Source organism: Rhodococcus sp. OK611, from assembly GCF_003050885.1.
Classification (GTDB): domain Bacteria; phylum Actinomycetota; class Actinomycetes; order Mycobacteriales; family Mycobacteriaceae; genus Rhodococcus_G; species Rhodococcus_G oryzae.
The window spans coordinates 55913-113583 of record NZ_QAOZ01000021.1 but is presented as its reverse complement, the minus strand read 5'-3'; the positions used below and the strand labels follow the sequence as shown (position 1 = coordinate 113583).

45 protein-coding genes and 1 pseudogene (2 of these 46 running past the window's edge) are annotated in these 57671 nt (G+C 70.4%); 25 read left to right on the top strand and 21 right to left on the bottom strand.

From position 1 onward, the window contains the following. Positions 1–132: the 5' portion of an isopenicillin N synthase family dioxygenase gene (locus C8K38_RS23895; RefSeq protein WP_097213853.1), read on the bottom strand. It extends 852 nt beyond the left edge of the window; 132 of the gene's 984 nt are visible here — the first part of the coding sequence; the start codon lies at positions 130–132; its stop codon lies beyond the left edge, outside the window. A 195-nt stretch (positions 133–327) separates the two neighbouring features. Here C8K38_RS23895 and C8K38_RS23890 point away from each other — a divergent pair, with 195 nt between their 5' ends. The 4 genes from C8K38_RS23890 to C8K38_RS23875 all read left to right on the top strand — a co-directional run bounded on the left by C8K38_RS23890 (position 328) and on the right by C8K38_RS23875 (position 5413). Continuing rightward, on the top strand, positions 328–1389 hold the full coding sequence (locus tag C8K38_RS23890; protein ID WP_179800693.1) for a DUF4185 domain-containing protein: 1062 nt from the start codon (positions 328–330) through the stop codon (positions 1387–1389). 35 nt (positions 1390–1424) lie between these two features. Further along, complete coding sequence (locus C8K38_RS23885; protein WP_097213888.1) at positions 1425–2033, top strand: methyltransferase domain-containing protein; 609 nt, start codon at positions 1425–1427, stop codon at positions 2031–2033. 97 nt (positions 2034–2130) lie between these two features. Continuing rightward, a complete protein-coding gene (locus tag C8K38_RS23880; RefSeq protein ID WP_097213851.1) occupies positions 2131–3966 on the top strand; it encodes an acyl-CoA dehydrogenase in 1836 nt (611 codons plus the stop codon). A gap of 214 nt (positions 3967–4180) precedes the next feature. Beyond that, entirely contained in the window at positions 4181–5413 is a 1233-nt protein-coding gene (locus C8K38_RS23875; RefSeq protein ID WP_257017778.1) for an oxygenase MpaB family protein, read from the top strand. Between the two features lie 7 nt (positions 5414–5420). Here C8K38_RS23875 and C8K38_RS23870 read toward each other — a convergent pair whose 3' ends face one another. From C8K38_RS23870 to C8K38_RS23855, 4 genes are all read right to left on the bottom strand, one after another. Further along, positions 5421–7544, bottom strand: coding sequence for a VanW family protein (locus C8K38_RS23870; RefSeq protein WP_257017777.1), 2124 nt, complete (start codon positions 7542–7544; stop codon positions 5421–5423). A 577-nt stretch (positions 7545–8121) separates the two neighbouring features. Beyond that, complete coding sequence (locus C8K38_RS23865) at positions 8122–8913, bottom strand: glycoside hydrolase family 19 protein (RefSeq protein WP_097213849.1); 792 nt, start codon at positions 8911–8913, stop codon at positions 8122–8124. A gap of 613 nt (positions 8914–9526) precedes the next feature. Continuing rightward, positions 9527–10522, bottom strand: coding sequence for an aldo/keto reductase (locus C8K38_RS23860; RefSeq protein WP_097213848.1), 996 nt, complete (start codon positions 10520–10522; stop codon positions 9527–9529). Between the two features lie 108 nt (positions 10523–10630). Next, positions 10631–11968: an acetyl-CoA C-acetyltransferase gene (locus tag C8K38_RS23855; RefSeq protein WP_097213886.1), complete on the bottom strand. Its 1338-nt coding sequence runs from the start codon at positions 11966–11968 to the stop codon at positions 10631–10633. A gap of 116 nt (positions 11969–12084) precedes the next feature. Between C8K38_RS23855 and C8K38_RS23850 the strand changes: the two genes are divergently transcribed. Next, positions 12085–13431 carry a 3-oxoacyl-ACP reductase gene (locus C8K38_RS23850; protein WP_097213847.1) on the top strand — a complete coding sequence of 449 codons (1347 nt, stop codon included), beginning with the start codon at positions 12085–12087 and terminating at the stop codon, positions 13429–13431. Further along, positions 13431–14318 carry a MaoC/PaaZ C-terminal domain-containing protein gene (locus tag C8K38_RS23845; protein ID WP_097213846.1) on the top strand — a complete coding sequence of 296 codons (888 nt, stop codon included), beginning with the start codon at positions 13431–13433 and terminating at the stop codon, positions 14316–14318. The genes C8K38_RS23850 and C8K38_RS23845 overlap by 1 nt, the downstream gene beginning before the upstream one ends. 69 nt (positions 14319–14387) lie before the next feature. Here C8K38_RS23845 and C8K38_RS23840 read toward each other — a convergent pair whose 3' ends face one another. Further along, entirely contained in the window at positions 14388–14981 is a 594-nt protein-coding gene (locus C8K38_RS23840; RefSeq protein WP_077040206.1) for a TetR/AcrR family transcriptional regulator, read from the bottom strand. 125 nt (positions 14982–15106) lie between these two features. Continuing rightward, a complete protein-coding gene (locus tag C8K38_RS23835; protein WP_097213885.1) occupies positions 15107–16237 on the bottom strand; it encodes a glycoside hydrolase family 3 N-terminal domain-containing protein in 1131 nt (376 codons plus the stop codon). A gap of 139 nt (positions 16238–16376) precedes the next feature. Here C8K38_RS23835 and C8K38_RS23830 point away from each other — a divergent pair, with 139 nt between their 5' ends. The 4 genes from C8K38_RS23830 to C8K38_RS23815 all read left to right on the top strand — a co-directional run bounded on the left by C8K38_RS23830 (position 16377) and on the right by C8K38_RS23815 (position 22734). Continuing rightward, complete coding sequence (locus tag C8K38_RS23830) at positions 16377–16844, top strand: universal stress protein (protein ID WP_097213845.1); 468 nt, start codon at positions 16377–16379, stop codon at positions 16842–16844. Positions 16845–16911: 67 nt separating this feature from the next. Next, on the top strand, positions 16912–18018 hold the full coding sequence (locus tag C8K38_RS23825) for an isochorismate synthase (protein WP_097213844.1): 1107 nt from the start codon (positions 16912–16914) through the stop codon (positions 18016–18018). 83 nt (positions 18019–18101) lie between these two features. After that, positions 18102–18272 carry a DUF2613 domain-containing protein gene (locus C8K38_RS23820; protein ID WP_077040203.1) on the top strand — a complete coding sequence of 57 codons (171 nt, stop codon included), beginning with the start codon at positions 18102–18104 and terminating at the stop codon, positions 18270–18272. Between the two features lie 37 nt (positions 18273–18309). After that, positions 18310–22734, top strand: coding sequence for an alpha-(1->3)-arabinofuranosyltransferase (locus C8K38_RS23815; RefSeq protein WP_097213843.1), 4425 nt, complete (start codon positions 18310–18312; stop codon positions 22732–22734). A 23-nt stretch (positions 22735–22757) separates the two neighbouring features. Here C8K38_RS23815 and C8K38_RS23810 read toward each other — a convergent pair. Beyond that, positions 22758–23807, bottom strand: a pseudogene (locus tag C8K38_RS23810) (acyltransferase family protein); the annotation flags it as partial. A 202-nt stretch (positions 23808–24009) separates the two neighbouring features. Here C8K38_RS23810 and C8K38_RS23805 point away from each other — a divergent pair. Together C8K38_RS23805 and C8K38_RS23800 are read left to right on the top strand one after the other, a co-directional pair. Further along, positions 24010–25185 (top strand): DUF3068 domain-containing protein, encoded by a 1176-nt coding sequence (locus tag C8K38_RS23805; RefSeq protein WP_097213842.1) that lies wholly within the window; start codon positions 24010–24012, stop codon positions 25183–25185. A 92-nt stretch (positions 25186–25277) separates the two neighbouring features. Next, positions 25278–26033, top strand: a complete 756-nt coding sequence (locus C8K38_RS23800) for a Mut7-C RNAse domain-containing protein (protein WP_097213841.1) — start codon at positions 25278–25280, stop codon at positions 26031–26033. Here the strand turns inward: C8K38_RS23800 and C8K38_RS23795 are convergent. Next, positions 26030–27232 (bottom strand): polysaccharide biosynthesis protein, encoded by a 1203-nt coding sequence (locus tag C8K38_RS23795; RefSeq protein WP_097213840.1) that lies wholly within the window; start codon positions 27230–27232, stop codon positions 26030–26032. The two genes, C8K38_RS23800 and C8K38_RS23795, sit on opposite strands and share 4 nt — an antisense overlap. Positions 27233–27238: 6 nt before the next feature. On the opposite strand from C8K38_RS23795, the gene C8K38_RS23790 reads away from it, so the two are divergent. Beyond that, complete coding sequence (locus C8K38_RS23790) at positions 27239–29062, top strand: hypothetical protein (RefSeq protein WP_373560292.1); 1824 nt, start codon at positions 27239–27241, stop codon at positions 29060–29062. Here the strand turns inward: C8K38_RS23790 and C8K38_RS23785 are convergent. Next, positions 28985–30223, bottom strand: coding sequence for a glycosyltransferase family 4 protein (locus C8K38_RS23785; protein ID WP_097213882.1), 1239 nt, complete (start codon positions 30221–30223; stop codon positions 28985–28987). The genes C8K38_RS23790 and C8K38_RS23785 overlap by 78 nt on opposite strands. Before the next feature lie 153 nt (positions 30224–30376). On the opposite strand from C8K38_RS23785, the gene C8K38_RS23780 reads away from it, so the two are divergent. The 4 genes from C8K38_RS23780 to C8K38_RS23765 all read left to right on the top strand — a co-directional run bounded on the left by C8K38_RS23780 (position 30377) and on the right by C8K38_RS23765 (position 34957). Then, positions 30377–31132 carry a class I SAM-dependent methyltransferase gene (locus C8K38_RS23780; protein ID WP_097213883.1) on the top strand — a complete coding sequence of 252 codons (756 nt, stop codon included), beginning with the start codon at positions 30377–30379 and terminating at the stop codon, positions 31130–31132. 83 nt (positions 31133–31215) lie between these two features. Next, on the top strand, positions 31216–32127 hold the full coding sequence (locus C8K38_RS23775) for an ROK family protein (protein WP_097213839.1): 912 nt from the start codon (positions 31216–31218) through the stop codon (positions 32125–32127). Between the two features lie 89 nt (positions 32128–32216). After that, positions 32217–33419, top strand: a complete 1203-nt coding sequence (locus C8K38_RS23770; protein ID WP_097213881.1) for a phosphotransferase family protein — start codon at positions 32217–32219, stop codon at positions 33417–33419. A gap of 89 nt (positions 33420–33508) precedes the next feature. Beyond that, on the top strand, positions 33509–34957 hold the full coding sequence (locus C8K38_RS23765; RefSeq protein ID WP_097213838.1) for an aldehyde dehydrogenase: 1449 nt from the start codon (positions 33509–33511) through the stop codon (positions 34955–34957). 64 nt (positions 34958–35021) lie between these two features. Here C8K38_RS23765 and C8K38_RS23760 read toward each other — a convergent pair whose 3' ends face one another. Next, entirely contained in the window at positions 35022–35534 is a 513-nt protein-coding gene (locus C8K38_RS23760) for a hypothetical protein (RefSeq protein WP_077040197.1), read from the bottom strand. Between the two features lie 141 nt (positions 35535–35675). Between C8K38_RS23760 and C8K38_RS23755 the strand changes: the two genes are divergently transcribed. After that, a complete protein-coding gene (locus C8K38_RS23755) occupies positions 35676–36653 on the top strand; it encodes a cation diffusion facilitator family transporter (protein WP_097213837.1) in 978 nt (325 codons plus the stop codon). Between the two features lie 92 nt (positions 36654–36745). Here C8K38_RS23755 and C8K38_RS23750 read toward each other — a convergent pair whose 3' ends face one another. The 5 genes from C8K38_RS23750 to C8K38_RS23730 form a co-directional block, all read right to left on the bottom strand. Continuing rightward, a complete protein-coding gene (locus tag C8K38_RS23750) occupies positions 36746–38575 on the bottom strand; it encodes a phosphoenolpyruvate carboxykinase (GTP) (RefSeq protein WP_097213880.1) in 1830 nt (609 codons plus the stop codon). Positions 38576–38979: 404 nt separating this feature from the next. Next, a complete protein-coding gene (locus C8K38_RS23745; RefSeq protein ID WP_245221115.1) occupies positions 38980–39696 on the bottom strand; it encodes a hypothetical protein in 717 nt (238 codons plus the stop codon). A gap of 221 nt (positions 39697–39917) precedes the next feature. After that, positions 39918–40217 (bottom strand): DUF6802 family protein, encoded by a 300-nt coding sequence (locus tag C8K38_RS23740; protein ID WP_245221114.1) that lies wholly within the window; start codon positions 40215–40217, stop codon positions 39918–39920. Positions 40218–40290: 73 nt separating this feature from the next. Continuing rightward, a complete protein-coding gene (locus C8K38_RS23735; protein ID WP_143548514.1) occupies positions 40291–41718 on the bottom strand; it encodes a hypothetical protein in 1428 nt (475 codons plus the stop codon). Next, positions 41715–42509 carry a GTPase domain-containing protein gene (locus C8K38_RS23730; protein ID WP_097213834.1) on the bottom strand — a complete coding sequence of 265 codons (795 nt, stop codon included), beginning with the start codon at positions 42507–42509 and terminating at the stop codon, positions 41715–41717. Before C8K38_RS23730 ends, C8K38_RS23735 begins: the two co-directional genes overlap by 4 nt. Positions 42510–42749: 240 nt before the next feature. On the opposite strand from C8K38_RS23730, the gene trmB reads away from it, so the two are divergent. Genes trmB through C8K38_RS23715 form a run of 3 tightly spaced genes read left to right on the top strand, consistent with a single transcriptional unit; the run spans position 42750 to position 46866 of the window. Next, the gene (gene trmB, locus C8K38_RS23725; protein ID WP_097213833.1) at positions 42750–43511 is read left to right on the top strand and encodes a tRNA (guanosine(46)-N7)-methyltransferase TrmB; all 762 of its coding nucleotides are present in this window, start codon (positions 42750–42752) and stop codon (positions 43509–43511) included. Beyond that, positions 43508–44227, top strand: a complete 720-nt coding sequence (locus C8K38_RS23720; protein ID WP_097213832.1) for an NYN domain-containing protein — start codon at positions 43508–43510, stop codon at positions 44225–44227. The genes trmB and C8K38_RS23720 overlap by 4 nt, the downstream gene beginning before the upstream one ends. Beyond that, positions 44227–46866 carry an MMPL family transporter gene (locus tag C8K38_RS23715; protein WP_097213831.1) on the top strand — a complete coding sequence of 880 codons (2640 nt, stop codon included), beginning with the start codon at positions 44227–44229 and terminating at the stop codon, positions 46864–46866. Before C8K38_RS23720 ends, C8K38_RS23715 begins: the two co-directional genes overlap by 1 nt. A gap of 30 nt (positions 46867–46896) precedes the next feature. Here the strand turns inward: C8K38_RS23715 and C8K38_RS23710 are convergent, their stop codons facing one another. The 5 genes from C8K38_RS23710 to C8K38_RS23690 form a co-directional block, all read right to left on the bottom strand. Further along, the gene (locus C8K38_RS23710; RefSeq protein WP_097213830.1) at positions 46897–48816 is read right to left on the bottom strand and encodes a DUF2339 domain-containing protein; all 1920 of its coding nucleotides are present in this window, start codon (positions 48814–48816) and stop codon (positions 46897–46899) included. A 98-nt stretch (positions 48817–48914) separates the two neighbouring features. Then, positions 48915–49586 (bottom strand): DUF1707 SHOCT-like domain-containing protein, encoded by a 672-nt coding sequence (locus tag C8K38_RS23705; RefSeq protein WP_097213829.1) that lies wholly within the window; start codon positions 49584–49586, stop codon positions 48915–48917. A 42-nt stretch (positions 49587–49628) separates the two neighbouring features. Continuing rightward, on the bottom strand, positions 49629–50276 hold the full coding sequence (locus tag C8K38_RS23700; RefSeq protein WP_097213828.1) for a response regulator: 648 nt from the start codon (positions 50274–50276) through the stop codon (positions 49629–49631). Next, positions 50276–51469 carry a MacS family sensor histidine kinase gene (macS, locus tag C8K38_RS23695; RefSeq protein WP_097213878.1) on the bottom strand — a complete coding sequence of 398 codons (1194 nt, stop codon included), beginning with the start codon at positions 51467–51469 and terminating at the stop codon, positions 50276–50278. Before macS ends, C8K38_RS23700 begins: the two co-directional genes overlap by 1 nt. Before the next feature lie 44 nt (positions 51470–51513). Beyond that, on the bottom strand, positions 51514–52674 hold the full coding sequence (locus C8K38_RS23690; RefSeq protein ID WP_097213827.1) for an AI-2E family transporter: 1161 nt from the start codon (positions 52672–52674) through the stop codon (positions 51514–51516). A gap of 195 nt (positions 52675–52869) precedes the next feature. Here C8K38_RS23690 and C8K38_RS23685 point away from each other — a divergent pair, with 195 nt between their 5' ends. The 4 genes from C8K38_RS23685 to C8K38_RS23670 form a co-directional block, all read left to right on the top strand. After that, positions 52870–54324, top strand: coding sequence for an adenylate/guanylate cyclase domain-containing protein (locus tag C8K38_RS23685; RefSeq protein WP_097213826.1), 1455 nt, complete (start codon positions 52870–52872; stop codon positions 54322–54324). Continuing rightward, positions 54325–55536: a lysylphosphatidylglycerol synthase transmembrane domain-containing protein gene (locus C8K38_RS23680; RefSeq protein ID WP_097213825.1), complete on the top strand. Its 1212-nt coding sequence runs from the start codon at positions 54325–54327 to the stop codon at positions 55534–55536. 209 nt (positions 55537–55745) lie between these two features. Continuing rightward, the gene (locus C8K38_RS23675; protein ID WP_097213824.1) at positions 55746–57443 is read left to right on the top strand and encodes a 2-isopropylmalate synthase; all 1698 of its coding nucleotides are present in this window, start codon (positions 55746–55748) and stop codon (positions 57441–57443) included. A 160-nt stretch (positions 57444–57603) separates the two neighbouring features. Continuing rightward, positions 57604–57671, top strand: the 5' portion of a protein-coding gene (locus C8K38_RS23670) for a YceI family protein (RefSeq protein WP_097213823.1). 484 nt of this gene lie beyond the right edge of the window; the window shows 68 of its 552 coding nt (coding positions 1–68); it begins with the start codon at positions 57604–57606; its stop codon lies off the right edge, out of view.

The window sequence follows — 57671 nt, the reverse complement described above, 5'->3', positions numbered from 1 at the left end:
CACCTCGTCGATCAGAGCCCTCGGCACGCCGTGGTCGGTCAGGTAGAAGAAGCCGAGCTCGTGCGTCGCCCGGCGCAACGCCAGTCGCCCCCGCACACTGGTCAGTTCGCCGAAGTCGACCACCGGCAACATGAATCCAGGGTATCCCCGGTGAATCCCTGCAATACCGGCTAACCCTGATTAGGATCTACGTGGCGTGCGCGTTGCCGCTCACGCCACGGGAACTCGTGTTCCATGACCAAAAGTCACAATGGACGTCGATGGGGTGGTGTGATCGTGGGAGCTTCGAAGCGATTGGTGCAGGTCTCGGCAATCGGGGCGGCGGCGATGCTCCTGCTGGCCGGGCCTGCCGCGGCAGATCCGAACACCGTGAACCCGATCCCTGGCCTCAACGGGACCAACGGGCTGCCGGTGTTGAACGGCCGCTCCTCGGCCATCGCCCAGGCCACCGGCCTGCTCAGCCCCAATCGAACCCAGGATGCCAACGTCCTCGGCACCGACCTCGGCATCATGTGGGACAACGGAAACGGCGAGGTACTCACCGCGTTCGGCGATTCGGCCGGGCTCGGCATCCCGAACCTCATGAACGGAAGCCTCTGGTCGTGGCGGAGCAACACCCTCTTCCGCAGCGCCGATCGAAATCTCGCCGACGGCATGAGCTTTGACAGCTCGCCGCGCGACTTCCTCGGCCAGGCCAAGGAACTGATCCCCAGCCCGAAGATCCCGTTCGTCGAGATCAGCAGGATCCCGACCGCCGGTGTCGCGGTGGACGGCGTCCAGTACATGTCGCTGATGTCGGTCAAGAACTGGGGCGAGCCGGGCCAGTGGGACACCAACTACTCCGGGCTCGCGTTCTCCACGGACAACGGGGAGAACTGGACCGTCGCCCCCGAGACCAACCGTCCCGCCACCGCCGGTAACCGGAACTTCCAGATGAGCGCGTTCGTCAAGGACGGCGGCTTCGTCTACCAATACGGCACCCCGCCGGGCCGCGGCGGACTCGTGCACCTGGCCCGGGTGCCGGAGAAGCAGATCCGCGACCTCGGCGCCTACGAGTACTGGAACGGCCACGAATGGAAGAAGGGCGACCCGAACGCGGCCGCGCCCATCGTGTTCGGCGGTGTCGCCGAGCTGTCGGTGCAGTACAACCAGTTCCTCGGCCAGTACCTGATGCTCACCACCGACAACTTCAACTCCGTGGTGATGCGCCGCTCGCCGTCACCCACCGGCCCCTGGGGCCCGCCGGAGGTGCTGCTCGAGGCCCGTGAGCTGCCGACCGCCTACGGCGCGTACATCCATCCCTGGTCCACCGGGCCCGATCTGTACTTCCTCACCACCGTGCACTCCAACTACAACGTCCTGTTGATGCGCACCACCCTCAATCGGTGAACGCCGGCCGGCAGCGCACGGCTAGCGTCACCGCGATGGACGCACAGGACTGGAACGAGAAGTACGCGGGCACCGAACTGGTCTGGGGCGCGCCCGCCAACGCCGTGGTCATGGAGTTCGCGACCTCCCTGCCGGCGGGACGGGCCCTGGATCTCGCCTGCGGCGAGGGCCGAAATGCGTTGTGGCTGGCCACTCGTGGCTGGCAGGTCACCGCGGTGGACTTCTCCTCGGTGGCACTCGAGAAGGGGGCAAGGGCCGCCGCGCCACTGCCCCGGTCAGTGCGCGAACGACTCGAGTGGCTGCACGCCGATGTGACGAAGATCGAATTCCGGCAGGAGTATGACCTGGTTCTCGTCGTTTACCTGCATCTTTCGCCGAAAGAGCGGCCAGAACTGCTGCGCAGGGCCGCGGCCGCACTCCGGCCAGGCGGCACGCTGCTGGTCCTCGGGCACGACGCCACCAATATCGCCGATGGCGTTGGCGGGCCACAGGACATCGAGATCCTATACACCCCAACGGAGCTGGTCGACGAGCTGGGCGACGCGGTGGACCCCACAGTCGCGGAACGGCGGCACCGGCACACCGAGACCGGCACCGCGATCGATGCGCTGGTCGTGGGAAGGCGCCCCTATCTTGGCAGCTAACTGAATGCCGAGTAATATCGGCTAAGTTACCGACGAGTAGCTACTTGGGCGGTACTTGACACAGCATGACCGCACCGTCTCACCGGGAGAAAAAGACATGGGCCATTACAAGAGCAACGTCCGTGACCTGGAGTTCAACCTCTTCGAGGTACTCGGTCTCGAGAAGCCGCTGAGCGAGGGCGCCTGGGGCGACCTGGACGCGGACACGATCCGCACCATGCTCAGCGAGGTCGCCAAGCTGGCCGAGGGCCCGCTCGGCGAGGCGTTCGCCGACGCGGACCGCAACCCGCCCGTCTTCGATCCCGAGACCCACACACTCGCGCTGCCCGAGTCGTTCAAGACCTCGTTCAAGGCCATGTGGGACGGCGAGTGGTACCGGATGGGCCTGCAGGAGGAGATCGGCGGCGTCGCCGCTCCCCGCGCCCTGGTCTGGTCCATCGCCGAGATGCTGCTCGGCGCGCAGCCTGCCGCCTTCATGTACGCCGCGGGCCCGTCGTTCGCGGGCGTGCTGTTCGAGAACGGCACCGAAGAGCAGAAGAAGTGGGCCGAGACCTGCGTCGAGCGCGGCTGGGGCGCCACCATGGTGCTGACCGAGCCGGACGCGGGCTCGGACGTCGGCGCCGGCCGCACCAAGGCCGTCAAGCAGGACGACGGCAGCTGGCACATCGAGGGCGTCAAGCGGTTCATCACCTCGGCGGTCTCCGACGATCTGTTCGAGAACATCTTCCACCTGGTGCTGGCCCGCCCCGAGGGCGCCGGACCGGGCACCAAGGGTCTGAGCCTGTTCTTCGTGCCGAACACCCACTTCGACTTCGAGAAGAACGAGCTGGGCGAGCGCAACGGCGTCTTCGTCACCGGTGTCGAGCACAAGATGGGCCTCAAGGCCTCCGCGACCTGTGAGCTCACCTTCGGCGGCCACGGCATCCCCGCCAAGGGCTGGCTGGTCGGCGAGGTCCACAACGGCATCGCCCAGATGTTCGACGTCATCGAGCACGCCCGCATGATGGTCGGCACCAAGGCCATCTCCACCCTGTCGACCGGCTACCTCAACGCGCTGGCGTACGCCAAGGAGCGCGTGCAGGGTGCCGACCTGACCCAGATGACCGACAAGGCCGCGCCACGCGTGACCATCACCCACCACCCGGACGTCCGCCGGGCGCTGGCGATGCAGAAGTCGTACGCGGAGGGCCTGCGCTCGGTGTACCTCTACACCGCCGCGCACCAGGACGAGGTGCTGGCGCAGCTGGTCTCCGGCGCCGACAAGGACCTCGCGTTCCGCGTCAACGACCTGCTGCTCCCGATCGTCAAGGGCGTCGGCTCCGAGCGGGCCTACCAGTACCTGACGGAGAGCCTGCAGACCCTCGGCGGCTCGGGCTTCCTGCAGGACTACCCGATCGAGCAGTACATCCGCGACGCGAAGATCGACTCGCTGTACGAGGGCACCACCGCGATCCAGGCGCAGGACTTCTTCTTCCGGAAGATCGCCCGCGACCGTGGCGTCGCCCTGGCCCACGTGGCGGGCGAGGTCAAGAAGTTCATCGAGCGCGAGGATGCCGACAACCGCCTCAAGTCGGAGCGTGCCCTGCTCGCCACCGCGCTCGAGGACGTCCAGACGATGGCCGCGACCCTGACCGGCTTCCTGATGGGCGCCCAGGAGCAGACCACCGAGCTGTACAAGGTCGGCCTCGGTTCCGTGCGCTTCCTGATGTCGGTCGGCGACCTGCTCATCGGCTGGCGTCTGCTGGAGCAGGCCGAGATCGCCATCAAGGCGCTCGACGCCGGTGCCGCCGACAAGGACAAGTCGTTCTACGAGGGCAAGGTCGCGACCGCGTCCTTCTTCGCGAAGAACGTGCTGCCCGAGCTGACCGCGAACCGCGCCATCATCGCGAACACCGACAACGACATCATGGAGCTCGACGAGGCCGCGTTCTAAACGGCACGAGCTCGGCCGCGCAAACGGGCCCGATCCGGATCAACGGCGATGCCGCACACCGACACGGTGTGCGGCATCGCCGTTTCCGTGCCGGATGGGCCGCAGGCGCCGGGCCGTGACCAGGTATTGACAACATGCGTTGTCATACTGCATGTTGGCCATGGGCCGGTACGCAGATCCGCGGGCACCGGATCCCCCGAGCGAAGGGCACACCGTGACCAAGAGCCTGTCGGATACCACCGGAGCACGGGCGCCGCAGCGGTTCATGCGGGATCCGATCGCCGCGCGCCGAGTCGCGGCGCCCCTGCGCCTGCTCGTCGGCGCGGCGCCGGACCCCACCGACGACGAACGCGACCGGCTCGGCCGGGCACTGATGGAACGCGACGAACCGGCCGACGCCCTGGTCCGGGCGATCCGCGAGGACCACATCGTGACGATGCCGATGTTCCGCCAGGCCCTCGAACACGGCATCGACTCGATCCCCGATCCGCCGGACCCGCTGCGGGACTTCTTCGAGACGCTGGCCCGGACCCCCGACTGGGTGGACGAGGCGAAGTTGACGCACGGCGCACGGGTGCTGCGCCGGGTGGGCCTCGATGCCTCCCTTGTCCTCGGTTACGGCTCACTTCTTGGCGGCTACAACAACTCCGGGCCGCTGCCGCTGTTGATGGCATCGGGCAAACTCACCGGCGAGCAGACGCTGCGCCGGGTATCCGAGACCAGCGTGTGGTGGCGCGCGGTCACCGCGCCGGACGGACTCGAGCGCTTCGGCGAGGGCTGGAAACTCACGGTGCACGTGCGGGCGATGCACGCGTTCCTCAACTACCATCACGAGCACGACCCCGCCTGGCGCAGCGACGTGCGCGGGCTGCCGATCAACCAGTTCGACCAGGCGGGCACCCTCGGACTGTTCTCGACCACCTTCCTGATCCACACCCGGGTTCTCGGCCTGCGCTACACAAAGGCGGACGCCGACGCCGCGATGCACCTGTGGTGTTACGTCGGCTGGCTGATGGGCGTGGACGAGCACTGGCTGCCGTTCACCGAGGCAGGCGGCCGCCGGATGATCTACCACATCGGGACCGCGTCACCGGCGGCAGACGCGAACAGCCTCGCTCTTGCCAAGTCGCTGATCGAATCGCCGAAGCTGATCCACCACAAGAACTTCCAGCGAGTCCGCCGCACCTACGACTACGAGCGCGGGCTGAGCCTGGCCACCACGCTGCTCGGCCCCGCGGGAGTGCGTGCGCTCCGGGTGCCGATGCGGCCGCCCTGGTACCCGGTGTGGCGGGCCGCTGCGAACACCGTCAAGCATCGCGTCATCGCCCGACTGCCCGGCGGGCAACGCTGGGTCGACGCCCGCGCGGAACGACAGCTGGACGACGCCCACCGCCGCCTGCTCGGCGGCGAGCGACCCCCGATCGGGCAGATCACCCACTCGGACTGAGCGGCCGCTACTCACATTTGACGATGGGCACCGGGTCGTACTTGACCGTGCGGGTGTCGCGCGAGATCTCCTGCCCGGTGGCGTGATCGGTGATCACCCTGGTGTCACTGGTGGTGAAGCCCTTCGCGCCGCTGGAGGCGATGCAGCCCGGCCCCTTGGGCAGGGTCACGGTGTTCGGGTCGGTTGGCGCGTACCGCTCCCCCGGGATGGACTCCACGTCCACCGTCTTGGTGCCCCAGAGCCGCACCGTCACATCGGATCCGGTGCCGACGGCCTGGATCAGCACACCGGTCGGCGAGTCATTCTTGAACTTCAGGTCGATCGCACCCTCGAACACGGTCGCCTCCCTGGCCGCGGGGTAGCGGGAGATGTAGTAGCTGTGCTCGGTGTGGCCCGCGTCTTCCATGCCCGCGAAGTAGGCGGCGTTGTAGAGCGTGGTGGCGAGCTGGCTGATGCCACCGCCGACCGCCTTCGCCGGCCGGCCGTTGTTGATCACCCCGGACTCGACGTAGCCCTCTGCCGATCCACGCGGACCGGTGTGTCCGTTGAGCGAGAACGTCTCCCCCGGCTTGACGACGGCGCCGTTGATCTCGCTGGCCGCCAGACGGATGTTGACCCCCGAGGCCGCCTCGAAACCGCCGCTGGTGAACTCGCCGATGACCTGCCGGATGCCGAGCTTGTCCGCGGCGGCCGTGGTCAACGCGGGCTGCTTCTGCTCGTAGACCGCGGCCGTGCTGCGCGGTCCCGTCTGCGCCAGCAGCGTGGGCAGCTGCTCGAGGGTCTTGCGCCACTCGATCATGTCGCCGGTCACCGCGGGCACCACCGTTGGCGCGCCGCTGGACAGGCTGAACGTCGCGTCCTTGGGCTGGACCTCGGTGCCTGCGAGTTGCGGCGCGAGCACACCGATCGCCGCGTCGACGTTGTACTGCGGGGTGAGTCCACCGTTCCCGTCGGGCGCAAAGGTGAGAACACCGCCGACCTGGTCCCGGCGCAGCACCGCGGACTTGTTGTCCCGGCCGGTCACCACGAGATCCGTCGCCACGGCCGGGACCGCGACCTCGCTCATCGCCCGATCCACGCCGTCCTGCCCCACCGAGACGGGCACCACGCTCACGGGCAGGTCCACGCTCTCCCCGTTCGCCCAGTTCTCGGCGAAGGCGGTCTCCGCGGCCTGTCCGTCGAGATTCTGGCCCTGTCGGGGCGTGACGGCGATCGGCGTCGCGCCCTCGAACACGACGTTGCCCTCGAGCGGTGCGCGGTCGGTCTGCAGCCGGATCCCGTCGATCGCCTCGGTCAGCTTCACCGGGTCCGTGGTGGTGACGACGCCGATCTCGCGCTCGGAGAACAGTGACGTCAGCCGTGTGACGGGGTTCAGCGGCTGGGAGCCGGCCCGGTCGAGCGTGGCCGACCAATCGACGGCGAGGCCCGCCTCGCTCGGCACGATCTCGGTCTGCACCTCCCCGGCCTGCACCGGGACCGGCTGGTCGGCCCTCGGCCCGATCTGTGCGCGCAGCTTCGCCTCCGCGTCGGCGGTGCTCAATCCACCGACGTCGACACCGGCCACCGTGACGCCCCGCGGGACCGAATCGCCGGACAGGACGTAGTCCGCCCCGTATGCGACGAGCCCGACCGCGGCCAGCGCCGCGGCGCCGATCGCGATCTTGGCGAGCGGGGATCGGCCCGGCGACCCGGGCTGCGACGACCCGGGGCCGTCCTGCGGGCCATTCGGCGGACCGACCGGCGGGACGGGCGGAGGTCCGGGCGCGGCGGGTTCCTGCCGCGGTTCGGCGGGCGGGCCGGACTGATGCGCGGCGCCCTCCCCTGCCATGAGCACGGTGTCGGGGTCGACCGGATCCGACGGTCCGGCGGCCGCGCCGGCTCCCGGCACATCGCTGTAGGCCTGCACCGGCGCATGGAAGGCCTCCGACGGCGCATCCGCCTGCTGATCGGGGCGCACGACGGGGATGATCATCGTCGCGGCTTCGTCCGGCCCGGCGTCGTCACCCTGGTCTGGCTGCGGCTGCTCCTGGCGCTCGATCCGCGCGGTCGGGGCCTCGGCTTCCTGTCCCGGGTCGAGGACGATGCGAACCGTCTTGGCGCCGTCGGCGTCGCCGACGGAATGGCCGGGCACCTTCCCGCCATCTTCGGTCGGGGGTGCGACATGCCCGTTCGCATGCCTACCGCTCCCGCCGTTACCGTCCGTCACCCTGGCCCCTCCTACCGAATTGCCGCTGGGCCAACCGCCTGTTTTCCGAGGTCCAGCGTAACGCGACGCTGATGGGGCTGCAGATTCGTCGCGTCGCCGGACCGGGGAACCGTCGGATTCCATCTCTGGTCACCGTCGGACCACGAGACGGCGTCATCACGAATGACTCAGCCCCTCGGTAACTTTGGCGAAAAATGTTGGTCGGGCGTCCAGTCAGGCGGACGCCAACACGCGGATATGGGTAGTCCCGCATTGCAACCGGGTCGGGGGTCAGGCTGCAACGCGGGACTACACGGGTATCGACCGGCGTCGAGATCCCGTTACACACCGAGATCAGAACCCTTCTCGGCCGTCCCAAGATTCGGGATGAAGCCACGCCACCTGCACAAATACCTGCACACTCGGCCATCCGCCGCGCAGAAGCCTGTCGCACCACGGCCGGATCCCTTCTCCGCGAGCACCTTTGCCGACGAGACCACACGGAACGACCGGACGGTGAGCGCTAAGGGCGGATGAGCACGTCCAGACCACGCTGGAAGTCCGCCACCCGCCGCTCGAGAGCGTGGTGACCACCGTTGACGAGCTCGGACACCCGGACGATTCCCGCGGAATCGGCAACCTGGTTGAGGTCCCTCGACTGCCAGTACCAGACCGCGGTGGTGAACGCGTTCTCCGGCGCCTCGACGAGCTCGGGGTGCGCGACGAAGTCGATGCCCGTGAACTGGCTCAGGCTCTCGTAGTTGTGGCGGCCGGTGATCTGGATGGCGCCGCGGCCCTTGTAACGCTCACCGTCGCCCGCCTGGGTGTTTCCGAGGTCGGCCCGACCCTCGTACGCCCCGCCCGATGCGTACTCCTCGAAGGTCCGGAACGAGTCGGATTCGACGGCGAGCTGCGCGATGAACGCCGCCTGGCGGACGGGGTTGTCGATTCCGCCGCGCTCCATCGCCGCGTTCAGGGGAGCGACATACTCCGCAATCTTCTCCGCCGGCATGCCGGGCACGATGCGTCCCAGCTCGTCGGGGGTGACGCCCGCAGGCGCCGGGGCAGGCGGCTGGGGCGCGGGCTCGGCCGCGGCAGCCGGCTCGGCGGGAGCCGGATCCGCGGGAGCCGGCTTGGCTGCACGAAGCGTCTCGACCCGAGGGGGCGCGGAGGCGTCGAGGGGACCGTAGAACCCGGCGGGCACTGCGGTGGCGGCGTTGGCGACACCACCGGGTCCGATGACTGCGGCTCCGGTGGCGATCAGGGTGGCTGCGGCGAGGGCGACACCGAAATGGCGCGAGCGTGAAACGTTCAAGGGTCGGGCTCCAAGATTCGACCGAATGTCGATCCGGCCTCCGAACGGTGCCGCGGGCGCTTGGACAAGGACGTCATCATCCTGTCAAGTCACCGTCAAGCAGCAATTAGGTCACAACCAGGTAACGTCGCAGGTGACCCAGATTTCAACCAATTGCGACGAGCGTCACAAACAGTGCTTTGGCGTGTCGGGTTGACATTTGATGCCGATCGGAGTTGGGCGACCCGCTCGGCGCGGCAGTCCTCCTCCACGGCCACCACGGCAGGATTCGCCCAGGAATGGACGGGCCGACGCGCGGCCGGCTTCCCAATGTCGGGGTACTCCAATGAGATTCATCCGCCGCATCGCAATGAACCGGCACGGCAGGGCCGGGTCGGTGTCGCGATCGACGACGGCGTTCCCGAGCGGTCCCGTGACCTGCAGGCATCGCCCTCGCGACCCCGCAAGCAAAACAGGGCGGTCGGTTGGTGTCCTACACAACACCCGTAACCGGGCCTGGTCGAACCTCGGTTGGACACAGAACGGCGTCCGCGAGCCCTGTCCGTGACATATCCGAGACCGGACTCCGGACGGGCGGCTCCCGTCGTCGAGCGGGCTCCCTCGCGGGGTGGTCCTACTCCCGGCCGGAGGACACCCAGGCCGGATCAGCCGACCGCGCCCCGACCGTGATCGCGGCCAGCTCGTCGAGCCGGGAGATGAGGTCGGCGGGCAGCTCGAGCGCCACCGCCTCCGCGTTCTCGGTGACCCGCGCGGCGAAACGCGTCCCCGGGATCGGCACCACCGGCAACGAGAACTCGCGCCCCTTGGCGTACAGCCAGGCCAGCGCGACCTGGGCCGCCGTCGCATCGGACTCGCGGGCGACCGCTTCGATCACCTCGAGCACCTTCGCGTTGCCGGGCAGCGCCTCGGCGTCGAAGCGGGGGAACCGCAGGCGCAGGTCGGACTCGCCGAGCGCGGCCGGGTCGTAGGTGCCGGTGAGAAAACCCCGACCGACCGGCGAATACGGCACGAAACCGACGCCGAGCTCGGCGGCGGTGGGGACGACGCTGCGCTCGACGTCGCGGCTCCACACGCTCCACTCGCTCTGGATCGCGGCGATCGGGTGGACCGCGTGGGCCCGGCGCAGCTCGTCGCCGGTGGCCTCGGAAAGCCCGAGGTGTCGCACCTTCCCCGCGGTCACCAGCTCGGCCATCGCGCCGACCGTCTCCTCGATCGGGACATTCGGATCGACCCGGTGCAGGTAGTAGAGGTCGACGCTGTCGACGCCGAGGCGGCTCACCGACGCCTCCAGAAAGCCCGCGACATGCTCGGGTCGGCCGTCTATGCCCCGCTGTCCCGCGGCGATGTTGCCGACGAGACCGAACTTGGTGGCCAACTGCACCTCGCCGCGCCGGGTGCGCAGCACCTCGCCGACGGCCTTCTCACTGTCGCCGTTCCCGTACACGTTGGCCGTATCGAGGAAGGTGACGCCGATGTCGATCGAGTGGTGCAGGGTGGCGAGGGCCTCGGCCGGGTCGACCGGTCCGTAGACGGGGGCCACCGACATGGCCCCGTACCCCAGGGCACTGACGTCGAGTCCTTCGGCGAGCGCAACGGTGCGAACAGTCATGGCTCGTATCCTCACGCACCACAAAGACAAACGCACGGTCTGGGATCAACGTGATTCCAGACCGTGCGTCGACAGCAGCAACAGGCTCGGCGGCCTGCCCGTTCGGTTTTACCGCTCGATGATCGCCGTGACGCCCTGGCCACCCGCGGCACAGATGGAGATCAGGCCCCGGCCGGATCCCTTCTCCGCGAGCATCTTTGCCAACGAGGCCACGATGCGGCCGCCGGTCGCCGCGAACGGATGCCCGGCCGCGAGCGAGGAACCGTTGACGTTGAGCTTGCTGCGGTCGATGGAGCCGAGCGCGCCGTCGAGGCCGAGGCGCTCCTTGCAGTACTCGTCCGACTCGAAGGCCTGCAGCGTCGCGAGGACCACCGAGGCGAACGCCTCGTGGATCTCGTAGTAGTCGAAGTCCTGCAGGGTGAGCCCATTGCGGGCCAGCAGGCGCGGGATCGCATAGGTCGGCGCCATCAGCAGCCCGTCGCCACCGTGCACATAGTCGACCGCCGCGGTCTCCGAGTCGACCAGGTGCGCGAGCACCGGCAGGTTCCGCTCGGCCGCCCACTCATCGGTGGACAGCAGCGCCGCCGAGGCACCGTCGGTGAGCGGGGTGGAGTTGCCCGCGGTCATCGTCGCGTCGCCGAGCTTGGTGCCGAACACCGGCTTGAGGGTGGCCAGCTTCTCCACCGTCGAGCCGGGCCGAAGGTTGTCGTCGCGGGTCAGCCCGAGGAACGGGGTGACCAGGTCGTCGAAGAACCCGCGGTCGTAGGCCGCCGCCATGTTCTTGTGGCTGGCCGCGGCGAGCTCGTCCTGGTCCTCCCGACGGACGCCGAACTCCTTGGCGGTGATCGCCGCGTGGTCGCCCATCGACATCCCGGTGCGGGGCTCGCCGTTGCGCGGGATCTCGAGGCCGAGCATGGAGGGGCGCACGTTGCCGAGCAGCTTGATCCGGTCGCCGGTGGTCTTGGCGCGGTTGATCGAGAGCAGGAACTCGCGCAGCGCGTCGTTGACGCCGATCGGGGCGTCGGAGGTGGTGTCGACGCCGCCGCCGATCCCGGCCTCGATCCGGCCGGAGGCGATCGCGTCGCCGACCGCGATGATCGACTGCAGGCCGGTGCCGCAGGCCTGCTGCAGGTCGTAGGCCGGGGTGTACGGGCTCAGCGCGCTGCCGAGGACGCTCTCGCGCATCAGGTTGAAGTCGCGGCTGTGCTTGAGCACAGCGCCGCCGACCACCATGCCGAGCTGCTCGCCCTGCAGGTTGAAGCGACTCACCAGGCCGTCCAGCGTCGAGGTGAACATGTCCTGGTTCGATGCCTGCGCGTACGCCTTGTCGGAGCGCGCGAAGGGGATGCGGTTGCCGCCGACGATGGCGACGGGGCGAAGCTGCTTGCCGCCCGCGCTCGGGGCTGCTGCGGCCGGCTTCTTGGCGGTTCGGGCTCTGGGGGTCACGTCGGTCTCCATGTATGTGGGATCCTGCCTCGACATTGAACTTACTCCAGAGTAAGTTCAATGTCGACACCGCACCCGAAATCCGGGTGCCCCGATTGCGACAAAGAAGGTGGACCGTGGCAGCCAGCAAGGGCGCTCCCGACCTCTACTCCCAGTTCCTCTCCTCCGCGCCGGGCGCGTTCATCGCCAAGCAGGCCGGACTGCCGCAGCCCGAGAAGCTGCGCCGGTACAAGGCAGGCGAGCCTGCGCTGGCAGGCCCGGTGCTGATCGGCGGCAAGGGCCGCCTGGTCGAACCGCTGCGGAACCTGCTCTCCGACTACCCCGCCGCCGCACCCCACGACGACCGCCTCGGCGCGCTCGTCTTCGACGCCACCGGCATCGGCCAGGTCAGCGAGCTGGTCCAGCTCTTCGAGTTCTTCCAGCCGGTGATCCGCAACCTCGCGCCCAGCGCCCGGGTCGTGGTCCTCGGCACCACCCCCGAGGAGACCTCGGGCGTAGACGAGCAGATCGCCCAGCGCGCGCTCGAGGGCTTCACCCGCAGCGTCGGCAAGGAGGTCAAGCGCGGCGCGACGGCGCAGCTGGTCTACGTCTCGCCGAACGCGTCGACCGGGCTGTCCGGCGTCGAGTCCACCCTGCGCTTCCTGCTCTCCGCCAAGTCCGCGTTCGTCGACGGCCAGGTCATCCGCGTCGGCGCAGCCGACTCCGTGGCCCCGGCCTCCTGGGACCGCCCGCTCGAGGGCAAGGTCGCCGTGGTGACCGGTGCCGCCCGCGGCATCGGCGCGACCATCGCCGAGGTGCTCTCGCGCGACGGCGCGAAGGTCATCTGCGCCGACATCCCGGCCGCGGGCGAGGCGCTGTCGGAGACCGCGAACAAGGTCGGCGGCACCGCGCTTGCCCTCGATGTCACCGCCGACGACGCGGGCGAGAAGCTGGCCGAGCACCTGCTCGAGCGCCACGGCGGCGCCGATATCATCGTGCACAACGCAGGCATCACCCGCGACAAGACGCTCGCGAACATGGACGATGCCCGCTGGAACATGGTGATCGCCGTGAACCTGGCTGCCCCGCAGCGGATCACCGACACCCTGCTCGCGAAGGGTGCGCTCCGCGGCGGTGGCCGCGTGGTGGACGTGTCCTCCATCGCCGGCATCGCGGGCAACCGCGGCCAGACCAACTACGGCACCTCCAAGGCAGGCGTCATCGGCCTGGTGCAGGCCACCGCCCCGGTGCTGGCCGAGAAGGACATCACCATCAACGCCGTCGCGCCCGGCTTCATCGAGACCGCGATGACCGCGGCCATCCCGTTCGCCACCCGCGAGGCCGGCCGTCGGATGAGCTCGCTGCTGCAGGGCGGCCAGACCGTCGATGTCGCCGAACTGGTCTCGTACTTCGCCAGCCCCGCGTCCAATGCCGTGACCGGCCAGGTCGTCCGGGTGTGTGGCCAGTCGCTGATCGGCGCCTGATGTCCGCGCGGAAGGGCGATCTCGTGCAGCTCACGGAACAGCCCAAGACACTCGAGATCTACGCCCGCGCTGCGCTCGGCGCGCTGCCCGTCGTCGGCAAGTCCGGCACCAGGCGCAGCCTGCCGAAGCAGACCCTCGCCCTCGAGGGGCTGCGGGTGGACCCGGACAACCTCGCGGCGTACGCGCGGGTGTGCGGGCTGCGGTTCGGCGACACCCTGCCGATCACCTACCCCTTCACCCTGGTCTTCCCGACCGTGATGAAGCTGATGGTCTCGGCCGAGTTCCCGTTCCCGGCAATCGGTTCCGTCCACACGGACAATGTGATCGAGCAGCTGCGCCCGATCTCCGTCAGCGAGCCGCTGGACCTGAAGGTGCACGCGGAGAACATCCGCAGGCACCCCAAGGGCACCCAGGTGGACCTCGTCAGCGAGGTGTCCGTCGGCCGCGAGCTGGTCTGGCGGCAGGTCAGCAGTTTCCTGAAGATGCACCCGACCGGCGAGCCGAAGGAACCGAAGCAGGTGCACGCGGACGAGGTGCCGCCGCGCCCGATGCGGACGCTGCGGGTCGATCAGTCGACCATCAGCCGCTACGCCGCGGTGTCCGGGGACCGGAACCCGATCCACGTCTCCTCCCTCGGCGCCAAGGCGTTCGGGTTCCCGCGCACCATCGCGCACGGGATGTGGAGCGCGGCCGCGGTGCTCGGTGCGATCGAGGGCCGGATCCCGGACCGGGCCACCTATAGCGTCAAGTTCGGCAAGCCGATCGTGCTGCCCGCCACGGTGAACGTCTACGCCGATCAGGTACCCGGACCGGACGGCACCGGCTGGGACCTGGCCCTGCGCCACCCGAAGAAGGGCTATCCGCACCTGACCGCGACCCTGCGGTAAGGCGGCTCCGCCGCCTGTGCGCGGTTGATGAGTCCAGGGACTCGTCAACCGCGCACAGGCGCGCAGCGCCTACTTTTTCTTGCCGGACAGACCGCGCCAGGCCAGGCGCTCGAGCAGATCGGCCGCGGCGTCCACGGCGATCTCCCCGCCCGCGATCCGGTCCGCGACGGCCTCGCCCGCGCCGACCAGTGCGACGGCCATGATGGAGAAGTCGGTCCCCTCGTCGGGATCCTTGGTGCTCGATTCGAGGAGCTTGGCGGTGAGCTCGATCAGCCGGTCGCGGGAGCCGCGCACCTGGCCTGCGAACGCCTGCTGACCGATCGCCTGCCGATAGAGCACCATCCAGGACGAGCGATTCTGATCGACGAAGCCGAGGAACCCGACCAGGGCGGCGCGCAGCTGCTCGCGCGGGGACAGGCTCGGGTCACCCGCGGGCGTGATCGCCTCGACGAACCGCAGGCCCTCGCGGTGGATACAGGCCGCGAACAGCTCCTCCTTGGAGCCGTAGTACAGGTAGAGCATCGGCTTGGAGATCTGCGCGGCAGCGGCGATTGCGTCCATCGACGTGTCGTGAAACCCGTTGACGGAAAACACCTCGACCGCGGCGTCGAGCATCTGCTGCTCGCGAACCGCCCGAGGTAGGCGTTTGGTCCCGCCAGCCATGTGCCCTCCAGAGGTAAGACCCTTTATCTTACTCTAGAGTAAGTAGATCGATTGACGTCCTACATTCTGCCGGATCCGCCCGTTGCGCCCGCACGCGGCCGGTTGCGCCCAGGAAAAAGCCGCCGCTAGCAGGTGACGACGCCCTTGGCCCGCGCCACCCGCAGCACGGAATCGTCCACCTGCTGCTGACTGAGCTTGCCGGAGGCCACCAGCGCCTCGAGGTGGTCGAGGACCTCGGGGACCTCGTCGGTGGTCAGCCATAGCGCGACGTCGGCGCCAGCGGTCAGGGCCGCAGCCACCGCCTGCGGGGTGTCGAGCTTGTCGGTGATCGCGCGCATGCCGCTGAGGTCGTCGGTGAAGATCGGTCCGTCGAAGGCGGGCGCGCCGTACCCGGTCCCCGTCCGCAGCAGGGTCATCGCGGCGGGGCTGATGCTCGCGGGCACGCCCGGCGCGGTCAGCCCCGGCACCTCCAGATGCCCGACCATCACCCCGACGCCGGTGTCCACCAGCTCTCGGAACGGCACCAGGTCGCGGGTCTGCAGCTGGTCCAGCGGCGGCGTGGTGACCGCACCGGTGTGCGAATCACCCGACGCCGCACCATGTCCCGGGAAATGCTTGATCACGGGCAGCAGACCCGCGTCGCGTAGGCCGCGGGCGTACTCCCCGGCGTATTCGGTGACGACGTCCGGATCGTCGCTGAACGAACGGTCCCCGATCACCGAGTTCGCGGGCTGGCTGCTGACGTCCACGACGGGGGCGTAGTCGACGGTGATGCCGAGGCCCCGCAGGCCCCGCCCGCGTTTCAGCGCCATCTCGTAGGTCTGCTCGGGCGTCATCGTCTCGGCCACGGTGCGCGGCGGCGGATCCTCACCGAGCAGGTCCGCGACCCGCGACACCCGGCCGCCCTCCTCGTCGATGCTGACCATCAGCGGCACCTTCGCCACGGCCTCGACCTGCGGCACCTGCTTGCCCGCCAGCATCGACTCGTCGGTCCAGCTGCCGATGAAGATGCCGCCGATCTGCTCCTTCCGCACCACGTCCACCGCGTCGGCGGTCCCGGTCACGCCCACGTTGAGCAGCTGCGCCAGCTTCTGCCGCCCCGTCAGGGACGCGAGGAAGTCGGCACCGCAGTGGGCAGGCAGGGTCTGGTCCCTTGCCCCGGTGACGAGGTCGCGCTCGGGTGCCGCCGACGGGGACGGCGAGGCGGAGGTCGACGGCGCGGTGTCGGTCGCGGTGCTGCCGCAGGACACGAGCATCCCGAGGCCGAGGACGAGGGCGGCGGCGCGGGGCACTCGAGTGATCTTCACCGTTCGAGGGTAGGACAGATCCCCCGTCCGCCACACCCTCCACCGGGTAGCGTGGGAGGTGGATCGCCCCCGAAACGAGGAGGTCTCGATGCCTGCAGACCTGATGCTCATCGCCTACGACGGCTCCGACGATGCCAAGCGCGCAATCGAATACGCCGGCCGCTTTCTCAGCGCCGAACGGGCAGTCGTGATGACCGCCTGGGAACCGATGGTCCGCCAGGCCGCCAGGATGTCCGGGCTGTCCGGCGTGATGCAGCCGGAATGGGTTCCGGACGAGGAGTCCGAGGACATCGCGCTGACCGACGCCAAGGCCATCAACATCGAGGGCCTGGACCTGGCGCGGGACGCGGGCCTCAATGCCGAGGGCCGAACCGTGGAGTGCGTCACCACCATCTGGACCACCATCGTCGAAGCCGCAGACGAACTGAACGCGGACATCATCGTCACCGGCACCCGCGGCACCACGGGGCTGCGGTCCCTGCTGCAGTCCTCGGTTGCCGACCACGTCCTGCGGCACAGTCACCGGCCCGTGCTGATCGTCCCGCCGGGCGCATAGGCCACCGGGCACCGAGCCACCGGCCGGGCAGGCCGTCGCGGGGGCGCGGGACTATCGTCGTGAACCGATGGACGGTTTCCTGCTCTCCCGCGCCGACCGGACCCTGCGCACCTCCGGGAGCCGGGAACGGTTCCACGAGATCGACGCCGCCGCCGAGGCTCTCGCGCGGCGTGACATACCGCTCGTGGTCGGCGCGCTGCCGTTCGACCCCGCCGGACCCGCCGCGCTGACCGCGCCGGAGACCGCGCGTGTCACCGACGGACCGTGGCGGCCGGACTCGCTGCCCGCCCTGCCCACCGTGCGCTTGACCGAGGAACTGCCCGAGCCCGCGGAGCACCTGCGCCGGGTGGCCCGCCTGATCGACCGGCTCCGCGACGGCGACCTGCAGAAGGTGGTCGCGGCGCGCTCGGTGGTGCTCTCGGCCGCCGCGCCCATCGACCCGTGGTCGCTGCTGGCCCGGCTGGTGTCGCGGGACCACGCGGGCAACGGCTTCGGCGTCGACCTGTCGCCCGCGGGCGACGGCTACGCCGGGCACGCTCTCGTCGGGGCCAGCCCCGAGCTGCTGCTGCGCCGCACCGGCCGCGGAGTCGAGTGCTTCCCGCTGGCAGGCACCGCCCCGCGCCACGCCGACCCCGACGAGGACCGCGCCGAGGGGCAGCGGCTGCTGGCCTCGGCGAAGAACCGGTCGGAGCATGCCTTCGTGACCGAGTGGATCCGCTCCGTGCTCGACCCGGTCTGCACCGAACTGACCGTGCCGCAGTCGCCCCGGCTGATCGGCACCCCCGCGGTGTGGCACCTCGGCACCCCGATCGCGGGCGTGCTGCGCGATCCGGCTCCGTCGGCGTTGGAGCTGGCCCGCCTGCTGCACCCGACGCCCGCCGTCGGCGGCACCCCCACCGACGGTGCGATCGTCGCGATCCGCGAGTGCGAGGAGCCGCGCCGGTTCTACGGCGGCGCGGCCGGCTGGTGCGACCACGACGGCGACGGCGAATGGGTGGTGGCCATCCGGTGCGCCGAGATCGACGCGGACGGCCTGCGCGCGCGAGCGTGGGCGGGCGGGGGCATCGTGGCCGCCTCCGACCCCGATTCCGAGCTGGCCGAGACGTCCGCGAAGCTCCGCACGCTGCTCGGGGCGCTCGGCGTCGACCCCGAACCGGCCGGCCGCGGCGCGTAACCGGTAAGCGAACCCGACCGTCGGGTCCCAGGTGATACCTTGACGCGAGACGTTTCCGGTCAGTAGCAAATGGGAGATCCGAGATGAAGTTCCTTGTCCCCGGTGTGGCAAGCGCAGTGATCGGTGCGGTGCTCGGTCTGGGCGCCGTCTTCGGGGTTACTGCGGCCGCGTCGGACAACACTCGTCCGGACATCGATCGCAGCGGCAACGCCGATTCCTCCCTGCTGAACCAGGTTGAGTACGGCAGCCGTTAAGAACGCTGGAAGCGCGAGTTCCCGCACTCCTTCTGTCTTGGCGTCCGAGGCGCCGAACAACGCCCCACTGACCCGTCGGTGGCTGTTCGGCGCCTCCGCCATAGCGTTTCTTCTTGCGTTCCTGCAGGCCCCCGGCCAGCTGGTCGCCGACACCAAGTTCGACCTCACCCAGAACCCGATCGGGTTCCTCGAGCGCGCGTCGCACCAGTGGAGTAGCCAGGCCCCGCTGGGCCAGGTGCAGAACCAGGCCTACGGCTACTTCTTCCCGCACGGCGCCTTCTTCAGCCTCGGCGAGCTCGCGCACATCCCACCGTGGATCACCCAGCGCATCTGGTGGGCGCTGCTGCTCATCGCCGGGTTCTGGGGCATCATCCGGGTAGCCGAGGCCCTCGGCATCGGCAGTCGGAGCTCCCGGATCATCGCGGCCGTGGCGTTCGCGCTGTCGCCGCGGGTCCTGACCACCCTCGGGTCGATCTCCTCCGAGACGCTGCCGATGATGCTGGCGCCCTGGGTGCTGCTGCCGGTCATCCTGGCGACGTCCTCGCTCGTGAGCACTTCCGGCCCCCGGGCGGACCAGAAGTACTCACCGGCGCGGCTCGCCGCCCAGTCGGCGCTCGCTGTCGCACTGATGGGCTCGGTGAACGCCGTCGCCACCGCGGCCGCGTGCCTGGTCGCGGCCCTGTGGTGGGCCGCGCACCGCCCGAACCGGCGCTGGTGGATCTTCACCGCGTGGTGGATCCCGCTCTGCGTGGTCGCGACGGCGTGGTGGATGGTGCCGCTGCTGCTGCTCGGCAAGGTCAGTCCCCCGTTCCTGGACTACATCGAGTCGTCCGGGGTCACCACCCAGTGGACGAACCTGGCGGAGGTGCTGCGCGGCACCGACAGCTGGACGCCGTTCGTCTCGCCCGAGCGGATCGCGGGCGCGGTGCTGGTCACCCAGCCCGCCGCGGTCCTCGCGACCGGACTGATCGCCGCCGCAGGCATGGCCGGCCTGGCGATGCGTTCGATGCCGGCCAAGGGCAGGCTGGCGCTGATCCTGTTCGTCGGGCTCGCGGGCCTGGCCGCGGGCTACGTCGGCGACCTCGGCTCCCCCATCGCCGAGCAGGTCCGGGTGTTCCTCGACTCCGGCGGCGCCCCGCTGCGCAACGTGCACAAGCTCGAGCCGCTGGTCCGGCTGCCGCTGGTCCTCGGTCTCGCGCACCTGCTCGGCAAGGTCCCGCTGCCGGGGTCGGTCCCCCGCGCCCGCTGGCGGACCGCGCTCGCGCACCCCGAACGCGAGCCGATGGTCGCGCTGACCAGCCTGATCCTGGTCGCGCTCACCCTGGCGACCTCGCTGGCCTGGACCGGCAAGCTCGCGCCCCGCGGGGCCTACCCGGAGGTGCCGAGGTACTGGCACGAGGCCGCGGACTGGCTCGGCGAGCACGCGGCGGGCACCTCCCCCGACGGGTCCGACGCGCAGCGCGCGCTGCTGGTGCCCGGCGCCCCGTTCGCGACCCAGTTCTGGGGGCTGACCCGCGACGAGCCGATGCAGGCACTGGCCGACACCCCGTGGGCGGTGCGCGACGCGGTGCCGCTCGTACCGCCCGGCGCCATCCGCGCGCTGGACTCCGTGCAGCGCCTGGTGGCGGACGGCAGCCCCTCGGCAGGCCTCGCGGAAACCCTGCTGGGACAGGGCATCGGCTATGTCGTGGTGCGCAACGACCTGGACCCGGAGACGTCCCGCTCGACCCGTCCGGCGCTGGTCCACCAGGCGATCGACGGGTCGCCGGGACTGGAGAAGGTCGCGCAGTTCGGTGAGGACATCGGCGCGGGCGAGGCCGACGGGCTGGTCACCGACAGCGACCTGCGGCCCAAGTACCCGGCCGTCGAGATCTACCGGGTCACCGTCCCGGCCCTGCCGAGCGCCGTCGGCTCCGGCCCGTACACCGTGGACTTGAACGGGACGCCGAGGGTGCAGGGCGGACCGGAATCGTTGCAGCGCTTGGCCGCACGACGCGACCTGGGCGACGCCGGCCTTGACCTGCCCGCAGGCCCGGTCCTGCTGGCCGCCGACGCCGAGCGCGCCGGACTGCCGGTGGACTCGGTGGTCGTGACGGACACCCCGACCGACCGCGAGACCGACTACGGCCAGGTCGACAACCACAGCTCGGCGCTGCGTACCCCCGACGACCCCCGGCGAACCCACAACCTGGTGCCGGACTACCCGGTGTCGGGAGCCCCGCTCGTCACGGGCGAATGGGACGGCGCGCGGATCACGGTGTCCAGCTCGGCCGCCGACGCCACCCAGCTCGGCGGCACCGCGCCCGGCAGCGGTCCTGCGGCAACCGTGGACGGCGACCCGGCGACCGGCTGGTTCAGCAACGGCCTGGAAAGTGCTCTCGGACAGTGGATCCGATTGGACTTCGACGCGCCCGTGACCAGCGGCCTGCTGAAACTGCGGACCAGCCCCGGGGCGCTCGGCGTGCCCGTCAAGCAGCTCGAGGTGACCACACCCAACGGCAGCACCGCCGTCCGCGTCGGCAAGCCGGGCGAGGTGATCACGGTGTCCCTGCCGACCGGCAAGACGGACTGGCTCAAGATCACCGCGACCAAGACCGAGGACGGCTCGGTGGGCACCCAGTTCGGTGTCAGCGAGATCTCCGTCGAGGATTTCTCCGATCGCGATGCCCCCGTGCAGGTGCCGATCCGATTCCGCACCGTGCTGCCGCCCACCCCGGCGGACGCGACCGTCGCGGGCTGGGACCTCGGCCAGGAACTGCCCGGCCGGACCGGCTGCGTCGAGGCGCCGGACCGGGTGCGGTGCAGCCGGGGACTCGGCCTCGCCCCGGAGGAGCCGGGCACCTTCCAGCGCACCCTGTCCGTACCTACAGCCACCGCGGTGACACCGCAGCTGGTCCTCCGCTCCCGGCAGGGCCCGGCGCTCGACGCGCTACTCGCCGAGCCCGGCCGCGCACAGGCCGTCGGGCAGGCCGCCGTGGGCGACCTGCTCGGGTCCGCCTTCGCCGCCACCGACGGTGACCCCCGCACGGCGTGGACCGCATCCGAGGACACCACCAGCGGCAAGGATGCGAAACCGACTCTGATGGTGAATCTTCCGGAGCCGACACTGGTGACGGGGCTGAACCTGATGCCGAGCCTCGGCGCCCTCCCCGCGGCCCCGACCACCGTCGCGGTCGACCTCGGCACCGGCCCCCAGGTCCGGGAGCTGAGCGACGACGAACCGATCCGCCTCGAACCCGCCGTCACCGACCGCATCGTGCTCAGCCTGGTCGACTGGGAGGACGTCCTCGACCAGACCGCCCTCGGCTTCGCGAAGGTGCAGCCGGCCGGGCTCGCGGAGATCGGCGTCCTCACCACCACCGAGGACGGAACCGACCTGGTGGTGGCAGGCACCGGGGTGGAGGAACAGCCCACCGACCGGACCGTCACCGTCGGCTGCGCCGACGGGCCGACACTCTCGCTCGCCGGGCGGACGCTGCGCGCCTCCGTCACCGCGACCGTGGGGCAGTTGCGCTCCGGCGCGCCGGTGCCCGCGACCGTGTGTCCGGACGACACCGGCGCGGTCGACGAAACCGAGAGCACCGCAGTCGATCCCGATGCGCTCGCGGCAACCGTGATCTCGCTGCCCGCCGGACGTCAGGACGTCACCGTCGCGCCCGGCGCCGCATTCTTCGTCGACGGACTGCAGCTCGCCGCCACCCCCTCGGCCGGAACGGCCCCGGTGGCACAGGACGCCGTCCGCGTGCCCACCGACGGATGGACCCCCAACCAGCGGGCACTGCGGGTGGCCGCCCCCGACGGCGACCGGCTGCTTGTGGTGCCGGAGTCCCACAACATCGGCTGGGTCGCCACCGCACCGAACGGCGCCGAGCTGACGCCGGTCGTCGTCAACGGCTGGCAGCAGGGCTGGATCGTGCCCGCGGGCACCGAGGGCACCGTCGTCCTCGAGTTCCCGACCGACCGCTGGTACCGGCTCGGTATCTTCGGCGGCCTCCTGCTGCTGATCCCGCTGCTGCTGCTGGCGGTTATCCCCGCCCGTCGACGCGTGGCCGCAGGCCCGGCGCCGCGGACCTGGCACGCCGTCACCGTCGGCTACCTCGGGCTACTCGCGCTGGCGACGGTGATCGCCGGACTGCCGGGCACGATCGTCGCGGCGCTGGTGACCGGCCTGGCACTGATCCTGCGCGTCCGACGGGGGCCTGCCAGTGCCGCGCGCATCCTGGTCGGAATCGCCGGGGCGGGCAGCATGCTCAGCGCCGCCTTGCTGTCCACCGGTCCGTGGCGGGCGCTCGACGGCTACGTCGGCCACTCGGTGCTCGTTCAGCTCCCGGCGCTGATCGCGGTGGTCGCGGTGGGGCTGGCCGCGTTGCCGCTGGCTTCCTCGGCACGCGCCGCCCGGGCATTGCGGCGTCTTTCCCAGTTCTTCACCGCGAGGCGGGTCGGCTCCTCGACCAGCGCGTAGCTCGCGGAGGCGACGGCCAGACTCAGGCAGGTCGTCACCACGAGCACGAACACGAAACTCCCGCTGAACGGCACGATGCCGAATACCGGGAAGATGATCGACAGCACCGCGAGGTGCCAGATGAACAGCCCGTAGGACCAGCGCCCGATCGTCAGCGAGAGCGGGCTCGCCAGGATCCGGTGCTTCTCGGTGTCGCCGAGCACCAGCGGCGCCAGCAGCGCGAACGCGAGCACCGCGCCCAACGCGATCTTCACCGAGTACTGCCACGGCTCGGCGCGGGTGAGCCCTTCCGGCCCAGCCAGATCCGTGCACGAGAGCGCGAACGCGGCCACCGCGATCGCTCCCATCAACACGCGCCTGCGCGCCAGCCGGTGCACCGGGCCGTCGACCTGCAGCGTGAGTTCGGCCAGCACCATGCCCGCCGCGAACCACGGCAGGTATCCGGGCAGCCAGTTGTCGGAGTGGATGGCCTCCGGGGTCGGCACCGGCACGAACACCCAGCCCAGGCTGAGCGCCGCCGCGCCGAGCAGCACCGGGACCCGCAGTCGCGCGGTCGCACCGCGCAGGCCGACGAACGCCAGCGCGATCAGCGGGAGCAGCGCGTAGAACGCCACCTCCACCGACAGGCTCCACATCTGGGTCAGTCCGCCGGTCAGCGTCAGCGGCACGAACACCTGGGCAAGGCCGAGGTTCGCCAGCCACACCTGCAGCCCGCCGCCCGCCTCAGGGAGGAACAGCAGGATCAGCACGACTGCCACCCAGTAGGCGGGCAGGATACGGGCGGCACGGTGCATCAGGTACCGCCCGACCGGCGGGGTCGAGCCCAGTCCGCGGGCGGCCACCGCGTGCGGGCGCCACAGCAGGAACCCGGACAGCGCGAAGAACAACGCCACCGCCATGTCGAATCGGCCCCAGATGCGGCCGAGCACCGGATCACCCGTCGCGCCGGTCTGAAATGCGACGTGGGTGACCAGCACACCGAGCGCGGCGAATCCCCGCATGCCCTCCAACGCGGGGATGAACCCGCGCGGTGCTGACACGACCTGCTGCGGGTGGGAAGCCTCGGTACTCATTTGCCGACCAGTGTGCCCCAGCCCCGGTGTGTCCGAGGAGGACACCCGGATGCCATGACACGGAAATACGGCGTGCCAGCGCAATCGGACACTGGACACTGTTACTGTCTGGCTCACTGAGTGTCGCAACCCGGACGCTCTGCGATCGGTGCCGCCCACGGCAGCACCTCGGGCTGACAATGATTGACGAAGGAGATTCAGCATGGCGGGACGCTCAGGGCCGAGCAGGACACTTGCCTGCATCCTGGTGGGGCTCGGCGCTTTCCTATTGGCGGCCGCTGTCCTCATCCCGACGTACACCGTCGGCAAGCTGAAGAAGACACCGCTCGACCTCGAGGTCACCACGGTGGCCGAGGGCATCGGCGACGTCCTCGACTCGAAGTCCCTGACCGCAGGCAAGGCCGTCGTCAACAACAACGTGCCGCTGGTCGCCCAGCGTTACGTCACCGTCGTCGACCCGTCCGACGCCGAGAAGATCACCGTCCAGGCCGGACAGACGCTGCGCCGCACCGACAAGCAGGGCGACACCGGCCTGCTGACCGCGAGCGTCGACACCGTCACCCTGGACCGGGTCAGCTCGATGCCGATCCAGGACCCGATCGGGTCGATCCAGACGCAGCCCGACAAGCCGGCCGACGAGGTCGAGCACACCGGCCTGCAGTACAAGTGGCCGTTCGACGCCGAGCAGCAGGCGTACCCGTACTTCGACATCAACTCCCGGTCCACCCACGACATCAATTTCGTCGAGGAGACCGAGATCAACGGCCTGAAGGTGTACCACTACAACCAGAAGGTGGAGCCGGTCGACCTGTCCAAGGTCGTCGCCTCGCCGACGAACAAGCTGACCCTGCCCGCCGCCACCTGGGGCGTCGAGGGCGGCGACGCACCGGTCACCATGACCCGCTGGTACGCCAACGAGCGCGACACCTGGGTCGACCCGGTCACCGGCGTCGTCGTCAAGGGCCAGGAGAAGCTGTACCAGTACTACGCCCGCACGGCCGACAAGCCCGAGGTCACGGTCATCAAGGCCACACTGCCGTTCAACGAGGACACCATCGAGTACCAGATCGGCCAGGCCAAGGACGGCGCGGACAAGCTGTCCATGTTCGGCCGCACCCTGCCGATCATCCTCGGCGTCCTCGGCCTGATCTCCCTGATCGCGGGCATCTTCCTCGGCGTCCGCGGAGGCAGCGGACCGAAGACCCCCGCCGCCGCGAACGGCGCGGACACCACCCCGAGCGGCCCCGCGCACGAGTCGTACGACTCCGGCAACGCGGAGACCGAGCAGTTCCCGCGTCACGACTGGACCTCGGACAAGACGGAGGAGTTCCCGGCCGTCGACACCCGCGACCAGGAACCGCCGACCACCCGCCTGTAGGCAAGCACGCAACGCGAAGGGCCCGCACTCATCTCGAGTGCGGGCCCTTCGCGTTGCCGGGCGTAGGTTGGGCGGTAGTCGAGAGTGCGCACATGAGTCCGTCCCGTCGCCACTGCGAGTTCCGCTTCTACGAGGAGCTGAACGGCTTCCTGCCGCCCGCGCTGCGCAAGCGCGACGTCGCGCACGACTTCGACGGCACCCCGACGGTGAAGGACCGGATCGAGTCGCTCGGCGTGCCGCACACCGAGGTCGACCTGATCCTGGTCGACGGCGACTCCGTCGGATTCGGGCACCGACTGCACGGCGGCGAACGGGTCGCGGTCTACCCCGTGTTCGAGCGCTTCGATCTGGACGGCCTCACCCGACTGCGCCCGCTGCCATTGCGGGAGCCGCGGTTCGCGGCCGACGTGCACCTGGGCCGGCTCGCCTCCTACCTCCGTCTGCTCGGCTTCGACTGCCTGTACCGCAACGACTTCGCGGACGAGGAGTTGCTCGCGCTCTCGCTGAGCGAGCACCGGACGGTACTGACCCGCGACATCGGTCTGCTCAAACGCGCGGCCCTGCGCCGCGGCGCCTTCCTGCACGAGACCGACCCGCGTCGGCAGCTCCGCGAGGTGCTGGACCGGTTCCAGCTGGATGCGCGAATCGCGCCGCTGACCCGGTGCGCCCGCTGCAACGGGCCCGTCGCCCCGGTGCCGAGGCGGGTCGCGGCGGGACTGGTACCGGCGGGCGTGGCCCGCGAACAGCGCGAGTTCAGCCGCTGCGGTTCCTGCGGCCGGATGTACTGGCCTGGCAGTCACCTGGTGCGGCTGCGTCGGCGGCTGGGCGAGGTCGGGGTGTGGCTCTAGCTCTCCGCGGCGCCGTCGGCGCCGCGCAGGGCCGCGACGCTCACCACCGCCGCCGCCGATGCGGCCGTGACCACCGCGATCGTGATCAACTGCCGGATCGTCGAGGCGAAGCCCAGGATCAGGACGACCTCCACCGCCAGCGCCACCCACGCGGCCAACGCCAGCCGGGTGCGCTCGCGCGCGATCGCCGACAGGAGCGCCCCCTGCAGCACCGCGAGGCACGCCCCGTCGAGCGCGAACAACCACAGCAGGCCCTGCACCGGCGCGTAGGCCTGCCCTACCAGCATCGGCGCCAGCGGCGCGACCAACGCGACGCCCGCGACCGTGACCGCGCCGAGCCCCACCAGCACGCCGAGCGCCGAGCGCACCGCCCGCGCCGAGTGCGTCGGGCTGGCCATCCTCGGGTACAGCACCACCCCGACCGCGGCGGGCAGCCAGAAGGCCGCCTTCGTCGCCACCGCGCCCAGTGCGTACTGCCCGGCCTGCGCCTCGTCGAGCACGACCCGGGTCAGCAGCAGGTCCGCCGAGGACAGTGCGATCAGCGCCAGCTGGACCTGAGAGGCCCGCAGCACCGCCGCGACCCCGACCGGGACGGCCCGCTCGGCACCGGCGATCGTGCCCTCGCGGCCGACCAGCACCCGGGCGCCCGCGGCCACCGCGCCGGTCCCGATCGCCGCCACCGTCAGCGCGGCGCCCGCCCCCCACCCGATCGCAAGGGCCGCGACCGCGGGCACCACCTTGGCGATGCCCGTGGCGGCCAGGATCACGCTCAGCTCACCGAAGCGGCCGCGTCCCTGCAGGAGTCCCTGTTCGGTGGCCAGCAGGACCAGCAGCGGCGCCGTGAGCAGCGCGGCGGCGGTCGGACCGACCCCGGTGTCCAGTACCGCCGCCACCGGGACCACGAGCGCCGCGGCGAGCACCGCGACGATCACCGCGCACCGGCGGCCGAGGCCGCGGAGCGCGGCGTCGCCCCCGCCGAGCACCACCTCGCGGGCGACCACAGTCTGCAGGGCGAGCGCGGGCACCGCGAGGACCAACTGGGCGGCGAGCAGGCTCGCGAACTCGCTGTAGCCGGCCGGCCCCAGCCAGCGGCTGGCGAGCAGAGCCAGCACGTACGAGGCCAGATTCGCGGTCATCGAGCCGACCGTCACCATCGTCATCCCGGCCACCGCGGAGGTGGCGGCGGGGCGAGGTGTCATCCGCCCATGATCGCACCCGTTATCGTCGGGACCATGATCGCGCGGCCCGCGGGGCTCACCCGGGCCGTTCCCGCGCTGTATTCGCTTGCGCTCGCGGCGCTCGTCCTCGGGCCGCTGCTCGGACCCGGATACCTCCTGCTGCGCGACGCGGTGAGCACCCCCCGCTCGTACCTGACCGATTCGGCATTGGGGCTGACCGACGCCGCCGCGCGCGCGGTCCCGCAGGACGCCTTGATCGCCGCGCTGACGTCGGTCGTGGACGGCGGTCTGGTGGTGAAGGCGATCCTGCTGTCGGCGCTGTGGCTCGCCGGGTGGGGCGCGGCCAGGATGGTCGCCGCGCTGCTCCCGACGACCGGACTCGGTCCGCAGCTGCTGGCCTCGACGGTGCTGCTGTGGAACCCGTACGTGGCCGAGCGGCTGTTGCAGGGGCACTGGAGCCTGCTGACCGGGTACGCGGCGCTGCCGTGGACGGTGCTCGCCGCGCTGCGCCTGCGGCGCTCCCCCGTCCCGTGGTCGCCGCGGTCGTGGTGCCCGCTCGGGCTCACGCTGGCGGCCGCCGGGCTCACCCCGACCGGCGCGCTGCTGGCCAGCACGCTGGCCGCAATGTTGCTGGCCCTTCCTGGCGGCGCGGGCGCGCGGTGGTCGCGGCTGGCGGTGACCGCCGCGCTGGCGGTGGTGGCGTCGGCGCCGTGGCTGACCGCGACGGCGCTCTCCGGCGCCGGGGCACAGGGATCGGACCCTGCCGGGGTGGCGGCGTTCGCCGCGCGCGCCGAGCCGGGACTGGGGACGCTCGGCAGCCTGGCCGGGCTCGGCGGGATCTGGAACTCCACGGCGGTCCCGGCGACCAGGACCGGGATCTTCGCCCTGGTCGGGACGGCGGTGCTGCTGGCGGTGGTCGCGTGCGGGCTGCCCGCGCTGTGGCGGCGCCGCGGCAACCCGGTGATCGTGGCGCTGGCCGTGGTCGCGGCCGCGGCGGTCCTGCTGCCCGCGCTGGCCGCCACCGGCTGGGGCCTGACCGCGGGCGAATGGGCGGCGACCCGGGTGCCCGGCGCCGGGCTGCTGCGCGACGCCCAGAAGTGGGTGGCGCTGGCGGTGCCGTTCTACGCGCTGGCCGCGGCGGCCGGGGCCGGAGCACTGGCCCGGCTCGGCGGCCGGGTGTTCGGCACGGCCACCGCCGGGCGGACCCGAACGGGGGTCGCCGCCGCGGTCGGGATCGTCGCGGTGCTGATCGCGCTGCCCGACCTGGCCTGGGGGGTGGGCGGGGCGCTGCGGCCGGTGCACTATCCGGCGTCCTGGGAGCGCGTCGCCTCGCAGCTGCGGACCGCCGACGAGAGCGGCGACGTCGCGGTGCTGCCCGCGGGGATGTTCCGGCTCTTCCCCTACAGCGGCGACGCCCCCGTCCTCGATCCGGCACCGCGGATGCTGCCCGAGGACGTGCTGCAGACCGGCGAGCTGATCGTCGCGGAGGGCACCGTCGAGGGCGAGGGCAGCAGGGCCCGCGACGTCGAACGACTGCTGCTCGCAGGCGAAGACGCGGATGACCTGGAAAACCTGGGGGTGCGGTGGGTGCTGGTCGAGCACAGCACCCCGGGCCCGCTTGCGCAGTCGCGCCGCACGCTCGATCAGCTCGACGAGGTGTACGCCGACGAGGAGTTGTCGCTGTACCGGGTGGCCGGGCCCGTCGAGATCACCGCCGCCGACCCCGCGCGCCGCGCGGCCTCTGTCGCGGCCCACCTGGTGTGGGCGGCGTTGCTAGCCGGCAGCGCGCTGGGACTTCTGGCCCACAGGGCCCGCGACCGCCGCGGCCGGGGCCGCACCGATCAGGCCTGAGACGGGCCGCCCGGCGGCCGACGCCGACAGCACCGTGCGCACCCCGGACGCGGTCTGCGCCCAGGAGAACTCCGCGGCCCGCGCGCGGGCCTTCTCGCCGAGCTCGGCGCGCTGCTCCGCGTCCGCCAGGAGGGATTCCACCGCCTCGGTCAGGTCCGCGACGTCGCTGTTCGCGACCTCGTCGCCGCCGACCAGCGACCCGGTGACCCCGTCGATGATCGAATCGGTCAGGCCCCGCGAGCTGCGGTAGCCGACGGTCGGGACGCCGTGCAGGGCGGCCTCGATCACGGCGAGACCCCAGCCCTCCTTGCGCGAGGGCATCACGTGCACCCAGGACCGGGAGAGCAGCTCGTGCTTGCGATCCTCGGGGACGTGCCCGTGGAAGGTGACGGCGTCGGCGATGCCGAGTTCGTGCGCGCGGTCCCGGAGGTTCTCCTCCCACCAGCCGCCGCCGATCACGTCCAGGTGCAGCTCGGGGGTGTCGCGACGCAGCGTCGCGACGGCGGAGAGGGCGTCCTCGATCTGCTTGTGCGGCACCAGCCTCGAGAGCACGCACACGCTGGGGTGTTCGGTGCGGGTGTCGTCGGACCCGATCCGCACGGCGGGCGGGACCGAGTCGGCGCCGTTGCGCACCACCGCGATCCGTTCCCGGTCGACGCCGAGCGCGGTGAGCTCCTCCGCGGAGGGCAGAGACACCGTCAGGTACTGGTTGCGGCGGTGTACCCGCGGCGACAGGGTGGACTCGACCCACCAGCCGACGCGCGCCATCAGCCGTCCGGCCACCGGCCACTGCTCGCGGTGGCAGTGGTGCACGAGGACCGTGACCGGGGCGCCCGCGACCGCGCGCGCGAAGAAGGGGATGCCGTTCTGGGTGTCGATCACCGCGTCCGGGCGCACGCCCTTGAGGGGGCCGATGCCGAGGCGACCGAGCGCGATGGCGGCCAGCGCCCGCGGGTAGACGGTCAGCCGCCCGCCGCCGCGACTGATCGCGATGCCGTCGAGGGTGTCCGTGCGCGGCGCGCCCCGGTAGCGGGCGGTGCGCAGCGTGACCTTGACGCCCTGCTCGGCGAGTCCGGCCCCGACCTGCTCCAGGTACCGCTCGCTGCCGCCGCCCTGCGGGTGCCCGCTGTCACGCCAGCACAACAGCAGAACCTCGCGCACGGTCACAACTCCTGTTTCGGATGCCTACGGCCGCGGTGGCGGTCAAGTGGACACAATAACCGCTGCGCAGCGCGATCGTGTCCGCTACGGTGATCCGTCGATCCGTGTGCCTCGGCGCGGCCGCTATGGTTCCTACCCGTGACCGCCCTTCCCGTGACCCGCATTTTCGCCCGTCGGGCCACCCTCCGCCGGTCCGTCGGACTGCTCGGCGACTTCCGCCACGAACAGGACGACCCGGACCTCTTCTACGGCGCGTTGGCACGAGATTCGCTGGAGCTGATCGAGGATCTGTACGCCGGGATGACCGGTCAGGACCTGACCGGCCGGACCGTGCTCGACGTCGGCGGCGGTCCCGGCTACTTCGCGGAGGCCTTCCACCGGGCTGGCGCGCGCTACATCCCGGTCGAGCCGGACCCGACCGAGATGCACGCGGCGGGGCTGACGGTCGGCGGCGCGATCAGGGGTTCCGGGATGGCACTGCCCTTCCGCGACGACAGCGTCGACATCTGCTTCTCCTCCAACGTCGCCGAGCACGTGCCCGAGCCATGGACGATGGCCGACGAGATGCTGCGGGTCACCAAGCCGGGCGGTCTGATGGTGCTCTCGTACACCCTCTGGTGGGGACCGTTCGGCGGGCACGAGACCGGTCCCTGGCACGTGTTCGGGGGCGAGTACGCCGCCCGCCGCTACGCGCGCAAGAACGGCCGCGAGCCCAAGAACCGGTTCGGGGTGTCGCTCTTCGACGTCGGGGCGGCCGACGGGTTGCGGTGGGCGCGTACGACTGCGGACGGCGAGCTGCTCGCGGCGTTCCCGCGGTACCACCCGCGATGGGCCTGGTGGATGGTCCGCATCCCCGGCCTGCGCGAACTGCTGGTGAGCAACCTCGTCGTGGTGCTGCGCAAAAGGTAGGCGCTTCGCGCCCGTGCGCGGTTGACGAGTGTCTGGACTCGTCAACCGCGCACGGGCGGCGCAGCCGCCTACGCTTCTTGGCCATGACCGGACTGGCCCTGGACATCGGCGGCACCAAGCTCGCGGCGGGGCTGATCTCGCCCGACGGTGAGCTGCTCGCCGAGGAGCGCAGCCCGACCCCGGCGACCGGGGTGTGGGACGCCGCCGCGACGCTGCTGCGCGCGGTCGCCGACGGGCACACGATCACCGGGGTCGGCATCGCCTCCGCGGGACCGGTCGACATCGAGGCCGGCACGGTCAGCCCGCTGAACATCCCCGACTGGCGCGGCTTCCCGATCGTCGGCGCGGTGCGCGAGCTGTTCCCCGGGGTGCCGGTGCGGATGGCGATGGACGGGACCTGCACCGCGCTCGGCGAGTACCGCTTCGGCGCGGGCCGCGGGACCGGCAACATGCTGGGCATGATCGTCTCCACCGGGGTGGGCGGCGGGGTGCTGCTCGACGGCAGGCCCGTCGGCGGCCGCACCGGGAACGCCGGGCACATCGGGCATGTCGTGGTGCCGGGCGCCGAGGACATCGCCTGCGCGTGCGGCGGCATCGGCTGCCTGGAGGCGGTGGCGAGCGGACCCTCGTCGGTGCGGTGGGCGAACGAACGGGGCTGGACGGGCTCGACCGGACTCGAGCTCTCGGAGTCCGCGCAGGCGGGCGACGCGATCGCGCTGGCCGCGCTGCGCAGGTCCGGGACCGCGGTGGGGGTGGCGATCGCCTCCGCCGCCGCGCTGCTGGACCTGGACCTTGCGGTGGTCGGGGGCGGTTTCGCGCAGTCCGGCCCGCCGATGTGGGAATCGATGCGACGGGCCGCCGCGGCCCGGGCAGGCCTGTCCTTCACCCGGGGGCTCCGGATCGTGCCCGCGGAGCTCGGCGGGCGCGCCACCCTGATCGGCGCGGGCGCCCTGACACTCGGCGATCAGCCGGATCCCGGTTTCGTTCAAGCCTGACACGAAAAGGGGGCTGATTTGCGCCCGGAAGTTCTGTAACGTGTTCTAGTGTGCTTCTCACCACACCTCTGACGACGAATGAGGGCACCGTGAGTACAGCCGACATCACCCAGGACAACGGCGACAACTTTGCCGAGGTCGCCCGCCCAACCGGATCGCAGCGCGACACCGCCGAACTGGGCCGCGAGCTCCAGGAATGGCTGACGGGCCGGCTGCCGGACGGCGCCGATCCCGTGGTCTCCGACGTGCGACTCCCCGCCGCGAACGGCATGTCCAGCGAGACCATCCTGTTCGACGCGACCTGGACCGAATCCGCCACGGACCCGCTTGCCGATGCGGAGCCGGGTACCCGCCGCACCCACGAACTGGTCGCACGCGTCGAGCCCGGCGCCTCCTCGATGCCGATCTTCCCGAGTTACGAGATGGGCACCCAGTTCTCGGTCATGAAGACCGTCCGCGAGCTGTCCGACGTCCCCGTCCCCGCGGCCTACTGGTCCGAGCCGGATGCCGGGCCGCTCGGCGCCCCGTTCTTCGTCATGCAGCGGATCGACGGCGACGTCCCGCCCGACGTGATGCCCTACAACTTCGGCTCCTGGGTCACCGAGGCCACCGAGGAGCAGCGGCGCGCCCTGCAGGACTCGTCGGTCGAGATCCTGGCCGGGCTGCACGCGATCCGGGATCCGCTGGAGCACTTCCCGTTCCTGCGACTGCACGATGCGGGACCCACCGCCGAGCAGTCCTTCCGGGCGCACCTGGCCCGTCAGCGCGGCTACTACGAGTGGGCGACGGCGGACGGGCCGCGCTCGCCGCTGATCGAGCGCTGCCTCGACCGGCTCGAGGCGAACGTGCCCGCCGACGACTCCCCCGCCGTGCTCTGCTGGGGCGACTCCCGGATCGGCAATGTCATGTACCGCGACTTCACACCGGTGGCGGTGCTCGACTGGGAGATGGCCGCGATCGGCCCGCGCGAGATGGACCTCGCGTGGATGATCTTCCTGCACCGCTTCTTCGAGGACCTCACCACGATGGCGGGGCTGCCGGGCCTGCCCGACTTCATGCGCCGCGACGACATGGCCGCGCGGTACCGGGAACTCACCGGGCACCAGCCGGAGAACCTGGACTACTACAGCCTCTACGCCGCCCTGCGGCACGCAATCGTCATGTTCCGGGTGCAGAGCCGCGCGATCGCGTTCGGCCAGTCCGAGCGCCCGGCCGATCCGGACGACATGATCCTGCACCGCAAGGCACTCGAGGCCATGCTCGACGACACGTACTGGGCGCAGGTGCGCTGATGGACGACCTTCACCGAGGAGGACCCCCGACGTAACCCCGCGTTGCCCCTTCACGACGGACCCCCGAACAGACCAGCAAGGAAGCACTCATGACTGATTACGACAAGCTCTACATCGGCGGGGAGTGGGTGGCGCCCGCCACCGACGAGCGCCTCGAGGTGTTCTCGCCCGCGACCGAGGAGCGGGTGGGCAGCGTCCCGGTCGCCGCCCCGGCCGACATCGACGCCGCGATTGCCGCCGCGCGCACGGCACTCGAGACCGGCCCCTGGCCGCAGACCACCCCGGCGCAGCGTGCCGAGATCCTCGTCAAGGCGGCGAAGCTGATCGAGGAGCGTTCCGACGAGCTGTGCACCATGATCTCGGCCGAGATGGGCGCGCCGCGCGCGAGCGTCGAACTCATGCAGAAGACACCGACGCTTGCCACGATGAACAGCTTCGCAACGCTGGCCGAGACGTTCTCCTGGGAGGAGGAGCGCACCGGACCGTTCGGTGTCTGCAAGGTCATGCGCGAGCCGGTCGGTGTCGTCGCGGCCGTCATCGCCTGGAACGTCCCGCTGTTCCTGCTGGTCAACAAGCTGGCGCCCGCTATCATCTCCGGTTGCACCATGGTGCTCAAGCCCGCACCGGAAACCCCGATGAACGCCAACCTCGTCGCGGAGATCTTCGCCGAGGCCGGTCTGCCCGCGGGCGTGCTGTCCATCGTCCCCGGCGGCGCGGAGACCGGCGAGTACCTGGTCTCGCACCCCGGCGTCGACAAGATCACCTTCACCGGCAGCAGCGCCGTCGGCCGCAAGATCGGCGCTATCGCCGCGCAGAACCTCAAGCGTTGTTCGCTCGAGCTCGGTGGCAAGTCCGCCGCCATCCTGCTCGAGGACATGGACGTGCCTGCGACCATGCCGATGCTGGTGCTGTCAGGCCTGATGAACTCCGGCCAGGCGTGCGTCGGCCAGACCCGCATCCTGGCGCCGCGGTCGCGCTACGACGAGATCGTCGAGGCCATGGCCGCTTTCGTCGGGTTCTTGCCGATGGGTATGCCGGACGATCCGGCCGCGCAGCTCGGCCCGATCATCACCGCCAAGCAGCGTGACAAGGTCCTCGGCTACATCGAGAAGGGCAAGGAGGAGGGCGCCCGCCTCGTCGTGGGCGGCGGCGTGCCTGCCGGTCTGGAGACGGGCTACTTCGTCGAGCCGACCATCTTCGCGGACGTCGACAACTCGATGACGATCGCGCGCGAGGAGATCTTCGGACCGGTCCTGTCGGTGATCCCCTACGACAGCGTCGAGGAGGCCATCAAGATCGCCAACGACTCCGACTACGGTCTGGCCGGCTCGGTCTACACCACCGACATCGAGAAGGGCCTCGAGGTCGCCAAGCAGATCCGCACCGGCACCTTCGGGATCAACTGGTACGCCTTCGATCCGGGTTCCCCGTTCGGCGGCTACAAGAACTCCGGCATCGGCCGCGAGAACGGACCCGAGGGCCTGGACGAGTACTGCGAGCTCAAGTCGGTGCTGATGCCCCCCGGCTACGGCGCCTGATCGACAGACAACGCAGAACGGCCCCGCGAACCACTCGGTTCGCGGGGCCGTTCAGCTGTGTGGACTAGCTGCCGAACGGAAGGGCGGAGCTGCCGTCCGAGCTGCCGCCGGGCAGGAGCCCGACCTGCATGATCTTGGGGCTGTCGATGACGGGGTTCATCAGGTCGAGCAGGCTCACGCACCCGCCGATGACGCCGTACACCCCGGTCGGGATCTCGTTGGTGGTGCTGTTGACGGTCATGCCGGGGAGGGCGCCGAACAGCGTCAGCGGGTTCGCCACGTTCGGGTACACGACCACGCCCGGATCGAGGAGCTTGACCGGGTTCTCGACCACCGCGGGCACGTCCGCCGCGTTGACCACGAAGGCCTGGCATCCGGTCAGGCTCAGGATGGGGTTCGGGTTCTTGATGGACATGGTGATGCTGTTGCCCGACGACGAGGCGTTGACCTCGGGCGGCAGGATCGACGCCGCGGATGCCGTGGCCGGCATGGTCATCGTGACGGTGGCGACGGTGGCGACGGCGATCGCCGCACCGCCGGCGAGACGCTTGAGACCGCCCCGGGTTGCTGCCTGCATATTCGACCCTCTCAACTGAACGAATGTCCACATGAACACTGACAAACCGAAAGGGTAAGGCGTCCGGGGGGTCTCGCGTGGACGATCCGCGCAACGGTTGGACAATTCACACGGCTGGGGCGCGGCAACTATTGTTCGGGAGTGAGCCAGTCCGATACACAGCCCGACGCCGGTCCGGAGCAGAACGCGAATGCCGGCGACGAGAGCACGCTCACCGTGCTCCTCGCGTTCGGCGCGAATCTCGCTATCGCAGTGGCGAAGTCGGTCGCCGCCACGATGACGGGTTCCGCCTCCATGGTCGCCGAGGCGACCCATTCCTGGGCGGATACCGGCAACGAGGTGCTGCTGCTGATCGCCAACCGGCGGTCCAGGCACGCGGCCGACAAGGCACACCCGCTCGGTTTCGGCCGCGAGGCCTACATCTGGTCGATGTTCGCGGCCCTCGGCCTGTTCGCCCTCGGCGCGGGCGTCTCGATCACCCACGGCGTCCAGGAACTGTTCAATCCGGAGCCGGCCAGCGATTTCGGGGTGGCCTATGCGGTCCTCGGGATCTCGTTCGTGCTGGAGGCGATCTCCTTCCGACAGGCGTACCGGCAGCTACGCACGGAGGCGTCCGACGCCGACCGGGATCTGCTCGAGCACGCGCTCAAGACGTCCGACCCGACGGTCCGCGCCGTGTTCGCGGAGGATGCCGCCGCGCTGATCGGTCTGGTGATCGCGTTCGCGGGCGTGCTGGCGCACCAGCTGACCGGGTCCCCGATCCCGGACGCCCTCGGCTCCATCGCGGTCGGCGTGCTGCTCGGCGTGATCGCGCTGATCCTCATCGACCGCAACCGGCGGTTCCTGGTCGGCGAGGAGGCGTCGCCGCAGCTGCGCGGCGCCGGTCTCGAGACGCTGCTGTCGCTTCCCGAGGTGAGCCGGGTGACGTTCCTGCGGATGGAGTACCTGGGCCCCCGGCAGGTGTACCTGGTCGCGGGCGTCGACCTGGTGGGCGACCTGGCCGAGCACACGGTCGCAGGCATCCTGCGCGACCTGGAGGGTCAGCTCGAGGCGCACCCGCACATCGTCAAGGCCGTGCTCACGCTGTCGAACGAGGACGAGCCGAGCCTGCTCGCCTGACGCAGGCCCGCGCCCATCCCCCTGAACGACCCGATGCCACACCGGTTCACGCGAGGTGAACCGATGTGGCATCGGTGGAGAACTGGGTCGGACTAGCCCAGACGCTGTTTGAGCGCCTCGAACTCGTCGCGGATGCCGGAGGGCACCTTCTCGCCGAGGAACTCGAACCACTCGGTGATGAGCGGGATCTCCTGCTTCCACTCGTCGACGTTGACGGCCAGCGCCTCGTCGACGTCAGCGGCCTCGACGTCGAGCCCGGTCAGCTCCAGGTCGGCCGCGGTCGGCACGTATCCGATCGGGGTGGCCTGCGCGCCTGCCTTGTGCTCGATGCGGTCGATGATCCACTTGAGCACGCGGGAGTTCTCGCCGAACCCGGGCCACAGGAACCGGCCGTCGTCGCCGCGACGGAACCAGTTGACGTAGAAGATCTTCGGCAGCTTCTCCGAGTCGGCGTTCTTGCCGAGGGTGATCCAGTGGTTCAGGTAGTCACCGGCGTTGTAGCCGATGAACGGGATCATCGCCATCGGGTCGCGGCGAACGGTGCCGACCGCACCCTCGGCCGCGGCGGTCTGCTCGGAGGAGAGCGTCGCGCCGAGGAACGTGCCGTGCTGCCAGTCGAAGGACTCGCTGACCAGCGGGACGGTGGTCTTGCGGCGGCCGCCGAACAGGATCGCCGAGATCGGCACGCCCTGCGGGTCGTCCCACTCGGGGGCCAGGATCGGGCACTGCGACATCGGGGTGCAGTAGCGCGAGTTCGGGTGGGCGGCCTTCTCGCCGGACTCGGGGGTCCAGTCGTTGCCCTTCCAGTCCACCAGGTGCTGCGGGTCGCCCTCGAGGCCCTCCCACCACACATCGCCGTCGTCCGTGAGTCCGACGTTCGTGTACAGCGAGTTGCCCGCCTCGAGCGTCTTCATCGCGTTGGGGTTCGAGCCGTAGTTGGTGCCCGGCGCGACGCCGAAGAAGCCGAACTCCGGGTTGACGGCGTACAGGCGGCCGTCCTCACCGAAGCGCATCCACGCGATGTCGTCGCCGAGGGTCTCGGCGCGCCACCCGGGGATGGTCGGCTGGATCATCGCGAGGTTGGTCTTGCCGCACGCGGACGGGAAGGCCGCCGCGACGTAGTACGCCTTGTCCTCCGGCGAGATCAGCTTGAGGATCAGCATGTGCTCGGCCAGCCAGCCCTCGTCGTGGGCCATGGCCGACGCGATGCGCAGCGAGTAGCACTTCTTACCCAGGAGGGCGTTGCCGCCGTAGCCGGAGCCGTAGCTCCAGATCTCGCGGTCCTCGGGGAAGTGGGTGATGTACTTGGTGTCGTTGCAGGGCCACGGCACGTCGGCCTGGCCGTCGGCCAGCGGCGCGCCGACGGAGTGCAGCGCCTTCACGAACGGCTTGTCGGAGCCCAGCTTGTCGAGCGCGGCCTGGCCCATCCGGGTCATGATGCGCATCGAGACGACGACGTACTCGGAGTCGGTGATCTCCACGCCCAGCTTCGGGTCGTCGGCACCGAGCGGGCCCATGCAGAACGGCACCACGTACATGGTGCGTCCGCGCATGCTGCCGCGGTAGAGGTCGGTCATGAGGCCGCGCATCTCGGCCGGGTCCATCCAGTTGTTGGTGGGGCCGGCGTCGATCTCCTCGCGGGAGCAGATGTAGGTCCGCGACTCGACGCGCGCCACATCGGAGGGATCCGAATTGCCGAGGAACGAGTTCGGCTTCTTCTCCGCGTTGAGCCGCGTGAAGGTGCCCGCCTCGACCAGCTTGTCGGTGAGCCGCTCCCACTCCTCGTCGGAGCCGTCGGCGAACACGACGCGGTCGGGCTGGGTGAGCTCGGCAACCTCTTGCACCCAGGCGAGCAGCTCGCTGTGCGAGGTGGGTGCGGTGCCGTCAGTTCCGTTCAGACCGGGAATGGTCGCTGAGGTCATCAAACTCTCCTGGGTGTGCCGGAACCGTCCAACCACCGTCAGCTGCACGAATGCACTTGACGATGTAGTCGGTTTTCCCCTCTCGGCGGGGCGCATCCCGCTGCTCCGTCGACGCATGCGTGCGAACGCAGACGGCAAACGGAGGACACGGGCGCCGGGTGTCCTGGTACGAGGTTAACGCTGAGTGTCCCCCCGTAGGGAATCGGGTCTTGTCCGATGAGTCACAAGACCGATTCAGTGATCTCACGCGGGGCGTTCTCGGCCGCGCGCAGGCCTGAGACGGCCGGAGACAGCCGAACACCCCCGGAGGCGACTGAGGACCGAACGCTCGTCCTCGGAGGGGTCCCCGACGGTCCCCTCCCGACATCTCCGGGGGTGTTCGTGGTCTAGCTGTTCAGAAAGGACTAGCTGCCGTTCTTGAGGACGTTGCTGATGGTGTCGCCGAGAACGTCGCTGATCGAGCCGGTGGAGCTGAGCTGACCCTCGGCGGAACCGGTGCCGGTGCCGTCCGCGACGCTGAGCACGGCCTCACCCGGGTTGGGGATACGCACGGTGAAGCAAGCCGTCAGGTTCGGCAGTTCCGTGCCGACACCGACGGTGCCTGCGACGCCGGTGCCCCGGCTGGTGATCTGCGAGCCGGGGGCGGCATTGGCAGGAACCTTGTAGGTCGTCTTCAGGGTGACCGGGTTGCCGGAGTTGACGAACCAGCCGGTGCTGGTCACCTTCCAGCCGTCGCCGTTCGCCGTGGGGGTGACATCAGCCTCGTGCTGGCCGGTCGGGATGCCAACCGAGAACGCCGTCACGGTCGCCTTGACGGGAGCGCCGAAGCCCACCGGCGGGATGTCGTTGATGGTGTTGACATACGGGTTTCCGATGCCGGTGGTGCCGACGACCGTCGTGTACGTGACGAGGGTGCCCGGGGCGGCCTGGGTGGCCGAGACCGTCTTGGAGTAGGTGTGGGTGACGCCCCACGTCGAGATGTCGTTCTTGGTGGCCGTGCTGGACTGGCTGCACTCGGCGGCGCTGGCAGTGCCGGCGCCGAGGCCGACGGTCAGACCGGCGGCGACGAGGGCGGCAGACGCGGCCACTGCCGCAGTGCGGCGCATCGGGGTGTGAGACATGTGGAGATCTCCATTCGATCAGTTACAGCGCCAACCACGTAGTGCCGGACTGTCACGGCCGACGGGCGCCGGATTTGCAGGGGGTGGGCGAGGTCATCGCACCGTGACCTTTATACGGACAAGCGTCCAACCCCACAGCCAATTGCGAAAAATCGCCCACGGCACAGCCGGCGACCCCTCGTGATCCACTCCGCTCCGGCCGCGGATCCAACGCTCGGCGCCTACAGGCTGCCGTGGTCGGTCCTGGCCCACCGGACCTCGCCGTCGGCCCCACGGTTGGCCTGCCATGACTCGTACCCACCGTCGCCCTCGATGGCGGTCACATGGTCGGCGAACCCGTCTTCGTCCAGGTCAGAGGCCACATACAGGGTCCCGCCCGTCGAGTAGGTCCTGGTGTCGAGGATCCCGTCGCCGTCGAGGTCCGCGGTGGGAGCGTGCAGCTCCATCTCGCCGGCGTCGGGGCCCATCGGGTGCTGGGCGGGGCCGAGCGTGCCGAGCAGCAGCATGTCGTCGTGCATCATCACCACGACTCCTTCCGTTGGCTGGACTGGTCGCTACTGATTGGACGCAGCGCCGCCGCGGGCGGTTCCACCGTTACCGAACGGTGACGCTCGCGTACGCCTCCAGCACGGCGAGGTCACGGTCGCAGGCGGCCAGTTTCCCGGCCCTGCTGCCCGCGCCCTCCCGCAGCTGCCGATCGAGCGCCGCCAGCCGGTCCTCGGACTCGCGCGTCCGCTCCCGATGCCTCGCCAGGATCGCCTCCGCACACCGGGCCTCGGTGTCGACCAGCCGGCCGAGCACCCGCTGCTCCAACACCGACCGCACCGTCGCAAGGGTCTCCACCGCCCACTGGCGAAGGTGTGCGCGATCGGCGAGGTGCCCGCGGGCCCTTGTCAGCCACCACGCGGCGCCGCCACCGAGAAGCAGGGTCACCGGGATGCTGGCGAGGTCGAGCGCGGGCACGGTCGACAGCGGGGCCATCACCATCCGGCCGAGGCCCAGCCCGGCGGACGCCCCGAACACGATCATCATCCGGTCCTCGAGCCCGCGGTGCCGCGGCGCGGGCGGCTCGATCGCCGGCACGGTAGGCGTTCGGTTCTCGTCGTGCAGCGCCCCACCCAGCACCCGCGCGCTGACCTCGGCCAGGCGCGCATCCGCCGCCGCATCCACCCTCGCGGTGAGCGCCGCGACCGCGTCCCGCAGGTGTTGTGGGGATGCCGCCAGCGCGGTGCGGTCGGCCCGGTCGATGGCCTCCCGTGCCGCGGTGGACTCCGCCCGTACCTGGTCGCTCACCTCGTGCACCAGCTCCACCCGGGCCAGCGCGGTGAGCCTGCGCAGGACCGCGGCCCGATCGCCGCGCCACCCGTCCCGGTCTGCCACCAGCGCGGACCGCTCTGCCCGCAGGGCCGCGGTGTCGTCGGTCGCGCGCAGCGATTCGGCGGAGCCCCGGATCAGGGCGGCGGCCTGTTCGGCCGCGCCCGCGGCCCGCATGCGCAGCCGTGCCTGTCGCTCGGGGACGGCGGTGGTCGCCTCGAGGATCGCCGCACGCAGCTCCTCGATGCCGCGACCGTCCGGCACCGAGACCGGATGGATCACGACACCCGCGAATCGGGGCAGGTGCTCGGTGAGCAGCTCGGTGTTCCGCCGGGCGACCGCCGCCCAGTCGTGGTGCGCGTCGACCCCGGTGAGCGCGAAGAGCACGGTGTGCGCGGACTCGGCGCCGGCCCGCAACAGTTCGAGTTCCTCCCGACCGAGCGGTGCCGCGGCGTCGAGCACCATCAGGGCCACGCCTGCCGCGGGATCGGGTGCCTCGGCGAACCGCAGCTCGCGGCTCCCGGCACCGCCCTCCGTGAGCGCAGCGATCAGATCGCCGCGACCACTGCCGGGCACGCCGAGGACCACCACCGTCACCGCGCCGCCCGGATCCGGCGCGGGCGGCGCGGGCCGCTCCAGACCGGGCAGCGCGCCGGGATTCCACCGGCGCAGGACGGCGGCCAACTCCGGCGGCACCGTCTCGTTCACCGGACCTCCCCGCGGACCCACTGCCGAACCGCGCTCCGGTGCAGCGTCAGGGCCGCCCTTGTGCCGCGGGCGTCGAAGCCACCGTTCATCCGGCCCCGCCACGTCCGGGCCCGACGCAGCGCGAGAGCGGGATCGTCCGGCGGCGACTCCGCCGGCATCTCCCCTTCGTGCGGGAGGATCGCCGCGACCGCGACAGTCAGCGCCTCGTCGCCCGCCAGGTACTCCTCCACCGCGTCGCGGACGCTGGCGGTCCCGATCAGCGCCCGCAGGTCCGCCGACAGCGCCGCTGCCCTGGCGGCCAGGCAGGCCTCGAGCCGATCGGTGACCGCGATCCGCAGATCGGCCACCCCGAACTGCGACCGACTGTCCACGGGCAGACAGGGCACACCGAGGGCCGCCGCGGTGCGCTCGGCGGCGACCGCGGAGTCGGCCAACGTGTCCGCCTTGTTCAGGACGGCCAGTCCCCGATCCCCCGCGATGCCCGCCGCGGCCACGTCGGCGCGGCGCGGCGGGTCGCACACCACGAGCACGATCAGTTCCGCGGTCAGTGCCGGGTCCTCGGCGCCAGGCACGTCCCAGGCGGGGGTCTCGACGACCTCGGCCCCCTGCATCGGCCCGAGCGCCGTGATGACCGCGGACCGCCCGACGCCCGCGCGCCCGGTCACCTCTATCCGCACCGGAGCGCGATACCGCCGGACAGCCCGGCTCACCAGAGCCCCGGCCGCCGGATCCGCCTCCGTCGCCGATCGTCGTAACCCGTCGACCGTCGCATCGAATTTCATCGACGCCATCGCGCCACCCCCCAAAGAAAAGAACGCGCCCCCCGGCGCGCCCCGAATGATCGCAGCCTCCGTGGCCCGACGCACCACGAGGCCTGGAATTCGTCGATCACATCACCGAAACGCCAGGTCGCGACCTGTTCACCGGCGGCGGCCGCGGCGGCGCGACCCGCTTCCGGACCCCCACCCGGCGGTACCCGCCCGGGAAAGTCTCAACTTTCACTTCAGACCCACCTGCCACAACCCTCCGTCATGCGTGACAATGGTCGGGTGAATGACGCAAAATCCCGGGTGGCAGGGGCCACCGAACAGGGTTCCCGCCTGTACCCCCGGGTGACCAGTTTCCGCTCGCGCCGCGGCGCACTGACCGACCCTCAGCAGCAGACCTGGGACCGACTGTGGCCCGAGATCGGCGCCGATGTCTCCGACGCGCCGCTGGACGTCGCCGGGTGGTTCGGCCGCGAGGCCCCGACCATCGTGGAGATCGGCAGCGGCACCGGCACCGCGACCGCCGCCATGGCCAAGGCCGAGCCGCACGCGAACCTGATCGCGATCGAGGTGTACCGGCCCGGTCTCGCCCAGTTGCTGCAGGCGATCGAGCGGGATTCGATCCCCAACATCCGGGTGCTGCGCGGCGACGCCGTCGACGTGCTCGAGAACATGCTGGGACCGGAGTCGCTCACCGGCGTCCGGGTGTTCTTCCCTGACCCCTGGCCCAAGGCCCGCCACCACAAGCGCAGGCTCCTGCAGGGGCCGACGTTCAAGCTGATCGCGGAACGGCTGATGCCGGGCGGCGTGCTGCACGTCGCCACCGATCACGCCGAGTACGCCGAGTGGATCGCCGAGGCAGGCAATGCCGAACCGCTGCTGACGCCGCTCGACTGGGATGATCTCGCGCAGGGTCCGGCCGATTCGCCGATGACCCACGAACGACCGGTCACCAAATTCGAGAACAAGGCGCAGCAGGTGGGCCGACCCATCACAGAGCTGATCTGGGGAAAGGTTCGAGCATGAGTGTGAGCGAGCGGTTACCGGACACGACACCGACCGACGCCGTGGGGGCAAACTCACTCGCGGACGAGGCGCGTGAGGTACGGCACCAGAAGCGGGTGCTGCTGGTGTGGGACGCGCCGAACCTGGACATGGGCCTCGGCGCGATCCTCGGTGGCCGCCCCACCGCCGCCTACCGGCCACGATTCGACGCCCTCGGACGCTGGCTCCTCGGCAGGACCGCCGAGCTGTCCGGCACCAGCGGGGTGCGCCTCGAACCAGAGGCGACGGTGTTCACGAACATCGCCTCGGGCAGCGCCGATGTCGTCCGCCCGTGGGTCGAGGCCTTGCGTAATGTTGGTTTCGCGGTGTTCGCCAAGCCGAAGATCGATGAGGACAGCGATGTCGATGCCGACATGCTCGACCACATCGCCCTTCGCGCTCGGGACGGCGGGCTGGCCGGGATCATGGTCGCCTCCGCCGACGGTCAGGCCTTTCGCGAACCGTTGGAGGACATCGCTGCAACCGGTGTTCCGGTGCAGGTTCTTGGCTTCCGCGAACACGCGAGCTGGGCGGTCGCCTCGGAGATCCTCGAGTTCGTAGACCTCGAGGACATCCCCGGGGTGTTCCGCGAGCCGCTGCCGCGGGTGAGCCTGGAGTCCCTGCCCGACGAGGGTGCCTGGTTGCAGCCGTTCAGACCGCTGTCGGCCCTGCTCATCGGGCGTCAAGGAGTTCAATAGTGTTCGCCACCTGGGGCCGACTCGTCTACCGCCTCCGATTCGCCGTGATCGGAGCGATGGTCGGGCTGATGCTCGCCCTCGGCGCGTACGGCCTCGGGTTGGAGAACAATCTCAGCCAGAGCGGCTGGGACGACCCCGGTTCCGAATCGGTGGCGGCGGCCAAGCTGGCCGACGGCACCTTCGGACGCGACACCGTCGCCGACGTGATCCCCGTCTACACCGCGCCCGAGGGCAAGACCGTCGACGACCCGGCGTTCGGCGCGAAGATCACCAAGAGCCTGGACGAGCTGGCGGCGAACAACCCGGACGAGATCCTCAAGATCAACGCCAGCTACTGGTCGACCAAGATCGCCCTGATGGCCGATGCCTCGAAGGAACACGCGTTCGCCAGCGTCGCCATCAAGGGCGACAACGACACCGAGGTCGCCGGGAACTTCAAGAAGGTCCGCGACCAGTTCTACATCGATGGGGTCGACGTCCAGCTCACCGGACTGCAGCCGGTCACCGGCACGCTCAACGACACCATGGCCAACGACGTGCACCGCATGGAGATCCTGGCCATCCCCGCCGTCGGCGTCCTGCTCTTCTTCATCTTCGGCGGCGTCGTCGCCGCGGCGCTGCCACTGATCGTCGGCGGCCTGACCATCATCGCCGCCAACGGCGTGGTCAAACTGATCACCCACCTCACCGAGGTCAACGCCTTCGTTGTGCCGGTGGTCTCGCTGATCGGCCTCGGCCTGGCGATCGACTACGGGCTGTTCATGGTCAGCCGCTTCCGCGAGGAGATCGCCGAGGGCTACAGCACCGGCGACGCCGTGCGGCGAACCGTCATGACCGCCGGGCGCACCGTGATCTTCTCGGCGACGATGATCGTCGCCAGCCTCGGCGGCCTGCTGATCTTCCCGCAGGGCTTCCTCAAGTCGGTCGCGTACGGCGCCATCGCGGCCGTCATCCTGGCCGCGGTGATCTCGGTGACGGTGCTGCCCGCGATCCTCGCCATTCTCGGTCGCCGGGTGGACGCGCTCGGACTGAAGTTCATGCGCAAGACCAAGACCACCGACGAGATCGAGAACAGTGTCTGGGGCCGGCTGACCCAGTGGGTGATGAAGCACCCGCTCAAGGTGACCATCCCGATCGTGATCGGCCTGCTGCTGCTCACCATCCCGATCTCGAACATCAAGTTCGGCGGCATCAACGAGACCTACCTTCCCCCGGACAACCCGACCCGCGTCGCGCAGGGCGAGTTCAACGAGCTGTTCCCCAACTCCCGTTCCGAGCCGGTCAAACTGGTGCTCGACGGCGCCCAGGGCGCAGAGATCACCCAGATCGTCAAGGAAGCCAACGGAGCGCCCGGTCTGGTCGAGAAGTTCACGATCAACAACCCGACCAAGGACGGGGTGACCGTCTTCAAGGCCGGCCTTGTCGACCGCAACGACTCCGAGGCGACGATCGACTACCTCCGGGCCATGGACGTGCCCGACGGGGTGACCATGCTGGTCGGCGGCACCCCCGCGATCGAGCAGGACTCGATCGCCGCGCTGCTGGACAACCTGCCGCTGATGATCACCATGGTGGTCCTACTGACCACCCTGCTGATGTTCCTGGCCTTCGGATCGCTGGTACTGCCGATCAAGGCCGTGCTGATGACCGCGCTTGGCCTCGGCGCCACCCTCGGCATCCTGACGTGGATCTTCATCGACGGAAACGGCGCAGGGCTGCTCAACTTCACGCCGGGACCGATCATGTCGCCGGTCCTGGTGCTGATCATGGCCATCATCTACGGCCTGTCCACCGACTACGAGGTGTTCCTGCTGTCCCGGATGGTGGAGGCGAGGGCACAGGGCGCCAGCACCACCGAGTCCGTCCGGGTCGGCACCGCGCACACCGGCCGCATCATCTCCGCGGCCGCGCTGATCCTCATCGTCGTCACCGGCGCGTTCGCCTTCTCCGAACTGGTGATGATGAAGTACATCGCCTACGGCATGATCGCCGCGCTCGTCATCGACGCCACCCTGATCCGGATGTTCCTGGTGCCCGCGACCATGAAGCTGCTCGGCGACGACTGCTGGTGGGCGCCCGCCTGGATGAAGCGCATCCAGGAGAAGCTGGGCCTGGGCGAGCCGGTTCTCGAGGACGAGCGGATGCCGTCCGACGTCCCGGTGATCGTGACTCCCCCGATGCCCGTCCCGGTCGAGCCGCGGCCCGCGAATCCCGTCCCGCTCACCAGGGCCGCGGTCGAGCAGGTCCTGCCCGCGCGCACCGCGGCTCCCACCGCGATCGCCGAGCACGAGGCGCCACTGTCGGAACCTCTGACCGAGCCGATCCCCCGGGCACACCCGCCCGTCGTCGCGCCGGAGCAGGCCCCGCGTCGGGCACCCGCCCCGCCACAGTCGAGCAGAGTTGCACCCGCCCCGGCGCAGGCGGAGCGAGACTCCCGTCCGATCGAGAGCTGGTTGGCCGAGCTGAAGGTGCCGCGGCCGCCGCAGGCGGCTCCTCCGATGACGGCTCCGATGCAGACAAACGGCTCGGACGAGTCCGCGGACGCGGACGCGGACGAGGATCAGGGCAGGCACCGGCACTCGGCCGGCTCGCCGACGGTGAGCGTCAGCGAGCTGCTCGCCCGCCACCAGGAGGACTGAGGGCGGGGCGAGCAGCCAACGGTCGGGTGGCTATGTCTGCACCCGACCGCGCTGTGCGCCCTCGGCGAAGGCCCGGGCGTACCGGGTCCCCGCCGCCAGCAGCAACAGCCCGACCCCGATGAACGCCAGCACGCGGAACATCCCGTCCAGCGTCGCCAGGTCGAACAGGAAGAGCTTGGCCAGGGCCGCGAAGGTCAGGGTCAGGCCCGCACCGAGCGCGAGATGCGCCCGCTCCTGGTGCGCGAGCCCCCACCGCAGCGACACCGTCGCGAGCATCATCGCGACGAGGGTGGCCGCGCAGTGTCCGGCGATGAAGCCCCGGTCGGCACCCAGCACCGCGACGCCGGTGGCCACCACCGCCGCGGTGCCCGCGTAGAGGGCGCCGATTCCGGCCGCGACCCAGGCCGCATCGGCCCGCCGATCCTCGAGCAGACCCATCGAGTGCGCCTGCCCGACAACGAGAACCACCAGAGCAGCCAGCATCGACCCGGACGCGATGACGGCGAGCGAGCCGACCGAGCCGGCCTGGTTCACCAGCGCCTCCGGTGGGGCGGCGTCGAGGAACAGCAGCGCGCCGATCGACCCGAACCCGATCCCGGCGCAGTAGGCGATCCGGGAACGAGCCTGACCGGCGACCGCGACCAGTCCGAGCGCCACCGCGAGCAGCACCACCGGGAGCGCGTCCCGGGGGCTGGCACCGGCGCTCGCCTGCAGCACCGCCAGGGACGCGACCGCCGCAACGGCGACCCGGGTGTGCCCGGGCAACGGGCGCACCAACGCCGATACGGTGAGCAGCCCGGCCGCGAGCCCGCACTGCAGCGCCACCTCCGTCCAGCGGCCCGCGACGCCGCCCGAGAACAGCAGCGGCAACGTCGACAGCGCGAGCATCACCGTCGCGGTGACGTCAGAGGTGTTGCGACGCACCAGTACCAGCGCCGATCCGACACCGACCACGGCGACCACCACCGCAAGGGCCAGCAGCGCCACCGCGACCGGGCGGTGCCCGCCGGACCACGGCGAGGCCCCGCTCCAGCTGGCATCGGCGAGCGCGATCAGCATTGCGAGTACCACCGGAATCGTCCGTGCCGCATGCAGATACGGCCAGTCCCTGCCGAGCTGGGGCGGGAACGCGGCGACCTGGAGCAGAACAAGGAAGACGAGCAGGGAGACGGTGAGTCCGTCCGCCAGGGCCGGGGCGAGCACCGCCACCGCGACCACGATGAGCGCGGCCAGCGGTTGCGACTGCCAGCGCGTCGCCAGCGTCATTCCGCCCGCGGCGATCCCGAAGGCGACCGCGAGGCCGACGACGGGCGGCAGCCAGCCGTAGTACGAGGTCGCGGCGACCACGTCCAGGTAGCCACCCGCGACGCCGGTACCGACCAGGGCGAGGCCGCCGACGCGTCCGCCGGGGCGCCCGAACACGCGGATGCCCGCCGCGACCAGGGCCACCGAGAACACGGCACCGGCACTCACCCGGGCCACCGGGCCGAAGAACCCGGCCTGCGCGGCGAGCACCAGCAGCATCAGCACGCCGATCAGGGTCACCGCCGCGCCCGCGACGGCGAGCACCCGGCTGACCATGCCGTCACGCTGCCACCACGGCTCGCGGGGCTCTCGCCGGGCGGCCTGCGGGCGAACCGGCGGCCACTGGGCGGGTTGCGCGAAGACCGGCGGCACGGCCTGCGGCGCAGGCGGTGCCGGTGTCGTCGGCCACTGGACCTGCGGCTGCGGAACCGGGGGCTGCGCCGCGTAGACCGGCGGCGGCGCGGACGCGGGCGCCTGCGGCGCCGGCTGGGGCGCGGGGATCTCGAGCTGCGACCGGAGCCGCGTCAGATCCGCGGCGACACCGCGCATGTGCAGCCCGAGCGCGTCGAACTCACCGGACAGCCGCGCGACCAACTGCGGATCGATCTGGGGGCTTACGACAGAATTGCCTTCGAGATTGACCATGCATCAACAATCGGCGCGCGGGCCGCCGTTGACATGAGTAGTCCTACCCAATCGGAATGGGGGGTTTTGCGCGGGATCCACATGGGGCCCCTCGGGAGTCAGCCGAGCATCCGCTTCCAGGTGGTGCCGAACGGGTGCTTGGCGGTCAGCGAGCCGAACCGGACCTTCCCCCGCACCACGACGTGCAGCGGGCCGATCGGGGGACCGGTGCGGACCTTGTTGGTGGCGCTGCCCGCGACCGTCTCGACGGCATTGAGGTCGACGGTGGCCTCCGGCGGGACGACGATCGAGATGGAGCTGAAGTAGTCCGACACGACGATCTCCACGACCTGACTGGTCATGATCGCCTCGGTGAAGTCCAGGGTGACGTCAGACATCATGCTGTCCACGTGAAGCGTCGGGGACACCTGCCACGGTCCCTGGCGTTTCACCGTCGACATCCGTCCGCGCACCACGCCGCCCTGGTGCCCGACTGTTCCCCGGTACGGCTCGGCGGGGGCGAAGTGCGGCTGCGGCTGGGGATGCGGCTGCGCGTACGGGGCGGGCTGGGGGTAGGGCGCGGCCTGCGGCGCGTGCTCCCCCACGAGCTGTATCCCGGGCAGGTCGACGAGCACCGCGTTCAGTTCGCCCCTCGTCTTCGCGGCGAGCGTGGTGTCCATGCGTTCGGTGAACTCACCGAGCGAGAGCATCCCCTGCCCGACCGCACGCTGGAGCAACTGCCCGACGTGTTCGCGTTCCGCATCGGATACCCGCAGATTCCTCGCATCCATGTCGCCAGGATATGCGGCGCCGCCGCCGGGCGTGAAGCGGCTCTACAGCCCGCGTTCGATGGCGTACCGGGTCAGCTCGACGCGGTTCGCGAGCTGGAGCTTGCGGAGCGTGGCCTGGACGTGGTTCTCGACCGTCCGGTGACTGAGCGTGAGTCGAGTGGCGATCTGCTTGGCGCTCAGTCCCTTTGCCACCAACCGCAACACCTCCGTCTCGCGCTCGGTGAGCCGGGGCACCTCAGGGGCGCGGTCATCGGAGGGACCGGATGCGATGCGCCGGTACTCGCCGAGCACCAGCCCCGCCAGGCCAGGGGTGAACACCGCCTGGCCCGCGGCGGTGGCCCGAACGGCGTCCACCAATTCGGCGGCCGAGGCGCTCTTGACCAGGTATCCGGTGGCCCCGGCCTTGATCGCCTCGAGCACGTCCTCACGCTCCGCCGACGCCGACAACACCAGCACGGTCGAGTCCGGCGAGGCCGCCAGTACCGCGGCCGTGGCCTGCGCCCCGTTTCCGTCGGGCAGCTGCATGTCCATCAGGACCACGGCTGGCCGGACCGCCGCGGCGCGCGTGCGCGCCGCCGTCACACCGTCCGCGGTGGCCACCACCGCAAAGCCGGCCGCCTCGAGATCGCGGGCAACCCCGTCCCGCCACATGGGGTGGTCATCGACCACCATGACCGTCAGCGGCTCCATCACGCTCTCCCCTTCCCCGACGCCTGCTTGCGCACCCTGATCTCCCATTCGACACCCTCGCCAGGGGTGTTTTCCAGCGTCGCGGCGCCGCCGAGGTCCGCGACCCGGCCGAGGATGGAGCGCGACACCCCCATTCGCCCCTCCGCTTCGGCCTCGGCGAGCCGACCGGGGGCGAACCCGACGCCGTCGTCGCGCACGGAGACGATCACCTCCTCGCCGAGGTCCTCCAGCAGCACATAGGCTTTCGCGCCCCCGCCTGCGTGGAGCTCGACGTTCGACAGGGCCGTCCGCACCACGGCCGCGACCTCCGCGGCCCGCTCCCGCGCCATCAGGACGGGGACGGCAGGCGCCGACACCCACACCGTGGTGCTGGCCTCGCCGCGCAGCAGCGGTCGCAGGTCCACGTCACCGTCGCTGTGCTGGGGGTACCTCCCGCTTGCGGGGGACGGTACCGCCTGCTCCGAGATCAGCTCCCGCAGCGCCACCTCCTGCTCACCCGCCAGCGTCGCCAATTCCAGTGTCGGGCCACCGATCTCGGTGCCGCGACGGCGGACGTACGCGAGCACCTGCAACACCCCGTCGTGAACCTCGCGTCCGAGCCGCTCCCTCGCCTCCGCGGCGGCGGTCAGCCGCGCGGCACGCTCGAGCTGCGCGTGCGAACGGCGCGCGGTGTTGGCGGCCAGCCCGAGCGCGAGCCCCACCGAGATCAGGATCGGTGCGGTGGCGTCGCGCCACAGGTCGAGATGGATCTGGCCCCGGACCAGCGCGCTGGCCACCGAGATCGCCGCCCCGGACGCGACCCCGAGCCATGGCCCACCGAGGATCGCCGCGGAGATCACCGCGTTCGTGGCCCACAACGTGGTGGGCAGCGTCTGATGCGTGGAGTACCAGTCCTGATCGGACACCAGCCGGGTCGAGGCCATCAGCGCCACGACCACCACCTGGTCGGCGGCGACCAACCACCGACGCGCCGCCGTGTTCCTGGACAGCCCGACCGCCGCGAGGCCCGACCACACCGCCATGAGCGCGACCATGACCCAGCTCAGCGTCGGCCGCGTGTAGTCCGATACCGACGCGACCTGATAGCTGACCGCGTACACCAGCGTGGCCAACCGGAACACCTGCGCGGCCCGCCACAGCGGCTCGGTGGCCCGTGAGTCTTTCCGGTCCTCCTGCGGGCCGAGAAGACTCACGGCGGCGGTGCCGCCCCGACTCACGGCGGCGGTGCCGCCCCGACTCACGGCCACTCGTCCGGGGTCGCCGGGAAGAGCGGAATCCGCGGGTCGGCGACCTCCACCTCGTCCGGCACCTCCTCCTGATCGGAGGCGAGCAGCGAGCGGATCGCGGTGTTGAGCACCGCGACGATCGGCACCGCGAGCAGACCGCCGACGATCCCGGCGAGCACGATGCCGGTGGTGATCGCCAGCACCACCGCGAGCGGGTGCAGCCGGACCGCGCGCCCGAGCAGCAACGGCTGCAGCACGTGCCCCTCGAGCTGCATGATCCCGATGATGATGCCAAGGGTGATCAGGGCGGTGATCAGTCCCTTCGTGACCAGCGCGACGAGCACCGCGACAAAGCCCGTGACGAAGGCGCCGACGATCGGGATGAACGCGCCGACGAAGACCAGCGAGGCCAGCGGCAGCGCCAGCGGCACCCCGAGGATCGCCAGCCCGACCCCGATCCCCACCGCGTCGGCCGCCGCGACCACGACGGTGGCCCGGACGTACCCGACGAGGGAGCCGAAGCCCTGGCTGCCCGCCAGCCGGACCCGCTCGCGCGAGGCGGTCGGGACCACCCGGGTGACGAACTCCCAGATCTGCTCGCCGCCGTACAGGAAGAAGATGACCGTGAACAGCGTCAGCGCGGCGCCGGTGAACAGCTCCCCGATCACCTTGCCGGTGGTCAGCGCGCCGCTGGTCACCGCCTCCTTGTTGTCCTGGATCGACTTGACCACCGAATCGCCGGCCTGCCGGATCTGGTCCTCGGAGAAGTGGAACGGGCCCGCGGTCAGCCAATCCTGGATCTGATCGATGGACTGGGTGAACTGGTCGGTCAGCTCCGGAAGGCCTGCGATGAACTGCTCGACGACGAAGGTCATGATCCCGGCGACGACACCGATCGCGACGACGAGCACCACCACCACGCCCGCCGATCGCGGCACTCCCCTGTGCTGCATCCAGTCCACCAGCGGGTAGAGCAGGGCGGCGGCCAGCAGCGCCAGACCGACGGGGATGAGCACCGTGTCCAGTTTGCTGATCAGGTAGCCGAGGGTGACCAGCCCGGCGAAGAGGACGAGCAACCGCCACGTCCATTCGGCGCCCACCCGCACGATGGGGTGCACCGCCCTGGCGTCACCGTAGGGCGGCGGATCCGATCGCGGCTCGTTCGCGCTCACCCCGGCGAGCCTATCGGCCGATGGGGCGTTGTGCGGGAGGCGGAGATCGGCGCGGCAGGGCGGGCGGTGAGGTCCAGGTCACGCCACGTCGACGCGGTGCGCTCGGCACCGGCACCGCACGACTAAGTTGGTCCTGTGCTGGCATCCTCCTATCGAGCGGTCGCGCTGACCATGCGTAGTCGATGGCCGCTCTACATGGGCTCGATGATCCTGGCCAACTTCTTCGGCGCGGTCCTCGTGCTGGCCTTCATCCGGTACGGCCTGCCCATCTCGGAGTCGCAGGCGATCATCGCGGATCGGGTCCGCAACGTCGTCATCTTCGGCATCTACCTGTTCTTCGCCGGGATCGTCAGCCTCGGCGCGGCCGCGATGATGCTGCGGTCGGTGATCCGCTGGCAGCTGCGAGGGGGTCCGCCGACCCGCGGCGAGCAGATGTCCGCACTGCACGCCCCGCTACGCCAGGCGATCGTGCACCTGATCCTCTGGGTCGTCGGTGGCGTGCTGTTCGTCTTCCTCACCGTCTGGGAGATGCCCGAGCTCGCCGTCGCGGTGATCGTGACCGTGTGCATGGCGGCGACCACCACCTTCGGGTTCACCTACATGCTCGGCGAGCGGATCCTCCGGCCGGTCGCGGCAAAGGCACTGAGCGAGGGGCAATTCGACCGCCTCCTTGCACCTGGCGTCGGGCCCCGGATGGCGATGACCTGGGGTCTGGGCACCCTGATGCCGGTGATCGGGATCATCCTGCTGTGCGCCACCCAGCTGAGCACCGACCTCCAGTTCTCGACCAACGCGCTGGCCATCGCGATCATCTTGCTGTCCGGACTGGCCATCACCACCGCGTTCTCCCTCTCGATGCTCACCGCCAGCCAGATCTCGGATCCGATCCGGCAGCTCCGCAGGGCCATCGAGCGGGTGCAGCGCGGGGCCACCGATGTCCAGGTGGAGGTGTTCGACGGCAGCGAGATCGGCCGGCTGCAGGTCGGGTTCAACCGGATGATGAAGGACGCGGGCGAGCGCAAGCTGCTCCGCGAGCTGTTCGGCCAGCACGTCGGGGAGGACGTGGCGCGCCGGGCGCTGCAGTTCGGTACGGAGCTGGGCGGCGAGACCCGGTTCGTGGCCGTGCTGTTCGTGGACATGGTCGGCTCGACGGGCGCGGCGGCCGAACAGCCCCCCGGCGAGGTGGTCCGGCTGCTCAACGAGTTCTTCCGGGTGGTCGTCGACGTCGTCGACCAGCACCACGGATTCGTCAACAAGTTCATGGGCGACGCCGCGCTTGCCATCTTCGGTGCGCCTCTCGACCGGCCGGACGCACCGTCCGCGGCGCTGGCCGCGGCGAGGGAGTTGCGGTTCGCGCTCAACGACATCACCGGACTCGACATCGGCATCGGCGTGTCGGCGGGCCTGGCGGTGGCCGGGAACATCGGCGCCGCCGAGCGTTTCGAGTACACCGTGATCGGCGACCCGGTCAACGAGGCGTCGCGGCTGACCGAGCTGGCCAAGCTGCGGCCGAGCCGGGTACTGGCCTCGACCAGCGCACTGTATTTCGCCGACGACGAGGAACAGGCCGAGTGGGAGCTGGGCGATCAGGTACAGCTGCGCGGCCGCAACCGGGTCACCCACCTCGCCTGGCCGGTCCAGTATCCCTAGATGAGTGAAGTGCTTGGTTACGCTGGGCAGGTGGTAGCGCCGCAGCCCGACCGGAGCGAGGTCGTCCCCCACACATCGGAGGGGTCGACACCCGATCGCCCGCGCGGGCGGTTCTGGTGGGTCAAGTGGGTGGCGGGCGTGCTGCTCGTCGCCCTGCTCGTCGCCGAGGGCGTGTACCTGTGGCCGCGCCTGCACGAATCCTGGATCGCACTCTCCGAGATCCACTGGGGCTGGCTGGCCGCGTGCATCCTCGCGCAGGCCGTCTCGCTCAGTGGCTACGGACGCGTTCAGAAGCAACTGCTCCGGGCAGGCGGGGTGGCCGTCAGCCAGCGCAAGTCGGTCTCGGTGGTCTACGCCTCCACTGCTATGGCGGTGACGCTGCCCGCCGGTCAGGTCTTCTCGACGGCGTTCACCTACCGGGAAACCCGGCGGTGGGGCGCCAGCCCCGTCGTGGCGTCCTGGCAACTGGCGATCTCCGGGGTGATCGCGGGGATCGGGCTGGCGCTGATCGGGGTCGGGGGCGCGCTGCTGGTCGGCGGGTCGGTCAGTCCCTTCACACTGACCTTCTCCATCGCAGGCCTGATCGCGCTGATCTTCGCCGTCCGCTACGTCTCCGCGCATCCGAACTCCATCGAGGCCGCAGTCCGCTGGGCGCTCGTGCGCGTGAACGCGATGCGCAACAAGCCGGCCGACACCGGGATGTCCACGGTGCGGGAGATGCTCCAACAGCTCGAGTCGGTGCAGCTGGGCAAACGGGACGGCGCGATCACCCTCGGCTGGTCCGCGGTGCACCGCGTCGCGGACATCGCCTGTCTCGCCGCGGCCTGCTACGCGATCGGTGCCGACCCCGCCCTGTCCGGGCTGCTGATCGCCTTCGCGGCGGGCAAGGCGGTCGCGACCATCCCGCTCGCGCCGGGCGGCCTGGTGTTCGTCGACGCCACCCTGATCGCCACCCTCACCACCGCGGCCGGCATCAGCGCCTCGCAGGCCGTGGCGGCCGCCTTCGTGTACCGCGGGGTTAGCTTCATCCTTGTCGCGATGGTCGGCTGGATCGTCTTCCTCTTCCTCTTCCGCCGCCATCAGCACGAGGATCTGGAGTTCGATGTCGAGCTCGAACGCAGCGAACAGCGGGCGCTGCACGAGCCGCCTGCCGTCGAGATCGAGGGACTCGAGAGCCCGAAGGGCGAGCGGCAACGCCGGGAAAACAACTGATCAGCGGGTAGATCGAGCGCACTCATGCCGCGGGGGTGCCCATTACCCGAATCGGGCAATTGCCTTCTCCGCCGTGGCCGATCTCACATAGCCTAACTCTCATGCCATGTACGGGCGACACGCCGTGAGCCGCGGAGAGAATTGATCAGGCCCCTCTCCACCGCGGGATTCGAGTATGTCGACCGCCTCCTCTCACCCAAGGAGCCGACATGAAGTGGAATCGCCAAGTCCCGTCCGGTATGCCCTCGCACCGCTATCGGTCGCATTACGACCGGGTGCCGACGCCACCGGACGACGGCATCGGGCGTCAGTGGCCGTCCAACCGCCTCACCGAGGCACCGCTGTGGGCGCCAGTCGACCTACGGGACGGGAACCAGGCCCTTCCCGAACCGATGGACACCGCCCGCAAGCGGTTGATGTTCGAGCAGCTGGTCCGGATGGGCTACAAGGAGATCGAGTGCGGCTACCCGGCGTCCAGCCAGGCCGAGTTCGACTTCACCCGCGACCTGGTCACCTTCGACCTGGTGCCGGACGACGTCACCGTCGTGGCGTTCACCGCCGCGCGGCCCGACCTCATCGATCGAACCTTCGAGTCGGTGCGCGGCCTCGCCAATGTGGTGCTCCACGTCTACGTGCCCACCGCCCCGATGTGGCGATCCATGGTGCTGGGCCAGGACCGGAAGGAGTTGCTCGCCCACATCCTGAAGTCGGTGGAGTACGTGGCCCGCATCGGCGACACCATTCCTGGCATGCGGTACCAGTTCGCCCCCGAGGTGTTCAACCTGACCGAACCGGACTTCGTCCTCGAGATCTGCAACAGCATCACCGAGGTCTGGGATGCCAGCCCGGACCGGCCGGTCTCCCACAACTTCCCGACCACCGTCGAGACGGCAACGCCGAACGTCTTCGCCGACCAGATCGAGTACATGCACCGGCACCTCGACCGCCGTGAGTCGGTGATCCTGTCGGTCCACACGCACAACGACCGGGGCACCGGCGTCGCGTCATCGGAGTTGGCGATGCTCGCGGGCGCACAGCGCGTGGAGGGCTGTCTGTTCGGCAACGGTGAACGGACCGGGAACGTGGACCTCGTGACGCTCGGGCTGAACCTGCACTCGCAGGGCATCGACCCGATGATCGACTTCTCCGATCTCGACGCGGTGCGGCGAACGGCGGAGCACTGCAACAGGATCGATGTCCACCCGCGCCACCCGTACGTGGGCGACCTGGTGTTCACGGCGTTCTCGGGTACCCATCAGGACGCGATCAAGAAGGGGTTCACCAAACACAACGCGACGGCGAAGGCGGCCGGAGTGGAGCCCGTGCAGCAGCCGTGGGAGATGCCTTACCTGCCAATCGATCCCGCCGACATCGGCCGCGACTACGAGGCGATCATCCGGGTGAACAGTCAGTCCGGCAAGGGCGGCGTCGCGTACCTGCTGCAGACCGGCTACGGGCTCGACCTGCCGCGCGCCCTGCAGATCGACTTCGCGCGACGGGTGCAGCACACCACCGACGACGGCGGCGGTGAGGTGACCGCCGAGGAGCTGTGGAAGCTGCTGACGGCCGAGTACGCCCACCACGGCGCCCTCGACAAGTGGTCGCTCGAACACCTCGGGAACGGCGACCACCTGACGGTCCGCGCGACGCTCGGCGATGTGCAGGTCAGCGGAGAGGCCTCGGCAAGTGGGCCGGTCGAGGCACTCACCCTGATCCTGGCCGACCACGGCTGCCCGGTGGAGGTGCTCGCGATGTCGCTGCAGTCGGTCGCCGAGGGCGCAGGCGGGCAGGCCATAACCTTCGCCCAGTGCCGGATGAACGGCAAGACGCAGTGGGGCATGGGCATCGAGTCGTCTGTCACGGCGTCGGCACTGCGGGCGGTGCTGGCCGCGGCGACGCTCGACTGATCCCTGGTGCTCATCGGGTGATCCCAGGAGGACCGCCGGCCGATTCCCTCGGCCGGCGGTTCTGTGTGGTGCAGGTCACATTGACTCGGAAATATTCGCGGCCGTGGCATCGTTGGACGGGGCACATGCTTGAAATTTGAACTACTTACGAGGAGTCCACATGACCACCGCCATCGCCCTCCCCACCCTGACCACCGGCACCTGGGCCATCGACCCGAGCCACTCCAC

Bases quoted from the DNA above. Each gene is read 5' to 3' on its own strand.
- C8K38_RS23705 (WP_097213829.1), bottom strand. From the start codon at position 49,586: ATGGATGCGAGGAATCTGCGGGTATCCGATGCGGAACGCGAACACGTC.
- C8K38_RS23775 (WP_097213839.1), top strand. From the start codon at position 31,216: ATGACCGGACTGGCCCTGGACATCGGCGGCACCAAGCTCGCGGCGGGG.
- trmB (WP_097213833.1), top strand. From the start codon at position 42,750: ATGCGTGACAATGGTCGGGTGAATGACGCAAAATCCCGGGTGGCAGGG.
- C8K38_RS23860 (WP_097213848.1), bottom strand. From the start codon at position 10,522: ATGACTGTTCGCACCGTTGCGCTCGCCGAAGGACTCGACGTCAGTGCC.
- C8K38_RS23675 (WP_097213824.1), top strand. From the start codon at position 55,746: ATGAAGTGGAATCGCCAAGTCCCGTCCGGTATGCCCTCGCACCGCTAT.
- C8K38_RS23840 (WP_077040206.1), bottom strand. From the start codon at position 14,981: ATGGCTGGCGGGACCAAACGCCTACCTCGGGCGGTTCGCGAGCAGCAG.
- C8K38_RS23765 (WP_097213838.1), top strand. From the start codon at position 33,509: ATGACTGATTACGACAAGCTCTACATCGGCGGGGAGTGGGTGGCGCCC.
- C8K38_RS23760 (WP_077040197.1), bottom strand. From the start codon at position 35,534: ATGCAGGCAGCAACCCGGGGCGGTCTCAAGCGTCTCGCCGGCGGTGCG.
- C8K38_RS23680 (WP_097213825.1), top strand. From the start codon at position 54,325: ATGAGTGAAGTGCTTGGTTACGCTGGGCAGGTGGTAGCGCCGCAGCCC.
- C8K38_RS23795 (WP_097213840.1), bottom strand. From the start codon at position 27,232: ATGACACCTCGCCCCGCCGCCACCTCCGCGGTGGCCGGGATGACGATG.
- C8K38_RS23710 (WP_097213830.1), bottom strand. From the start codon at position 48,816: ATGGTCAATCTCGAAGGCAATTCTGTCGTAAGCCCCCAGATCGATCCG.
- C8K38_RS23820 (WP_077040203.1), top strand. From the start codon at position 18,102: ATGAAGTTCCTTGTCCCCGGTGTGGCAAGCGCAGTGATCGGTGCGGTG.
- C8K38_RS23745 (WP_245221115.1), bottom strand. From the start codon at position 39,696: ATGTCTCACACCCCGATGCGCCGCACTGCGGCAGTGGCCGCGTCTGCC.
- C8K38_RS23700 (WP_097213828.1), bottom strand. From the start codon at position 50,276: ATGGAGCCGCTGACGGTCATGGTGGTCGATGACCACCCCATGTGGCGG.
- C8K38_RS23800 (WP_097213841.1), top strand. From the start codon at position 25,278: ATGAGTCCGTCCCGTCGCCACTGCGAGTTCCGCTTCTACGAGGAGCTG.
- C8K38_RS23730 (WP_097213834.1), bottom strand. From the start codon at position 42,509: ATGGCGTCGATGAAATTCGATGCGACGGTCGACGGGTTACGACGATCG.
- C8K38_RS23825 (WP_097213844.1), top strand. From the start codon at position 16,912: ATGGACGGTTTCCTGCTCTCCCGCGCCGACCGGACCCTGCGCACCTCC.
- C8K38_RS23720 (WP_097213832.1), top strand. From the start codon at position 43,508: ATGAGTGTGAGCGAGCGGTTACCGGACACGACACCGACCGACGCCGTG.
- C8K38_RS23880 (WP_097213851.1), top strand. From the start codon at position 2,131: ATGGGCCATTACAAGAGCAACGTCCGTGACCTGGAGTTCAACCTCTTC.
- C8K38_RS23790 (WP_373560292.1), top strand. From the start codon at position 27,239: ATGATCGCACCCGTTATCGTCGGGACCATGATCGCGCGGCCCGCGGGG.
- C8K38_RS23835 (WP_097213885.1), bottom strand. From the start codon at position 16,237: ATGCTCGTGTCCTGCGGCAGCACCGCGACCGACACCGCGCCGTCGACC.
- C8K38_RS23750 (WP_097213880.1), bottom strand. From the start codon at position 38,575: ATGACCTCAGCGACCATTCCCGGTCTGAACGGAACTGACGGCACCGCA.
- C8K38_RS23845 (WP_097213846.1), top strand. From the start codon at position 13,431: ATGTCCGCGCGGAAGGGCGATCTCGTGCAGCTCACGGAACAGCCCAAG.
- C8K38_RS23805 (WP_097213842.1), top strand. From the start codon at position 24,010: ATGGCGGGACGCTCAGGGCCGAGCAGGACACTTGCCTGCATCCTGGTG.
- C8K38_RS23740 (WP_245221114.1), bottom strand. From the start codon at position 40,217: ATGATGCACGACGACATGCTGCTGCTCGGCACGCTCGGCCCCGCCCAG.
- C8K38_RS23685 (WP_097213826.1), top strand. From the start codon at position 52,870: ATGGGCTCGATGATCCTGGCCAACTTCTTCGGCGCGGTCCTCGTGCTG.
- C8K38_RS23890 (WP_179800693.1), top strand. From the start codon at position 328: ATGCTCCTGCTGGCCGGGCCTGCCGCGGCAGATCCGAACACCGTGAAC.
- C8K38_RS23830 (WP_097213845.1), top strand. From the start codon at position 16,377: ATGCCTGCAGACCTGATGCTCATCGCCTACGACGGCTCCGACGATGCC.
- C8K38_RS23885 (WP_097213888.1), top strand. From the start codon at position 1,425: ATGGACGCACAGGACTGGAACGAGAAGTACGCGGGCACCGAACTGGTC.